Source organism: Microbispora sp. H10830 (genome assembly GCF_014161375.1).
In the GTDB taxonomy this organism is placed as follows: domain Bacteria; phylum Actinomycetota; class Actinomycetes; order Streptosporangiales; family Streptosporangiaceae; genus Microbispora; species Microbispora catharanthi.
Map to the genome: position 1 here is coordinate 169,697 of NZ_JABBWX010000007.1, position 56,623 is coordinate 226,319.

At 72.5% G+C, this 56,623-nt stretch carries 52 protein-coding genes (2 of these 52 cut by a window edge); 18 read left to right on the top strand and 34 right to left on the bottom strand.

All coding sequences use genetic code 11. The annotated features are described in order from the left end of the window. The 3 genes from HHX35_RS19620 to HHX35_RS19630 form a co-directional block, all read right to left on the bottom strand. Positions 1-463: the 5' end (the start) of a polyprenyl synthetase family protein gene (locus tag HHX35_RS19620; RefSeq protein ID WP_182900208.1), read on the bottom strand. Its footprint begins 650 nt before the window's first position; 463 of the gene's 1,113 nt are visible here — the first part of the coding sequence; its start codon is at positions 461-463; the stop codon falls past the left edge of the window. Positions 464-667: 204 nt separating this feature from the next. Continuing rightward, positions 668-1,522, bottom strand: a complete 855-nt coding sequence (locus HHX35_RS19625) for an ABC transporter permease (RefSeq protein ID WP_182900209.1) — start codon at positions 1,520-1,522, stop codon at positions 668-670. Next, positions 1,519-2,505: an ATP-binding cassette domain-containing protein gene (locus HHX35_RS19630; protein ID WP_182900210.1), complete on the bottom strand. Its 987-nt coding sequence runs from the start codon at positions 2,503-2,505 to the stop codon at positions 1,519-1,521. Before HHX35_RS19630 ends, HHX35_RS19625 begins: the two co-directional genes overlap by 4 nt. Before the next feature lie 73 nt (positions 2,506-2,578). Between HHX35_RS19630 and HHX35_RS19635 the strand changes: the two genes are divergently transcribed. Then, complete coding sequence (locus HHX35_RS19635) at positions 2,579-3,214, top strand: TetR/AcrR family transcriptional regulator (RefSeq protein ID WP_182900211.1); 636 nt, start codon at positions 2,579-2,581, stop codon at positions 3,212-3,214. Between the two features lie 2 nt (positions 3,215-3,216). Here the strand turns inward: HHX35_RS19635 and HHX35_RS19640 are convergent, their stop codons facing one another. Then, positions 3,217-4,539 carry an MFS transporter gene (locus HHX35_RS19640; RefSeq protein ID WP_182900212.1) on the bottom strand — a complete coding sequence of 441 codons (1,323 nt, stop codon included), beginning with the start codon at positions 4,537-4,539 and terminating at the stop codon, positions 3,217-3,219. A gap of 177 nt (positions 4,540-4,716) precedes the next feature. Between HHX35_RS19640 and HHX35_RS19645 the strand changes: the two genes are divergently transcribed. The 4 genes from HHX35_RS19645 (at position 4,717) to HHX35_RS19660 (ending at position 7,774) form a co-directional block, all read left to right on the top strand. Beyond that, positions 4,717-5,229: a VOC family protein gene (locus HHX35_RS19645; RefSeq protein ID WP_182900213.1), complete on the top strand. Its 513-nt coding sequence runs from the start codon at positions 4,717-4,719 to the stop codon at positions 5,227-5,229. Positions 5,230-5,305: 76 nt separating this feature from the next. After that, on the top strand, positions 5,306-5,728 hold the full coding sequence (locus HHX35_RS19650; RefSeq protein WP_182900214.1) for a Zn-ribbon domain-containing OB-fold protein: 423 nt from the start codon (positions 5,306-5,308) through the stop codon (positions 5,726-5,728). Then, positions 5,725-6,852 (top strand): thiolase C-terminal domain-containing protein, encoded by a 1,128-nt coding sequence (locus tag HHX35_RS19655; RefSeq protein WP_139576680.1) that lies wholly within the window; start codon positions 5,725-5,727, stop codon positions 6,850-6,852. Before HHX35_RS19650 ends, HHX35_RS19655 begins: the two co-directional genes overlap by 4 nt. 295 nt (positions 6,853-7,147) lie before the next feature. Then, a complete protein-coding gene (locus HHX35_RS19660; protein WP_182900215.1) occupies positions 7,148-7,774 on the top strand; it encodes a Uma2 family endonuclease in 627 nt (208 codons plus the stop codon). 70 nt (positions 7,775-7,844) lie between these two features. Here the strand turns inward: HHX35_RS19660 and HHX35_RS19665 are convergent, their stop codons facing one another. From HHX35_RS19665 to HHX35_RS19680, 4 genes are all read right to left on the bottom strand, one after another. Next, positions 7,845-8,912, bottom strand: a complete 1,068-nt coding sequence (locus HHX35_RS19665) for a hypothetical protein (RefSeq protein ID WP_182900216.1) — start codon at positions 8,910-8,912, stop codon at positions 7,845-7,847. A gap of 41 nt (positions 8,913-8,953) precedes the next feature. Next, on the bottom strand, positions 8,954-9,358 hold the full coding sequence (locus tag HHX35_RS19670) for a cellulose binding domain-containing protein (protein ID WP_182900217.1): 405 nt from the start codon (positions 9,356-9,358) through the stop codon (positions 8,954-8,956). Between the two features lie 646 nt (positions 9,359-10,004). Next, positions 10,005-12,131 carry an acetate--CoA ligase family protein gene (locus HHX35_RS19675; protein WP_182900218.1) on the bottom strand — a complete coding sequence of 709 codons (2,127 nt, stop codon included), beginning with the start codon at positions 12,129-12,131 and terminating at the stop codon, positions 10,005-10,007. A gap of 2 nt (positions 12,132-12,133) precedes the next feature. Continuing rightward, positions 12,134-13,303, bottom strand: a complete 1,170-nt coding sequence (locus tag HHX35_RS19680; RefSeq protein ID WP_182900219.1) for an acyl-CoA dehydrogenase family protein — start codon at positions 13,301-13,303, stop codon at positions 12,134-12,136. A 141-nt stretch (positions 13,304-13,444) separates the two neighbouring features. On the opposite strand from HHX35_RS19680, the gene HHX35_RS19685 reads away from it, so the two are divergent. After that, positions 13,445-14,143: a TetR/AcrR family transcriptional regulator gene (locus tag HHX35_RS19685; protein ID WP_182900220.1), complete on the top strand. Its 699-nt coding sequence runs from the start codon at positions 13,445-13,447 to the stop codon at positions 14,141-14,143. 63 nt (positions 14,144-14,206) lie between these two features. Here the strand turns inward: HHX35_RS19685 and HHX35_RS19690 are convergent, their stop codons facing one another. Together HHX35_RS19690 and HHX35_RS19695 are read right to left on the bottom strand one after the other, a co-directional pair. Beyond that, the gene (locus HHX35_RS19690) at positions 14,207-15,064 is read right to left on the bottom strand and encodes a MaoC/PaaZ C-terminal domain-containing protein (RefSeq protein ID WP_182900221.1); all 858 of its coding nucleotides are present in this window, start codon (positions 15,062-15,064) and stop codon (positions 14,207-14,209) included. A 1-nt stretch (position 15,065) separates the two neighbouring features. After that, on the bottom strand, positions 15,066-15,989 hold the full coding sequence (locus HHX35_RS19695; RefSeq protein ID WP_182900222.1) for an SDR family oxidoreductase: 924 nt from the start codon (positions 15,987-15,989) through the stop codon (positions 15,066-15,068). A gap of 118 nt (positions 15,990-16,107) precedes the next feature. On the opposite strand from HHX35_RS19695, the gene HHX35_RS19700 reads away from it, so the two are divergent. Continuing rightward, complete coding sequence (locus tag HHX35_RS19700; protein WP_310739180.1) at positions 16,108-17,637, top strand: MFS transporter; 1,530 nt, start codon at positions 16,108-16,110, stop codon at positions 17,635-17,637. Between the two features lie 50 nt (positions 17,638-17,687). After that, on the top strand, positions 17,688-18,953 hold the full coding sequence (locus HHX35_RS19705) for an RNA-guided endonuclease TnpB family protein (RefSeq protein ID WP_182900224.1): 1,266 nt from the start codon (positions 17,688-17,690) through the stop codon (positions 18,951-18,953). Here the strand turns inward: HHX35_RS19705 and HHX35_RS19710 are convergent. Genes HHX35_RS19710 through HHX35_RS19720 form a run of 3 tightly spaced genes read right to left on the bottom strand, consistent with a single transcriptional unit; the run spans position 18,946 to position 21,046 of the window. Continuing rightward, positions 18,946-19,920, bottom strand: coding sequence for a pirin family protein (locus tag HHX35_RS19710; protein WP_220505633.1), 975 nt, complete (start codon positions 19,918-19,920; stop codon positions 18,946-18,948). The two genes, HHX35_RS19705 and HHX35_RS19710, sit on opposite strands and share 8 nt — an antisense overlap. Next, positions 19,917-20,252, bottom strand: coding sequence for a GNAT family N-acetyltransferase (locus tag HHX35_RS19715; protein ID WP_182900225.1), 336 nt, complete (start codon positions 20,250-20,252; stop codon positions 19,917-19,919). The genes HHX35_RS19710 and HHX35_RS19715 overlap by 4 nt, the downstream gene beginning before the upstream one ends. Before the next feature lie 23 nt (positions 20,253-20,275). Beyond that, positions 20,276-21,046, bottom strand: a complete 771-nt coding sequence (locus HHX35_RS19720) for a pirin-like bicupin family protein (protein ID WP_182900226.1) — start codon at positions 21,044-21,046, stop codon at positions 20,276-20,278. A 96-nt stretch (positions 21,047-21,142) separates the two neighbouring features. Here HHX35_RS19720 and HHX35_RS19725 point away from each other — a divergent pair, with 96 nt between their 5' ends. Further along, entirely contained in the window at positions 21,143-21,595 is a 453-nt protein-coding gene (locus tag HHX35_RS19725; RefSeq protein ID WP_182900227.1) for a MarR family winged helix-turn-helix transcriptional regulator, read from the top strand. Here the strand turns inward: HHX35_RS19725 and HHX35_RS19730 are convergent, their stop codons facing one another. From HHX35_RS19730 to HHX35_RS19745, 4 genes are read right to left on the bottom strand one after another with little or no spacing between them, the layout of a single operon-like run. After that, positions 21,596-22,201, bottom strand: a complete 606-nt coding sequence (locus tag HHX35_RS19730) for a CBS domain-containing protein (protein WP_182900228.1) — start codon at positions 22,199-22,201, stop codon at positions 21,596-21,598. A gap of 12 nt (positions 22,202-22,213) precedes the next feature. Further along, entirely contained in the window at positions 22,214-23,338 is a 1,125-nt protein-coding gene (locus tag HHX35_RS19735) for a CapA family protein (RefSeq protein WP_182900229.1), read from the bottom strand. A 1-nt stretch (position 23,339) separates the two neighbouring features. Further along, entirely contained in the window at positions 23,340-24,053 is a 714-nt protein-coding gene (locus HHX35_RS19740; RefSeq protein WP_182900230.1) for a hypothetical protein, read from the bottom strand. Between the two features lie 43 nt (positions 24,054-24,096). Further along, positions 24,097-25,044: a ribose-phosphate pyrophosphokinase gene (locus tag HHX35_RS19745; RefSeq protein WP_182900231.1), complete on the bottom strand. Its 948-nt coding sequence runs from the start codon at positions 25,042-25,044 to the stop codon at positions 24,097-24,099. Between the two features lie 365 nt (positions 25,045-25,409). On the opposite strand from HHX35_RS19745, the gene HHX35_RS19750 reads away from it, so the two are divergent. After that, positions 25,410-27,272 carry an AfsR/SARP family transcriptional regulator gene (locus HHX35_RS19750; RefSeq protein ID WP_182900232.1) on the top strand — a complete coding sequence of 621 codons (1,863 nt, stop codon included), beginning with the start codon at positions 25,410-25,412 and terminating at the stop codon, positions 27,270-27,272. Between the two features lie 49 nt (positions 27,273-27,321). Here the strand turns inward: HHX35_RS19750 and HHX35_RS19755 are convergent, their stop codons facing one another. From HHX35_RS19755 to HHX35_RS19825, 15 genes are read right to left on the bottom strand one after another with little or no spacing between them, the layout of a single operon-like run. After that, the gene (locus tag HHX35_RS19755) at positions 27,322-28,143 is read right to left on the bottom strand and encodes a glycosyltransferase family 2 protein (protein WP_182900233.1); all 822 of its coding nucleotides are present in this window, start codon (positions 28,141-28,143) and stop codon (positions 27,322-27,324) included. Then, positions 28,125-28,883, bottom strand: a complete 759-nt coding sequence (locus HHX35_RS19760) for a polysaccharide deacetylase family protein (protein WP_182900234.1) — start codon at positions 28,881-28,883, stop codon at positions 28,125-28,127. Before HHX35_RS19760 ends, HHX35_RS19755 begins: the two co-directional genes overlap by 19 nt. Further along, complete coding sequence (locus tag HHX35_RS19765) at positions 28,868-30,385, bottom strand: Ldh family oxidoreductase (protein ID WP_182900235.1); 1,518 nt, start codon at positions 30,383-30,385, stop codon at positions 28,868-28,870. The genes HHX35_RS19760 and HHX35_RS19765 overlap by 16 nt, the downstream gene beginning before the upstream one ends. Next, complete coding sequence (locus tag HHX35_RS19770; RefSeq protein WP_182900236.1) at positions 30,382-31,944, bottom strand: condensation domain-containing protein; 1,563 nt, start codon at positions 31,942-31,944, stop codon at positions 30,382-30,384. Before HHX35_RS19770 ends, HHX35_RS19765 begins: the two co-directional genes overlap by 4 nt. Continuing rightward, positions 31,941-33,308 (bottom strand): MFS transporter, encoded by a 1,368-nt coding sequence (locus HHX35_RS19775; RefSeq protein WP_182900237.1) that lies wholly within the window; start codon positions 33,306-33,308, stop codon positions 31,941-31,943. Before HHX35_RS19775 ends, HHX35_RS19770 begins: the two co-directional genes overlap by 4 nt. Next, positions 33,305-33,739: a VOC family protein gene (locus HHX35_RS19780; RefSeq protein WP_139576709.1), complete on the bottom strand. Its 435-nt coding sequence runs from the start codon at positions 33,737-33,739 to the stop codon at positions 33,305-33,307. The genes HHX35_RS19775 and HHX35_RS19780 overlap by 4 nt, the downstream gene beginning before the upstream one ends. A gap of 34 nt (positions 33,740-33,773) precedes the next feature. Beyond that, positions 33,774-34,556 (bottom strand): sulfotransferase, encoded by a 783-nt coding sequence (locus HHX35_RS19785; protein WP_182900238.1) that lies wholly within the window; start codon positions 34,554-34,556, stop codon positions 33,774-33,776. A gap of 2 nt (positions 34,557-34,558) precedes the next feature. Next, a complete protein-coding gene (locus tag HHX35_RS19790; RefSeq protein WP_182900239.1) occupies positions 34,559-35,422 on the bottom strand; it encodes a sugar phosphate isomerase/epimerase in 864 nt (287 codons plus the stop codon). Further along, on the bottom strand, positions 35,419-36,186 hold the full coding sequence (locus HHX35_RS19795; protein ID WP_182900240.1) for a hypothetical protein: 768 nt from the start codon (positions 36,184-36,186) through the stop codon (positions 35,419-35,421). The genes HHX35_RS19790 and HHX35_RS19795 overlap by 4 nt, the downstream gene beginning before the upstream one ends. After that, positions 36,183-37,199: a Gfo/Idh/MocA family protein gene (locus HHX35_RS19800; RefSeq protein ID WP_182900241.1), complete on the bottom strand. Its 1,017-nt coding sequence runs from the start codon at positions 37,197-37,199 to the stop codon at positions 36,183-36,185. The genes HHX35_RS19795 and HHX35_RS19800 overlap by 4 nt, the downstream gene beginning before the upstream one ends. Before the next feature lie 25 nt (positions 37,200-37,224). Further along, positions 37,225-38,511 carry an acetyl-CoA carboxylase biotin carboxylase subunit family protein gene (locus HHX35_RS19805; protein WP_182900242.1) on the bottom strand — a complete coding sequence of 429 codons (1,287 nt, stop codon included), beginning with the start codon at positions 38,509-38,511 and terminating at the stop codon, positions 37,225-37,227. Next, entirely contained in the window at positions 38,508-41,471 is a 2,964-nt protein-coding gene (locus HHX35_RS19810) for a type I polyketide synthase (protein ID WP_182900243.1), read from the bottom strand. The genes HHX35_RS19805 and HHX35_RS19810 overlap by 4 nt, the downstream gene beginning before the upstream one ends. After that, positions 41,468-43,330 (bottom strand): non-ribosomal peptide synthetase, encoded by a 1,863-nt coding sequence (locus HHX35_RS19815; RefSeq protein WP_182900244.1) that lies wholly within the window; start codon positions 43,328-43,330, stop codon positions 41,468-41,470. Before HHX35_RS19815 ends, HHX35_RS19810 begins: the two co-directional genes overlap by 4 nt. A 46-nt stretch (positions 43,331-43,376) precedes the next feature. Further along, positions 43,377-44,132 (bottom strand): thioesterase II family protein, encoded by a 756-nt coding sequence (locus HHX35_RS19820; protein WP_182900245.1) that lies wholly within the window; start codon positions 44,130-44,132, stop codon positions 43,377-43,379. Next, the gene (locus tag HHX35_RS19825) at positions 44,129-44,881 is read right to left on the bottom strand and encodes a thioesterase domain-containing protein (RefSeq protein ID WP_182900246.1); all 753 of its coding nucleotides are present in this window, start codon (positions 44,879-44,881) and stop codon (positions 44,129-44,131) included. The genes HHX35_RS19820 and HHX35_RS19825 overlap by 4 nt, the downstream gene beginning before the upstream one ends. A 490-nt stretch (positions 44,882-45,371) precedes the next feature. On the opposite strand from HHX35_RS19825, the gene HHX35_RS19830 reads away from it, so the two are divergent. After that, positions 45,372-47,018, top strand: a complete 1,647-nt coding sequence (locus HHX35_RS19830) for an NAD(P)/FAD-dependent oxidoreductase (RefSeq protein ID WP_310739181.1) — start codon at positions 45,372-45,374, stop codon at positions 47,016-47,018. 63 nt (positions 47,019-47,081) lie between these two features. Here HHX35_RS19830 and HHX35_RS19835 read toward each other — a convergent pair whose 3' ends face one another. Both HHX35_RS19835 and HHX35_RS19840 read right to left on the bottom strand, forming a co-directional pair. Continuing rightward, positions 47,082-47,894, bottom strand: coding sequence for a methyltransferase domain-containing protein (locus tag HHX35_RS19835; RefSeq protein ID WP_182900248.1), 813 nt, complete (start codon positions 47,892-47,894; stop codon positions 47,082-47,084). A 37-nt stretch (positions 47,895-47,931) separates the two neighbouring features. Beyond that, positions 47,932-50,076, bottom strand: a complete 2,145-nt coding sequence (locus tag HHX35_RS19840) for an MMPL family transporter (protein WP_182900249.1) — start codon at positions 50,074-50,076, stop codon at positions 47,932-47,934. 84 nt (positions 50,077-50,160) lie between these two features. Between HHX35_RS19840 and HHX35_RS19845 the strand changes: the two genes are divergently transcribed. The 7 genes from HHX35_RS19845 to HHX35_RS19875 form a co-directional block, all read left to right on the top strand. Beyond that, positions 50,161-50,778, top strand: coding sequence for a TetR/AcrR family transcriptional regulator (locus HHX35_RS19845; protein ID WP_220505634.1), 618 nt, complete (start codon positions 50,161-50,163; stop codon positions 50,776-50,778). A 32-nt stretch (positions 50,779-50,810) separates the two neighbouring features. Continuing rightward, positions 50,811-51,764, top strand: coding sequence for a DNA polymerase domain-containing protein (locus tag HHX35_RS19850; protein ID WP_182900250.1), 954 nt, complete (start codon positions 50,811-50,813; stop codon positions 51,762-51,764). A gap of 36 nt (positions 51,765-51,800) precedes the next feature. Beyond that, a complete protein-coding gene (locus HHX35_RS19855) occupies positions 51,801-53,417 on the top strand; it encodes an MFS transporter (protein WP_182900251.1) in 1,617 nt (538 codons plus the stop codon). Positions 53,418-53,434: 17 nt separating this feature from the next. Beyond that, the gene (locus tag HHX35_RS19860; protein WP_182900252.1) at positions 53,435-54,046 is read left to right on the top strand and encodes a TetR/AcrR family transcriptional regulator; all 612 of its coding nucleotides are present in this window, start codon (positions 53,435-53,437) and stop codon (positions 54,044-54,046) included. A gap of 195 nt (positions 54,047-54,241) precedes the next feature. Beyond that, a complete protein-coding gene (locus HHX35_RS19865) occupies positions 54,242-54,787 on the top strand; it encodes a toxin-antitoxin system HicB family antitoxin (RefSeq protein ID WP_182900253.1) in 546 nt (181 codons plus the stop codon). A 90-nt stretch (positions 54,788-54,877) separates the two neighbouring features. Next, entirely contained in the window at positions 54,878-55,723 is an 846-nt protein-coding gene (locus HHX35_RS19870; protein ID WP_182900254.1) for a DUF4097 family beta strand repeat-containing protein, read from the top strand. 27 nt (positions 55,724-55,750) lie between these two features. After that, on the top strand, positions 55,751-56,623 hold the 5' portion of the coding sequence (locus HHX35_RS19875) for an ATP-binding cassette domain-containing protein (protein WP_182900255.1). Its footprint extends 102 nt past the window's final position; 873 of the gene's 975 nt are visible here — the first part of the coding sequence; it begins with the start codon at positions 55,751-55,753; the stop codon falls past the right edge of the window.

Consider the following 56,623-nt stretch of genomic DNA (forward strand, 5'->3'; position numbering starts at 1 on the left):
GCGCGAGCACTCCGAGCAGGATCGCGGCGGACTGGCCGAAGGTCTCCGCGCCCGTCCACCGCGGGGCCCCGGCGAGCCCCCTGTGGATGGTCGGGCGCCCGCGGCGTAGCTCGCTGCCGTCCATGACGTCGTCGTGGATCAGCAGACCGGCGTGGTAGAGCTCCAGCGCCGCGCCGGTGATGACGGCCCGGTCCTCGTGCGGCTCCTCGCCGCCCGCGCCCCGCCAGCCCCAGTAGCACAGCAGCGGCCGGATGCGCTTGCCGCCCTCGACGACGAACTCGCGCAGCAGCCGGTAGCCCTCGGCGACGTCCGGATCGCCGACCGGGGGACGCCGGGCGTCGAGGAAGCCGGCCAGCAGCTCGTCGACCCGTCCCCGGACGGCGCTCGTGACGGCGGCGATGCCGCCGGTGTCACCGACACCGGTGATTCCCTTGATGGACGTGTCCACGGTGTCCGCGGTCATGCTCGGCCTCCTCGCTCGGCGAGCCGGTATCCCTTGCGGAAAGTTACTTAATGAACACGCAAAGTAGAACCGGCCGTTCCGATAGTCGGAACTTCTCGCCGAGCCGCACGCGGAGCGCCCAGCTCAGTCGGCTCTGCCGAACTGCGCCGCTCAGTCGGCTCTGCCGAACCGTGCTGCTCAGTCGGCTCTGCCGAACCCTGCTGCTTAGTCGGCTCTGCCGAACTGTGCGATCGCGGTCGCGAGCAGGGCGAGCCCGAGGACCGCGAGGACGGCCACCTCGACGGGGATGGGCACGTGCCATCCGCCCCACGTCAGCCCCGGCGCGAGCCGTTCCCGTACGGCGGGCGCCAGGTTCAGATGCGCGAAGACCAGCCGCCTGATGGGATCCACGGCGTACGAGAGCGGGTCGATCCGGTTGAGCGCGGTCAGCCACGCGGGCAGGTTCGAGGCGGGGAACATCGCGCCCGACATGAAGTACAGCGGCATGATCAGCAGCTGGTTGAGCGCCATGAACGACTGCATCTGCCTGACCCGCACGGACATCGCGACCCCGAAGGCCGTGATGGTGAAGGCCAGCAGCACCTGGATGCCGAACACGCCGAGCATCAGGCCCGGCGCGTACGGCACGCCCACGGGGCCCGCGATGCAGATGACGACGAGGCCCTGGAAGGCCGCGACGGTGGCCCCGCCCAGGCATTTTCCGAGGACGATGGCCCCGCGGGACACCGGCGCGACCAGCATCTCGCGCAGGAAGCCGAACTCCCGGTCCCAGACGATCGAGGCGGCCGAGGACATGGCGGTGAACAGGACGGCCATGGCGAGGATGCCCGGGTAGAGGAAGGTCCGCAGACCGAGCCCGCCGGTGCCGCCCGAGGTGAGCTGCGACAGGCCGGTGCCGAGGACGAACAGGAACAGGAACGGCTGCACGAGAGAGGTGAGGATGCGCAGCGGGCCGTTGAAGAACCTGATGATCTCGCGCTGCCAGACCACCTTGACGGCGCGCAGCTCGCTCATCGCGCTGCGCCCGGGCACCCGGACCGCCGTGACGGGCGCCGTCATCGCCGGCCTCCTCGCGCCGCGGCGAGCGCGGCCGGGCCGCGTGCGCCGCCGGTCGACTCCGCGTCGCGGATCGACCGGCCGGTGTAGGACATGAACACGTCGTCGAGGCTGGGCCGGGCCACGCTGACGGACCGGATCGGCAACCCCGACCGGGAGAACAGCTCCGGTAAGAACCGCTCCCCCTCGTCCACATGGAAGACGACCACGTCCCCGGACGCGACGGCCCGGATGCCGAACCGCTCGTCCAGCGCGGCGACGGCCGCCGCGCCGTCGTCGGTCTGGATCTGGACGCGGTCCTTCCCGACACCGGCCTTCAGCGCGGCGGGGGTGTCGAGCGCGATGATCCGGCCGCCGTCCATGATGGCGATGCGGTCGCAGTGCTCGGCCTCGTCCATGTAGTGGGTGGTCAGGAAGACCGTGATGTCCTCGGCATCCTTGAGCTCCCGGATGTAGGACCAGATGGAGCTCCTGGTCTGCGGGTCCAGGCCCACCGTCGGCTCGTCGAGGAACAGCACCCGCGGCGAGTGCAGCAGGCCGCGGGCGATCTCCAGTCTTCGTCTCATGCCGCCCGAGAACGTCGCGACCCTGGCTTCGCGCCTGTCCCACAGCCCCACCATCTCGAGCACTCCGCGCAGCCGTGGACCGACGTCCGCGCGGGGCACGCCGTACAGCTCGGCGTGGAAACGCAGGTTGCGCTCGGCCGTCAGATAGCCGTCCAGCGTCGGGTCCTGGAACACCAGCCCGATCGAGCGCCGCACCCTGTCGCGTTCGCGCACCACGTCGTGTCCGGCCACGCGCGCCTCGCCGGCCGTGGGCGTGGTCAGCGTGCAGAGCATGCTGATCGTCGTGGACTTCCCGGCGCCATTCGGGCCGAGGAAACCGAAGATCTCCCCTCTTCGCACGGTCAGGTCGATGCCGCGTACGGCCTCGACGTCGCCGTAGTGCTTGGCCAGGCCGGTGGTTTCCACCGCCGGATGCGTCATCCCGCCTCCCCATTCATTACACTTGGTGTAACGGTACACCAGGTGTAACCAAGGAGGCCGATACGCTGTGCCCATGAGTGCGGGCGGACTGCGGGAGCTGAAGAAGAACCGGACCCGGCAGCTCATCGCCGACACCGCGAACGCGCTCTTCCGGGCCCGGGGGTTCGACGAGGTCACCGTCGACGAGATCGCGGCGGCCGCGCAGGTGTCGAAGAAGACGGTGTTCAACCACTTCCCGACCAAGGAGGACCTGGTCTTCTACCGGGCCGAGGACCGGGAGGCCATGTCGCTGGCGGCGGTCACCGACCGCCCGGCCGGGGTCTCCATCCTCGACTCCTTCCGCGCGCTGTGCCTGGCGCAGACCAGGTTCGTCCCGGGCATGCGGCGCGACCTCGTCCATCCGCGCAGCTTCTTCGAGCTCGTCAGCGGCAACCCCTCGTTGCAGCGGAAGATGCACGAGGTCAACGAGCGGATCACCCGGGTGCTCGCCGACGCGCTCGCGGCCGAGGCGGGCGCCGAGCCCGGCGATCCGCTGCCCCGCATCGTCGCCTCGACGCTGGTCGGCGCGCAGCGGGCGCTCTACCGGCGGCTGCGGCAGCGGGTCCGGGAGGGCGGGCCCGACGAGGACATCGAGCGCGCCCACCGCGCGGACGTCGAACGGGTCTTCGACCTGCTCGGCAAGGGCCTGGGCGGCTATCCGCCGGCCTGACTCTATTCGGCCACCGCGACCCTGGCCTCCTGGCCGTCCACGGCCTCGGCGCGCTCGCGCCGCCAGGGGCCGTGGAACAGGAAGACGGCGGGCGCGAACAGCGCCAGGCACACCAGGGAGACCACCAGCCAGGTCTGCCAGCTCGTGGCCTCGACCACGTGCGGGATGACCAGCAGGCCGACCACGGCGATCGCCTTGGTGAGGAAGCCGAACAGCCCCCATGCCGTGCCCTGCAGCCGGGGGTCGACGTCCTCTGCGTCCTCGGAGTAGTTCGCCATCCACGGCCCGTACGCGACGCCGAGCGAGCCGCCGAGCAGCGCGCCGACGATCATGAGCATGCCGCTGGAGACGTCCTGGCCGCCGAGGAGCGAGGCCAGGTAGGCGGTGACGAGCACGGCCGCCACGGTGCCGCCCAGCGTGAACGGCTTGCGCAGCTGGGTGCGGTCCGAGAGGCGCCCGGAGACGATCAGGGTGATCAGGTTGAGGCTCCAGAAGCAGGCCATGATCGTGGACGCCTCGGCGGCGGTGATGCCGAGCGCGCCGACCAGCATGGTCTGGCCGAACAGCGTGAGCGTGATGTAGAGCACCAGCCACAGCGAGATGCCCACCACGTGGGCCCAGATGTTGCGCCGGACGAACAGCGAGGTGGCCCTGGCCGGCCTGGTCAGGTCGACGACGTCGCTGGCCTGGCGCTCGGTGTGCTGGATCTGCGCGCGCAGCTCGGGCGACAGGTCGGCGATGTTGAAGGCGATGACGATCGAGATGACCAGCGAGAAGCAGCCCATGATGACGAACTGCGACCGCCAGGAGTCATGGAAGATCGGCAGCGTCCAGCCCGCGACGGCGGCGGCGAGGAAGTTGGCCCCCACCGGACCCCAGGTCCAGAAGCCGAACGCCTGAGCCCGGCCCAGGCGCGGTGAGAAGTCGCGGACCAGCGGCGCCGTGCTCGCCATCGCCACCCCGTCGACGAAGGCGAGCACGATCCTCGCGATCAGCAGGTCCCTCGGGCTGTGGACGAGCGTCATGGCGAAGCAGCACACGGCGGTCAGCAGCATCAGCGGGACCAGCAGGCGCACCCTGCCGATCCGGTCGGTGAGCCTGCCGCCGAGCGCCGACGCGATCGCCCCCGCGACCGCCGCCGCCCCGGACACCGCGCCGTACGTCGCGAGGGACATGTCGAGGTCCTTGAGGAGCAGCGGGACCACGGGGGCGATCTGCGCCTCATAGGAGCCGATGAGGACGGCCAGCACGGCCATCGTGAGGATCTTCATGCGACGGGCACCGGTGGGGTACTCGTCGAGCTCGCGTACGTAGGACAGGCCCATTGACACGCCTTTCTCGTCAGCCCCCGTCCCAGCGATGAGTTCTAGAAGCCAGCTCTAGAATTCATTTCCACGAATGCTCCGCCTCCTCACGGCTGGAGTCAAGGGTTGTGAGCATGGTGTTTCCTGGGAATCGGATGACTAGAATGAGATTCTAGGATTTCGATCGAAGGAGGACGGGTGGACATCGCCGAGGAACTGGCCGGGCTGGACGTGGCCTTCGACCACACCGCCGTCGCCGCGCCGCGCATCAGGGACCTGCTGCCGATCTACCGGGACCTGCTGGGAGGCGACTACCTCGGCGGGGGCGACAACATGGTGAACGGCTACCGGACGCTCCAGCTCAGGTACGCCAACGGGAGCAAGATCGAGCTGATGGAGCCGCTGGCCGGATCCTCGTTCTTCGACAGCTTCTTCGACCTCACCCGCGGCAGAGGCGGGGTCCACCACCTCAACTTCCACGTCACCGACATCGAGGCCGCCGTGACGGCGCTGCGCGAGCGCGGCTACCGGCTGTTCGGCCTCAACCTCGCCGAACCCCGCTGGCGCGAGGTCTTCCTCCACCCGAAGGAGGCGCACGGCGTCCTGGTCCAGCTCGCCCAGCCGGGGCCGCGCACCCCCGAGCCGGTGCCGTCACTCGATGACCTGCTGGCCGGTCGCGGCCGGCGCGGCAACGGCGTCCCGAGTCCCTGACAACGGACCCTCGCCAACTCTAGATTGGAGTTCTAGAATCTGGCTCTAAGACTTCCTCGGCCTTCGTAGGAGAACGATGACCGCATCGCACAAGCCCGTCCCGAAGCCGACACCGGAGACCCAGCCGTTCTGGGACGGCGCGGCGGAGGGACGGCTGCGCATCCAGCGCTGCGACGCCTGCTCGCGGCACTACTTCTATCCACGGCCCGCCTGCCCGCACTGCGGCTCCGACGACGTCACCTGGGTGACGGCCGGCGGCAGGGCCACCCTCTACTCGTACGTGATCAGCCATCGCCCGGCGCCCGGGTTCGAGCAGGACGGGCCGTACGCGATCGCGGTCGTGGAGCTGGAGGAGGGCGTGCGGATGATGACGAACATCGTCGGCGTCGAGATCACACCGGAGAACCTGCCCCTGGACATGGAGCTGCGCGTGGTGTTCGAACAGCGCGGCGACGTGCACGTGCCCCTCTTCGAGCCCGCTGGGGGTCCCGTCCGATGAACATCGTCATCGCGGGCGCGGCCGAGACCGACGAGCTCGGCAAGCTGCCCCACATGTCCACCGCGCAGCTCCACCTCCAGGCCGCGCGCAACGCTCTCGCCGACGCCGGGATGACCAAGGACGACATCGACGGCGTCGCCACCGTCGGCATGCCCGGCCCGATCCAGATCGCCCACGCGCTCGGGATCGCTCCGGCCTGGCTCGACGGCACCGGGGTGGGCGGCTCGTCCTTCCTCTTCCACGTACGGCACGCCGCCGCGGCCATCCGGGCCGGGCTGTGCACGACCGTGCTCATCACGCACGGCGAGTCCGGGCGGTCGCGGGTCGGCGCGCCCCGGCCGGCCCTCGGCCCCGACTCGCTGATCGGCCAGTTCGAACTGCCGTACGGCGTGCTCGGCCCGCCCACCATGTTCACGCTGACGGCGCTGCGCTACATGAAGGAGACCGGGCTCACGCACGAGCAGCTCGCGGAGGTCGCGGTCGCGCAGCGCCGGTGGGCGCACCGCAATCCCCGGGCCATGTTCCAGGACCTGATCACCGTCGAGGACGTGCTCGCCTCCCGGATGGTCGCCTACCCCTTCCACCTGCTCGAGTGCTGCCTCGTCACCGACGGCGGCGGGGCGCTGATCGTGACGACCGAGGAGCGCGCCCGCAGGTCGCCGGTCCATCTGCTCGGCTCCGGCGAGTCCGCCGAGTCGCCGATCATCTCCCAGATGGAGGACTTCACCACCTCCGCGGCCTTCCGCCGCTCCGGTGAGGCCGCCTTCGCCGAGGCGGGCATCTCCCACGACGACGTGGACCACCTCATGATCTACGACGCCTTCGCGCACGTGCCCATCTACGGGCTGGAGGACCTCGGCTTCGTCAAGCGCGGCGAGGCCGGGCCGTTCATCGCCGAGGGCCACACCTCCCCCGGCGGCCGCCTGCCGCTCAACACCAACGGCGGCGGCCTCTCCTACACCCACACGGGCATGTACGGAATGTTCGCCATCCAGGAATCCGTACGGCAACTGCGCGGCGAGGCCGCCGCGCAGGTGCCCGGCGTCGAGGTCGGCGTGGTCCTCGGCAACGGCGGGATGTTCGCCTCCGCCGCCACGCTCGTCCTGTCCAACCACCGCCCCTGACCCGCCCGCGCCCCTCCGGCCCGGTCCGCCGGAGGGGGTAGCGGATACGGGGAACGCGGGGTCGGCCGGGTCCCGCCGTCCGGTTGTGCGATCGCCGTCGGAAGAGCAGCCGCAGGTCGGCGATATGGACTGAAGTGGCGAGGGTCGAGGGTCGCACACACACGCGATGTCCCTCTGCCGGAGCGGCGAGAGGCTGACCGGTGCTCAGCCCCGGGTCACCCGGCCCATACCAGCACTTCCGCAACACAGACCGTAGGCTTGGCTCGTCGAGTGGACGGTGGCGAGGAGACGCTGGATGACAGCTCTGCCGGATGACAGTTGGCTTCTCAGCATCCGTCCTCAGCCTGCACGCGTCACCGCGGAGGAATACGACGCGCTTCCCGAGGAGATCGCGAAAGCCATCGAGATCGTCGACGGCTACGTGGTCTACTGCGCGGCTCCCACGCCTGATCACCAGACCGCCGGCAGGAGACTGGCCAACCTGCTGGAGCGGCATGCCCGTGCCGCGATGAGCAAGGGGCATGAGTGCCTCACGGTGAACAACGACGTGGATCTACGTCTGAGGGATCCGCCGTTGCTCAACCGCAGGCCCGATGTCGCGCTCTACCGCTGCCTGGACCGCGAGCAGGGTGAGCGCCTTCGTGCCGAGCACGCGCTGCTCGTCGTGGAGATCGTGTCTCCGGGATCGGAGACCCAGGACACGACCGACAAGCTCGGGGAGTATGCCAAGGCCGGCATCCCGGACTACTGGATCGTCCGGCTCGACCGCACCGGCATGTCGGCCATCGAACGCTATCGGCTGGACCGAGCGGCGATGCTTTACAAGCACATCGGCACTCTCATGAAGGACGAGCCCGGAGAGGCTCCCGTCGTAAACAGCCCGATCTCCATCACCATCGACTGGACGGACCTGGAGTTCTGAGCACAACTCAGTGATCCCGTTCCCGACGATCGAGTCCACAACGCTGGCACCGAGGCCGGCGCCGTTCCGGTCAGATCGCCGACGTGTAGGTGACGAAGGTGCGCTGCTTCGTGAACGCGAGCCCGTTGAAACAGATCACCTTGTTGACGTAGGCGTTCACGGAACTGACCGACCAGAGGCCTCCGAGCTGGCAGTATTCGGGGCCGGGACCAAAAGCCGTTACCTGGACGTCGTCGGGGAGCACCCCCACGCCGGGGAATGTCACGGAACGGAACGGAAGGGCATCCTGCACCGTATTCGGCATGATGACGGGGTTGTAGCTCCAGGCGGACGACGGCGGGTAAGGCCCGGGCGTGGTCGGGGACTCGTCCATCGTGTACGCGAAGTACTTCGGCGGCTTCGCTCCCCCGGTGATGGCCCGCTGCCGGGTGTAGCTCAGGGTCCAGCCGGTCTTGAGAGGCTTGCTGGTGGCGTCGAAGCAGCGCACCTCGACCACCTGCCCGGCAGCGCTCGGAGTCCAGTTGCCGACCTTGCACCGCGCGGGCTGCGCCGGGTCGACGGCCGTCACCTGGAGATTCCCGGTCGGTGTCGTGGGCAGCCCAGGCAGGGTGACCGTCCAGACCCCCACGGGCCCCGCGGCGACGCTGTTCACTCCCGCGGTCGAGTTGTACGAGGAGACCACCGTCGCGCCGTCGTAGTAGAGGTGGGCGACGGCCTCCGGCGGGGGGAGAGTGCCGCTGCTCTGCTCGTAGACGATGGTGAACGGCACGATCACCGGGGCGCCGCCGTACTTGTAACACCGCACCTGCACCAACAGCCCCGGACCGCCGGGACCCCACTTGGCCACCTGGCACCACTCGGGGTTGGGCGAGACGGCCGTGACGTGCACCACTCCGTCCATGAGCGTGATCGTGGGGAACGCGACATCGACCCGGGGCGGAATCAGGACGCTCGTGATGACGCCCGAAGGCGAGAGGCCCTGATGGGCGGCCGGTGGAGGCCCCGCGAGCGCGTCGACGTAGGCGAACCCCCACATGTTCGGAACGGCCGCCCGAGCGCCCGTGGCCGCCGGGACGAGCCCCGCCGTCACCATGAGAGCGATGAAGAGCCGAAGGATGAACTTCCGGGTCCGGTGCATTTCCTCATCCATCCGCCGTCAATGTGGAAGCGTGCCGATCGTCAATACTCGATCGGCGTGAAGGTCACGGCACAGGGGACGCCGTTCAGCGTGAAGCCGGTGGGGTGCTCGTCGGCCCCGTTGGCGTTGAAACCGACCGTGAAACTCGCGCCGGGATCGATACTCTTCTGCCACGTCGGATTGGCGGCCTGGACGCTCGGCGGGGTCGCGGAGAACGTCGCGTTCCAGCCGGTGGCGAGGGTCTGGCTGCCGGGGAAGACGAACTGCAGGATCCAGGGGCTGAAGGCCCGGGTCCCGGTGTTTGCGATCGTCACGTTGGCGTAGAAACCGGTCGACCATCCCAGGCTGGCGTAGGTCACGGCACAGGCGTACCCGGCCGGCGCGTCGGCGGGCGCCGCCGCCTGGGCGGGAGTCGCGAACAGCGCGGCCAGGAGAATCCCGGCCATACCGATCCCCGATGAAGCCTGCGGAAAACGCATGGATCCTCCTACGGAGCGGCGTTCGATGAAACCGATTTCAACGTGATCGTGAGCCACCCGGCATGTGCTGTCAAACAATTCTCGGCGCATATTTCGCGATTACTCGTCCCTGTCGCGCCCACGTTCGCCACTTCATGCGAGCCGAGCTGGGAGTTTCACCCTCGGCCACATACCGATTACTTTATCGAGGTCGGCGGAGCGGCCCTGATCGGCGTCGCGAATTACGCTTTTCAGACGCGCCAGATTATGCCCGAATATGTTCGTCGTCCGTCCCTGCGCGGCGACGGGCGCGGCTCGCGCTGCCGTCGGCCGGCCTGAAGGTCTCCAGACGGACGCGGATGTCGTCGCCGCGCGCGGCCAGACGACCAGGGCGAGCACGCCTGCGGCGGTCAGGAGGAGGAGGACGACGCCCGCGGCGATCCACATCCCGCGCACCCGGCTCCCCTGCCTCCGGCTCCCGGGCACCCGGCCGCGACCGACCGGCACGTCTCCGGCACCGTCTTCGATGTCGGCTTCTGCGCCGGCTGCCGAGAGCTGTTGACGCGCTTGTGAAGCGCGCCGGGGGACCGGCGCGCTTCACGGGTGCGCACAGGCGGCAGGGCCAGCGGCAGGCTCAGCGGCCGGCTCGGTCGCGCCAGGTGATGAGGGCGTCGAGCGCCTCCACATGGGAGCCGCGGACGAGCAGGGGGTTGATCTCCAGCGACTCCAGGTCGTCGCCGAGGCTCTCGGCGAAGGCGGCGACGCGGGCCACGACCTCGGCGACGGCGTCGAGGTCGGCGGGCTCGGTGCCGCGTGCGCCCCGCAGCAGCGCGGTGCCGCGCAGCTCGTCCAGCGCCCGCCGCACCTCGGCCGCGTCCACCGGCAGGACGCGCAGCGCCGTGTCGCGCAGCGCCTCCACCCAGATCCCGCCCAGGCCGACGGCCAGGGTGAGCCCCCACGCCGGGTCCCGTACGACGCCGGCCAGCAGCTCCACGCCGCCGCCGCGCTGCGGCTGGACGAGCGCGCCCACCCGGCCGGCGCCGGGCACCGCCGCGGCGGCGGCCACGACCTCGCGGTAGGCCCGCTCGACGTCCCGCGCGTCGGACAGGCCCAGCCGGACCCCGCCGATGTCACTCTTGTGCCCCAGCCCTTCGGCGGCGGCCTTGAGGACGACCGGGTAGCCGAACCCGACCGCCGCCGCCACCGCCGACTCCTCGTCGTACACCAGCTCGCCGGGCACGACCGGGATCCCGGCGGACGACAGCAGGGCGGCGGCGCGGTGCTCGGCCCACATGCCGGTCCCCGCCTCGACCGCCGGGGCGCTGACCGCCGCCCCGGCCGGGACGGCTCCGTTCGCCGCCTCGACGGCCGCGCGATACGCCCGGGACCACCGGACCGCGGCGCCGATGGCGTGCATGCCGTGCTCGATGCCACCCGCGACGTACGGGAACCCGGCCTCCCGCTGGACGTCGCGGCCGAACTCGGTGACGTCGGTCAGCACGTTGCTCACGACGACGACCGGCATCGGGGCGTCGGCCATGCGCTTGGCGCTCGCCGAGAACATGGCGTACACGGGCGCGGGGTCGGGCGGGGCGACGCGCGGGAGGTCCGACAGCAACATGACCGCGTCCACGCCGGGGTCGGCGGTGACGGCCTCCAGCGCGCGGCCGAGCAGCGTACGGTCGATGAGCACGTAGCCGGTGACGTCGAGCGGGTTCTGCACGGTCCCGAAGGCGGGCACGATCTCCCGCAGCCGGGCGACGGTCTCCGGGGCGAACGCCGGCAGCTCCAGCCCCTCGTCCTCGGCCCGATCGGCGATGATCTCCGACGCGCCGCCCGACGGCGTGACGACGCCGATCCGCGGGCCCGGCAACGGCCCCACCTCGGCCAGCAGCCCTGCGGTGATGATGAGGTCCTCAAGCGACCGCACCCGCACGACCCCGAGCTGCCGGAACGCCGCGTCGATCACGTTGTCGTCGCCGACGAGCGCGCCGGTGTGGGCCTGGGCGGTGCGCGAGGCGAGCCGGCTGCGCCCGATCTTGAGCGCGACGATCGGCTTGCCCGCGAGCAGCGCCCGGCGCGCCGCCCGGGAGAAGGCGGCCGGGTCGCGGACCGACTCGAGGAACAGCGCGATGGCCTTGGTCGCCGGGTCGTCCACCAGGTAGTCGATCACGTCGGTGACGGTGACGAGCGACTCGTTGCCCATCGAGGTGAGCAGGCTGATCCCGACGTTGCGGGCCTGCGCGAAGCCGAGCACCGAGCTGGCCAGCGCGCCGCTCTGGAGCACCACGCCGACCGACCCGCGCAGCAGCGGGGACGGGATCGGCAGGCCGTACGGCGTGACGTCCGCGGCGGCGTTGATGAAACCGTTGCCGTTGGGGCCGAGCACGGTGAGGGCGTTCTCGCGGGCGAAGTCGACGATCTCCGCCTCCAGGGCGGCGCCCTCCGGGCCGGTCTCGCCGAAGCCCGCGGTGAGGATCACGTAGTGACGGATGCCGAGCTTGGCCCCCTCGCGCAGCACGGGCAGCACGGCGGTCGTCGGCACCATCACGTACGCGAGGTCGCCCTGGCCGGGGATGTCGGACAGGCTGCGGTGGGCCTGCTCGCCGTGCACCACGCCGCCGCGCGGGTTGACCAGGTGCACGGGTCCGCGGAAGCCGTGCGTACGGAGGTTGGTCAGCGTGCTGATCGACCAGCCGGACTTGTCCGTCGCCCCGACCAGGGCGATCGACCGGGGGTTGAACAGCTCTCCTACCGGCATCCTCACTCCCCGATCGTGCCGAGGCGGGCGTGGCCCCTGAGCAGGTTGCGGGCGATCGTCCGGCGCTGGATCTCGTCGGTGCCCTCGAAGATCCGCAACAGGCGCAGCTCGCGATACCACCGCTCGATGGGCAGTTCCTTGGTGTAGCCCATGCCCCCGTGGATCTGTAGCACGCGGTCGACGACCTGGTTGGCCATGACCGCGCCGTTCAGCTTGGCGATCGAGGAGGCGTGCCGGGCGTCCATGCCCTGCTGCACGCGCCAGGCGGCGTGGAGGGTGAGCCACTTGGCCGCCTCGATCTCCACCTGCGAGTCGGCGATCATCCACTGGATCGCCTGGTATTCGGCGATCGGCTTGCCCATCGACATGCGGATCTTGGCGTAGTCGATCGCCATCTGGAGCATGCGCTCGGCCGAGCCGACCGCCCGCGCGGGGATCATGTAGCGGCCCTGGCCGATCCACTGCATCGCCAGGTCGAAGCCCCTGCCGAGCTCGCCGAGGATGTTCTCCTCCGGCACCCTGACGTCCTCGAACACCAGCGAGGCCGGGCCCCACTGCCCCATCGTCGGGATCGGCTCGGACTTCCAGCCCATGTCGCGGTCGGCCAGGAAGCAGGTGACGCCGCCGTTCGCACCCTTGTCGGGGTCGGTCACGGCGAACACCATCACGAAGTCGGCCTCGTTGCCGCCGGTGATGAAGGTCTTCTCGCCGTTGACGATCCAGTCTCCGCCGTCCTTGACGGCACGCGTACGGATGTTGCGGGCGTCCGAGCCCGCGCCCGGCTCGGTGATGGCGAAGCAGGAACGGCGCTCGCCCTCGATGGTGGGGATCAGGTAGCGCCGCTTCTGCTCCTCGGTGCCGGCGTAGAGGATGTTGTCGGCCGACCCGCCGAAGCTGAACGGAACGAACGTCCGTCCCATCTCCATGGCGATGATCGCGGACATGACCGGGCCCAGGGCGGCTCCGCCGTACTCCTCGGGGGTGTTGATGCCCCAGAAGCCCATCTTCTTCGCCTTGAGCCGCAGGTCGCGGAGGACCTCGGGATCGAGCCCCGGGCCGCCGGTGCGCTCGCTGCGCAGCACCTCGGGTTCCAGCGGCATGATCTCCCGCTCCACGAACGCGCGGATGGTGTCACGGATCTGCAGTTCCTCTGGGCTCAGGGAGAAGTCCATCGACGCGACTCTTTTCTAGAATTGCTCTCTAGGAATCGGCTCCAGCCTGGTTCCCCACCGGAGGGGTGTCAAGAGGTCTGGAATCACTTTCTAGAATTCGACCGGCTACGATGGCGTCGTCCCTGTCGACAAGGAGCCCAGATGGCACGCAAGCCCGGCGGCAGGAGCGGCTCGTGGGAGTGGAGCCGCACCGCCCAGACGCGTAAGAGCATGCTTCAGGCCGCCCGCGAGGTCTTCTCCGAGCACGGCTTCGCCGACGCCAACGTCGCGGACGTCGTCGAGCGCGCGGGCTCCAGCGTGGGCAGCCTCTACCACCACTTCGGCGGCAAGACCGAGCTGTTCCTCGCGCTGTGGGAGGAGCACCAGGCCGCCCATGAGGAGGCCGCCGCGTCCAGCGTCGCCGCGGCGAAGCAGGCGGGCGTGCAGGACCCCGTCGAGCTGTTCATCGCCGGGGCCAGGGCGTTCCTCGAAGGGTCCTGGCAGCGGCGCGACCTGGCGCGGCTGTTCATGGACGGCGACGGCCCGCCGGGGTTCGAGCTGATGCGGCGCACCCGCGGGCGGGAGTGGGTCCGGCAGAACGCCGTCCTGCTCGGCGCGGCGAACACGCCGACCGACCGCCTCACGGTCTCGGTCCTCACCAGCGTGATCGGCGAGGCCGGACGCGAGGTCGCGACGAGCGAGACCGAGGAGGAGGCCGAGGAGGTCGTCGAGGCGGCGATCGCGCTCATCCGCCGCTTCGGCGACCCCCTGGCCACCCACGACGACACCACCGACGCCACCGCCGGCGCCACCACCGACGCCACAGGTGCGGTGGACGACGCCGGGGCCGCGCCGAGCTGATTTCGACGTGCTGATTTCGACGTGCTCACCCCGGCGAGCCGACCCCGGCGACGCTCCTCCACCTCAGGCGGGGCGGAAGGCGGCCCTGCCCCGGTCGATCACGACGGTGCCGTCCTCCTTCGCCGTACGGAACAGGGCGGTCACGCCGTCGTCGGACGCCCCGGTGGACACCCAGACGGACACGGTCAGCGGCTCTCCCGGGAAGACCGGTTTGCTGAACCGTCCCGACATGGCCGCGAAGCGGGCCGGGTCGGACCCCGCCACCGCGTGCAGCAGCGCCCGCCCGGTGATCCCGTACGTGCACAACCCGTGCAGGATCGGCCGGGGGAAGCCGGCGCGGGCGGCGAAGACGGGGTCGGAGTGCAGCGGGTTGCGGTCCCCGGACAGGCGGTACAGCAGCGCCTGGTCCGGGCGGGTCTCGTACGTCACCGTGTGGTCCGGTGGCCTGCCGGGCTCGGCCCACTCGTCGCGGGGGCCACGCTCGCCGCCGAAGCCGCCCTCGCCCCGGATGAACACCGAGCTGCGGCTCGTGATCAGCAACTCGCCGCTTTCGGCGTCGGCCGCCCTGGCCTCCGTCGTCACCAGCGCCCCCGAGCCCTTGTCGTAGATGCCGGTCACCGTCGAGGTCGTCCGTACGCGACCGGCGGCCGGCAGCTCGCCGTGCAGCTCGAAGGCCTGCTCGGCGTGCACGAGCATGGCGGGGTCGAAGTCGCCGAGCCGCCGCCCGGTCGGCGCCTGGGCGGCCAGGACCGCGAAGGTCGGCAGCACCCGCTGCCGGATCCCCGCCGAGTTCTCCGTGGTGAAGGCGAGCTCCTCGGTGCCCGCCCCGACGCCCAGCGCGTACAGCAGGGTGTCGGCGGACGTCCACGACCGCTCGTGCGGCGCGCTCTCCACCCCGATCAGACTGTGGTCGAGCGGCATGTCAGTCCTCCCCGTCCGGGATGCGCCCGCTGGTGAGGGCGTTGGGTGCGGCCTTGTCCACCAGGGCGGGGATCACCTCGCCCAGCTCTGCCGGATCCCACCGGGCGTCCTTGTCCACCCCCGGCCCGGCGTGCCAGCCCTCGGCGACGCTGATGTGCCCGCCGCGCACGTTGAAGACCCGGCCCGTGATCCCCCGCGACTGCGCGCTCGCCAGCCACACCACCAGCGGCGCGATGTTGTCCGGCGCCGCCGGGTCGAAACCGCCCTCGGCGGGCCGCCTCCCGCCCGGGATGAGGTTCTCGGTCATGCGGGTGAGCGCGGCGGGGGCGACCGCGTTGACCGTCACGCCGTAACGCGCCAGCTCCTTGGCCGCGATGATCGTCAGCGACGCGATTCCCGCCTTGGCCGCGCCGTAGTTGCCCTGGCCGGCGTTGCCGTAGATGCCGGACGACGACGTGGTGTTGATCACCCGGGCGTCCACCGGCTCCCCGGCCTTGGCCCTGGACCTCCAGTAGGCGGCGGCGTGCCGGAGCGGGGCGAAGGTCCCGCGCAGGTGCACCCGGATGACCGCGTCCCACTCGTCGGCGGTCATGTTGACGAGCATCCGGTCGCGCAGGATGCCCGCGTTGTTGACCAGGACGTGCAGGTCGCCGAAGGTCTCCACGGCCCTCCTGATCATGCGGTGCGCGCCGTCGAAGTCGGAGACGTCCGCGCCGTCGACCACGGCCTCGCCGCCCATGGCCCTGATCTCCTCGACCACTTCGCCCGCGGCGCCGGTGGACGACCCGGTGCCGTCGACCTCGGCGCCCAGGTCGTTGACGACGACCTTGGCGCCCTGGCGCGCGAACTCCAGCGCGTGTCCCCGCCCGATGCCCCGCGCGGCACCGGTGACGATCACGACACGGCCTTCCACGATTCCGCCCATGCCCAGCTCCCTTGACTCGACCTTGACCCGACCGCGTATGAACGTGATTCTAGTAATGGAATCTAGAATTCGGTAGGGAGGAGCCGGTCATGATCCAGCTCGCCGTACGATGACGGCCGTGCCGCGGACCATCGCGGCGGACCCCGGCGAGCGGGAGCGGCTGCGCCACGCCTGGCGGACGCTGTCGGTCGTGAGCATGGCCAGCGTCCTGACCGCGCTCGGCGGCAGCGCGCTCAACGTGGCGCTCCCCCAGGTCGTACGGCAGACGCACGCGAGCGCGGACGCCGCGAGCTGGATCCTGCTCGCCTTCCAGCTCACGACGACCGTGCTCATGGTCGTGTTCGGCCGGCTCGCCGACCTGTTCGGGCGGCGGGCGATGTATCTCGGCGGCCTGGCCACCTACACCGTCGCCAGCCTGCTGGCCGGGCTCGCGCCGGACGCGTGGGTCATCGTGGCGCTGCGGGTGGTGCAGGCGGCGGGCGGGGCCATGCTGCTGACCAACAGCGCCGCCCTGGTGACCGCCGCCTTCCCCAAGTCGCGGCTCGGCGAGGGGATGGGCGTCTACACCGCGTCGTTCTCCATCGCCCAGCTCGCCGGCCCTTCGCTCGGCGGCCTGTTCACGGAGCACCTGGGCTGGCGCTGGGTGTTCTGGTACAACGTGCCCCTCGGCATCGCGTGCCTGGTCTGGGGCGCGGTGGCCCTCCGCCCCGGACCGCCGCAGGGCCGCGACCGGGGGCTCGACCTGTCCGGCAACGCCCTCGTGCTCGCCTGTCTCGGCGGCCTGCTGCTCGCGCTGTCGGAGGTGACCAGGCTCGGCTGGGGACATCCGATGGTGGTGTCCGGGCTCGTCGTGTTCGCGGTGACGCTGCCGCTGTTCGTCGTGCGGGAGCTGCGGGCCCGTCATCCGGTGGTGGACATCCGGATGTTCCGCGATCTCACGTTCGCCCTCGGGACGCTGGCGTCGTTCCTCAACTCGACCGCCCGGGTCGGGGTGGTGCTCCTCGTGTCGCTGTTCTTCCAGGCCGTCCGCGGGGAGGACCCGGTGAGCGCGGCGGTGAAGGTGCTGCCGCTCTCGATCGCGGCGATGGCGGCGTCGGTCGCGTCGGGCTTCCTGCTGCGCCGCCTCGGCCCGCGCACGGTGGCCGTCGCCGCGACCTCGCTGACGACGGCGGGCCTGGCCGTGCTGCTGTGGCTGATCTCCCCCGACGTGTCGTTGGCGGCGCTCACCGCCGCCCTCGTGCTCATCGGCGTCGGCTCGGGCATGTTCCTGCCCTCCAACACCACCGCGATCCTGGACGGGGTGCCGTCGCACCGGCTGGGGATCGTCAACGCCATGCGCCTGATGCTGCAGAACACCGGGGTGGTGGTCGGCACCGCGCTGGTCCTGTCGATCATCACGGTGCCGCTGCCGGCCGGGCTGCACGACGCCGTCTTCGCGGGAACGCTGTCCCACGTCTCGACCACGGCGGTCGAGCAGCTCGTGACCGGCTACCGCTGGGCGCTGGCCTGCATGACCGCCGTCTCCGCGCTTGCCGTGCTCACCGGATTCTCCAGAGGAAGGCTGGCCTTTCAGGGTCGGGAGGAATCCGGGCCTCCCAAGGGGTGGCCCGGCGAAGCCGGGACAAGCCAGAGTGCGAAGCGCTCATGACTGTCTCGTTTTCGCGCTCCGATCAGGGAAGTGGATGGCAAAATGCGGACGTGCGTACGGCGTACAAGGTGCGGGTCTATCCCGCCCCCGAGCAAGCAGCGGTGCTGAACCGCACGTTCGGCTGCGTACGCCTGGTCTGGAACACGGTCCTTGCCTGGCGGCAGGCCCGCTACCGTGCTGAGGGCGTGAAGACCTCCTACGCCCAGACCGACCGGTATCTGACCGAGCTGAAACGCGACGGCGGCCACGACTTCCTGTACGAGGTCTCCAGCGTCCCCCTACAGCAGGCGCTGCGCCATCAGCACACCGCCTTTGCGAACTTCTTTGCCGGACGCGCCAAATACCCGCGGTTCAAGTCCCGCCACGGCCGCCAGTCCGCGACCTACACCCGCTCGGCGTTCCGCTGGCGGGACGGCCGGCTGTACCTGGCGAAGATGGACGCACCGCTGGAGTTCGTGTGGTCCTGGCCCGAACGTGACCCCACCACGATCAGCCCGACCACGGTGACCGTCTCCCGCGACCCCGACGGCCGCTGGTACGCCTCCTTTGCCGTGGAGACCGAAAACGCGACCGAACCCGAGCCAGCGCCCGCCACCGGCAGCCACGCCGGGATCGACCTCGGCGTGAGCGACTTCGCCGTCCTGTCCACCGGGAAGAAGATCCGCAACCCCCGCCACCTGGAGCGCAAGGCCCGCAACCTGGCCCGCTACCAGCGCAGGATGGCCCGCAAACAGCGCGGCAGCAACAACCGGGCCAAGGCCAGGGCGAAGGTCGCCCGCGCCCACACCAAGGTGCGGGACGCCCGCGCCGACTTCCTGCACCGCACCTCCACCCGGCTGGTCCGCGACCACGACCTGATCGTGATCGAAGACCTCAACGTCAAAGGCATGATCCGCAACCGCTCCCTGGCACGGGCGATCTCCGATGCCGGGTGGGGCGAGTTCCGCCGCCAACTGGAGTACAAGACCGCGCGTGCCGGGCGGCGCCTGGTCGTGATCGACCGCTGGTATCCCAGCTCGAAGACGTGCAGCGCGTGCGGGCACCTGCTCACCACGCTGTCGCTTTCCACCCGGCACTGGACGTGCCCGGGATGCGGCACCCGGCACGACCGGGACGTCAACGCCGCCAAGAACATCCTGGCCGCTGGTCGAGCGGTGTCCGCCTGTGGAGCTGACGTGAGTCCGCAAGGGTCCTCCCTTCGGCGGTCGGCGGTGAAACAGGAAGCCCAGCCCGCGAGGGCGGGAATCCCCCGCCCTCAGGCGGGGGAGGAAGCCAACTGCTTCACCAGAAGGCGGGCGGGCTCGTCCGTCAGCTGAGGACGCGGCCGTGGCGGTCGCGGGCCTTCAGCCGCACGGTCGGCATCTCGGGCGCGGGAAGCGGGTTCTGCCCGCCCGGGACGACGCCGAAGCGGCCGCCCCGCATCCAGTCGTCGCGCGCCCGCGCGATCTCCTCGTGCGAACGGCCGACGAAGTTCCACCACATCACCAGGGGCTCCTCGAACGGCGTGCCGCCCAGCACGAACAGCCGGGCCGGACCGGCCGTCTCCATCGGCACCGCCGTACGGCCCTGCCCGAGATAGAGCAGCGAGCCCGGCGCCAGCGCGACCCCGGCCACGTCGGCCGTGCCCGACATGACCAGCACCGCCGTCTCGAAGGCCGGGTCCACCGGCAGTCTGTGCCGCCGGTGCTGTCCAGGCGGCCCCGCGAACAGCACCTCGGCCCCGAGCAGGGGGGTGTGCACGAGGGCGGGCGAGCGCAGCGGCCCGGCCTCGCCCACCACGACCGTCACCGTGACGTCCCCGTCGCGCAGCACGGGCAGCGCGTCATGGTGCTCGAACCGCGCCTCGCCGTGCCGTGCCTCCTCCGGCAGCGCGACCCACAGCTGCAGCCCGTGCATGCCCGGCGGGTGCTCCGGCGGCGACTGCTCGGAATGGGCGATCCCGTGGGCGGCCGTCATCAGGTTGAGCTGCCCGGGCACGATCGCCTGGACGTTGCCGAGGCTGTCGCGGTGCAGGATCTCGCCCTCGGCGAGCCAGGTGACCGTCTGCAGACCGGTGTGCGGATGCGGCGGCACCTGCATGCCCGGCCGGCCGCTCACGTCGTCGGGCCCGAAGTGGTCGACGAAGCACCATGCGCCGACCATCCGGCGCGGGCGCTGCGGGAGCAGCCGGCGCACGGTCGTGTAGCGGCCGAGCGGCACGTCGTGGCCGGGCAGGAGCACGCTCTCCGGCTCCGCCTCGGCCGCGACCGTGCAGCCGTACAGCGCGGGCTCCCCGGGGCTCACTCTGATCCCTCCCCGCCGTCGAGGGAGAACCTGGCCCGCTGATCGGCGGGCACCAGGTCGAGGTAGTCAGGGTGCCGCTCGATGTACCGCCTCACGAACGGGCAGAACGGCAGGACCGACAGCCCGGCGTCCCGGGCGGCGTCGAGCGCCGCCCGGACCAGCGTCGACCCGAGGCCCCGGCCCTCGAAGGCCGGGTCGATCTCGGTGTGGGTGAAGGAGATCCTCGGCCCGTTTCGCCGATAGTCGGCGAAGCCGGCGAGCGCGCCGTCCACGCTGATCTCGAAGCGGCTCGCCTCCGGGTTGTCGGCGACCTGCGGTTCTGACTGCTGCATCGGGATTCCTTCCAGGATTGTCGTCAGGCGGCGATCGTCGCGTGCATCTCCCACACGAGGATCTCGGCGGGCTCCGTCGCGGTGACCTTCTGCCCGCCGGTGGCGGTGAACCGTACGGCGTCGCCGGTCTCCAGAGTGCCCGCACCCTCCAGGGTGACGGTCCCCCGGGGTACGAACAGGTGCAGGAACGGCGCCTCCGGCAGCTCCACGCTCTGGCCCGGCTGGAGACGGGCGGCGTACAGCGCGGCGTACCGGTTCTTGATGCGGATGGCCGCCTCGCCGGCGTGCTTGTCCATGCCGCTGGCGACCGGCACCAGGCCGCCGGCCAGCAGCTCGTTCTCGATCTCCAGCTGCTCGTAGCCGGGGGTGATGCCGGGCTCGTCGGGGACCACCCACATCTGGACGAAGTGCACCGGCTTGTCGTGGGTGTCGCCGCCGGTCAGCCGCCAGGAGTCGTTCTTCTCCGAGTGCAGGATGCCGGTGCCGGCGCTCATGCGCTGGGCCAGGCCCGGATAGATCACGCCGGAGTGGCCCTCGGAGTCCTGGTGGACCAGCGAGCCCTGGAGCACCCAGGTGACGATCTCCATGTCGCGGTGCGGGTGGGTCTCGAAGCCGGTGCCGGGGTGGACGACGTCGTCGTTGTTGACCAGCAGCAGGCCGTGGTGGGTGTTGTCGGGGTCGTAGTGGCCGCCGAACGAGAACGAGTGCTTGGAATCCAGCCAGGAGATGCGGGTGGCGGAACGCTCGGCCGCCCGGTGGATGTCCACACGAGGGGTCAGCCTGGTCGTGGTCATGAGTGCCCTTTCCTCGTCGCCATGTAGATGATGCGTCATCTACTGGTGCCCCTCAACATACATGACGAGTCATTGATTCCGGCTAGCCTGGGGACCATGAACAGCCCTCGGTGGCTCGACCCGGACGAGCAGCGCGCCTGGCGGTCCTACCTGCGCATGCAGGGCCGCCTGACGGCCCGGCTCAACCGGCAGCTGCAGGCGGACTCGGGTCTGTCCCTGGCGGACTACGAGGTCCTCGTGCATCTCACCGACCGGGAGGAAGGGCGGCTGCGGCCGTACGAGCTGCAGCGCGACCTCCAGTGGGAGCAGAGCCGGCTGTCCCACCACCTGACCCGGATGCAGCGCCGGGGGCTCGTCAGGCGGGAGGAGTGCGCGGACGACGGCCGCGGCGCGTACGTCGTGATCACGGACGAGGGCCGCCGGGCCATCACCGCCGCGGCCCCCGGACACGTGGAGACCGTGCGCCGCCTGTTCTTCGACGGCCTCACCCGCGAACAGGTCACCGCGCTCGAACGACTCGCCGCGGACGTGCTCGGCCGCCTCGACTAGCTAGCTGACCAGTCCCTCGGGGAAGACGACGTCGGCCACTCCGGGGACGGTCCTGGCGACCAGCCCGGCGATGCGGGCCGACCGCTCGTCGCCGGGGCCGTACAGTTCGACGACGCCGTCCCGCACGGCCGCGCCGAAGGACGACGTGTCGGCGCAGTCGCGCAGCGCCGCGAGCACGTCGTCGCGGATCCGCTCGTCCCCCTGGGCCAGCAGGCCCATCAGGTCGCGGCGGCTGACGATCCCCACGAGCTCGTCGTCGCACAGGACGGGGACGCTCTTCACCCCCGTCGTGATCATCAGTTCGACCAGGTCCATGGTGTCGGCGCCGTCCCCGACGGTGGCGACGCGCGGCGTCATGACCTCCTCGACGAGCGCGGGCGGCCTGCCGGTGGGCAGGGCTTCGGGGCGCAGGAAGGCCCGGGGGTTGGCCCCGAACTCACCGCGCAGCAGATCCATCTCGCTGACGATGCCGATCACCCGTCCGGCCTCGTCCACCACCGGCGCGGCCGTGATGTCCTGCTCGTACAGCAGGCGGACGGCCTGCTTGATCGTCACCGTGCGCCGGACCGTCACCACCGGCGTCGTCATGATCTCGCGGACCAGCATCGTGACCACCTCCTACGCGGCCGGTGCGAGGGCGAGCGTGCCGCCGGGCGCCGGTGCGACCCGTGCGCCGAACTCCCGGCCGATCCGGTCGAGCGTCGCCCGCAGCCACTCGCGGTCGCCGCCGCAGGCGTGCCGCAGCCGCATCCGTACGGCCCGCATCGGCGCCATCCGCAGCTCCAGCAGCCGCCCCGACGCCGCCTCGGCCGTCGCGAAGTACAGCAGCCGCAGGTCGTCGCGGTACTCCTCGTAACCGGTGATGCCCTCGTAGTCGTCGATGAAGTCCCCGCAGCCGTAGAGGATCAGCCGGTCCCGGTACACCTCGGCCGGGCGGGGATGGTGGGAGGAGTGGCCGTGGACGAGATCGACGCCGCCCTCGACCAGCGCGTGCGCGAACTCGACCTGGTCGTCCTCGACCTCGTAGCCCCAGTTGAAACCCCAATGGAGGGAGACGACCGCGATGTCCCCCGGCCGCTTCGCCTGCCGGACGCGGTGGACCGTCTCCGCCGCGGCGTCGGGGGACGGCCCGGGCAGGAAGGCCACCCCGGGCCGGTCGCGGGCCGCCGCCCATCCGCCGGGGACGCCGCTGGACGGCATCCCGACCGCGAACACCAGGACCCGCCCGCCGCCGGGGAGCGCCACGACCGCGGGCCGCCGCGCCTCGTCCTCGTCCCGTCCCGCGCCCGCCTGGTCGAGTCCCGCCCCCGCCAGCGCGTCCAGCGTCTCGGTCAGCCCGCGTACGCCGAAGTCGAGCACGTGGTTGTTGGCCAGCACGCACACGTCGGGCCGGGCCACGGCCAGGGCGGGGAGATTGGCCGGGTTCATCCGGTAGTGCACTTCCTTGCCCGGCGCGAAGTCGGGGCTGCGGGTGACGCTCGTCTCCAGGTTCAGCACGCGTACGTCGGGGGCGGCCTCGTCCAGCACCTCCAGGGCGTCGCCCCATGGCCAGGAGTAGCCCACCGGCCGCGGGATCGGGCCGTTCGCCTCCTCCGCCAGCTCGACGTACGCGCGGGCGTCCCGGACGCACGACTCCTCAAGCGCGGGATCGCCGGGATGCGGGAGAATCTGGTCGACGCCCCGGCCCAGCATGACGTCGCCGCACAGGAACAGCGTCACCGGGTCGCCCGCCGCAGATCGCATCTCACCCCTCCTCGGTGAGTACCGCACAGCGGGCGCCGCCCGGACAGCGGGGGAAGTCCTTGTGGTGGGCCAGCCACAGGCGGACGAGGGCGGCTTCGAGGTCGCGCACGTCCAGCCCCGCCTCGCCGGCGATCTCCCGCAGCCGATCGAGGGGGTGGTGTCCCGCGCCGAACAGCCCGGCGTGCCGCCCGGCTTCCAATGCCCGGTCGTCCGGCGGCGGGTCCACCCCCGGCCAGACGCCGCGCAGTTCGCGCAGGAACAGCGCGACCGTCACCGGGCCCCAGCCGGGCAGCGCGCCGAGCGCGGCGCGGGTCTCGTCCAGGCCGTCCCCGCGCAGCGCGCCCACCTCGCCGCCCACCGACTCGGCGAGGCGGAGCAGCCGGGTGGCCGTGCGGTAGTCGTAGCGGGCGTAGCCGCCGCGGTCGAGGATCTCGACCAGTTCCTCCCACGTGCGGCCTTCGACGTCGGAGATCCCGCGCACCCCCGCCTCGGCCATCGCCCGGTAGGTCCGTACGGCGATCGCGGCGGAGATCCGGGCGCCGAACAGCGTCGCCGCGAGCAGCCACCGCTCGACCTCGCGATCACCCCGGTCGACGTCGATGCCCATCTCGCGGGAGAACCGCCCGCCCAGGGTCTCGATAAGACGGCACGCGCGGTCCGGCAGGCGGGTCAGGTCCCTGCCCGCCGCCGTACGGCCGCGCGTCCTGGACGTCACACTCCCATCCTCCCCCCTGGCCGTCCGCCGCCGGCGGGCGGTGTCAGGCGCCAGACAGCAGGTCGTCCATGCCCTCGTCCCGGTGGAGGCGGCCGATCGCCTCGGCCAGCAGCGGGGCGACCGGGCACACCGCCAGCGACGGCAGGGCCGCCTCGTCCTGCGGCAGGGTGTCGGTGACGACCAGGCCCCGGATCAGGCCCCGGATCTCCGCACGGCGCAGCCGCTCCCACGCGTCCCCGGCGAACAGGCCGTGCGTCGCGGCGACGGCGAACGGCGGCACCGCTCCCTGTGCGAGCAGGGCCTCGACGGCCGCCTCGATCGTCGCGCCCGTGCTGATCATGTCGTCGACGACCAGCGCGGGGCGGCCGGCGACGTCGCCGAAGACCTGCTCGGCCCGCACGTCCGCCCCGGTCAGCCGGGTCTTGCGGACCAGCGCGACGGGCCGTGCCAGCAGGCGGGCGTAGTGGCGGGCGAGTTTGACCGCGCCGAGGTCGGGCGCGACCACCACCGCCTCCTCCGGCAGCCCGCGGCCGGCGGCGCGGGCGAGGGCGGGCACGGCCGTCAGCGTCTCCACCGGCATCGGGCACACCGCCTCCAGCGCGGCCGTGTGCGGGTCGACCGCGATCAGTCGCTCGACCCCGGCCGAGGCGAGCGCGGCCACCACCACCCGCAGCCCGATCGCCTCTCCCTCGCGGCGGCGCCGGTCCTGCCGGGCGTACCCCACGTAGGACACGACCGCCGTCAGCCGGGCCGCGCCTCCCCGCCGGCAGGCGTCGGCGAGCAGCAGCGCCTCCATGACGTGCTCGTCGACGGGCGGCCCGGTGGGCTGGACGAGGTAGACGTCCGCGCCCCGGACACCGGTGACGACCGGCCGCGACTCGCCGTCCGGGAACCGCTCGACCACCGGGACGGACGGCTCCTGGTCCAGCGCGGCCGCGACGGCGGCGGCGAGCGGGCGGTTGGCCGTCCCCGCCACGATCCGCAACGTCATGGCTGCTCCCCCCTCAGAACGGCCACTCCGTGACCGTCCCCCGCAGGCCCGGAGGCATGCGCGGCCCGTGCGGGTAAACCCCGGCGATCCGGCACCGGCCCCCGTCCAAGTAGGAATCAAGACGCTTGCAACCGGCCGAGGACACTGTGAGGCGAATGGACAGCAGACTGAGGAGAAGTGCCGGGCTCCCATCGTCCGTCAGACGGCCGCCCTCGGGGGGCACCGCGCACGCGACGTCGGCTCCCCTCCTCAAGGTTCCCCCTCCGACGACGATGTCGGAGCACGACTCACATCGGGTTCCCGCAACGGCGGCGTCATGGGCGGAGACCCGGCAGGCGGGACCGATCACCGGGCCGGCCCAACCGGTGACCATCAGGCTTCTCGGGCCGCTCGACGTCGTCTTCGGCGACACCGCGAGATACGTATCGGGACTGCGCAGGAAGACCGCCCTGGCCGCGCTCGCCCTGCGGGTGGGAAAGGTGGTCAGCTACGACAGGCTGATCGACGTCGTCTGGGGCGGCCGATCACCCGTCACGGCCGTGAACACGTTGCAGAGCCACATCTCCTACCTGCGCCGGCTCTTCGGGGTACGCGAGTCGATCGTCACGCGGCCGGCCGGATACTGCCTGGTCCAGGGCGACGTCACCACCGACGTGGAGATCGCCGAGCAGCTCATCGACGAGGCGAGACGGTCGGCCGACCCCCGATTACGGGCGGCCAAGCTCAGGGAGGCCCTCTCGTTGTGGCGCGGTCAGCCGCTGGACGACCTCAGCGCTCACCCCTGGCTGGACGAGCAGGCCGAGCGGCTGGAACAGGTACGCATGATCGCGTTCACCGTCTTCGTGGAGGCCCGGCTCGACTTGGGCGAGCACGCCGCGCTCATCCCGGAGCTGGAGGACCTCACCCGCCAGCACCCCTTCTACGAGGACCTGCACCGGCAGCTGTCACTCGCGCTGTACCGGACGGGCCGCCAAGCCGACGCGCTGTCCGTCCTGCACCGGCTCAGGGGCAGGCTCAGAAGGGAGCTGGGTGTCTCCCCCGGGAGGCCGTTGCAGGCGCTGGAGGAGGCGATCCTCAATCACGACGCCTCCCTCGACCCGCCCGTCGCCCGCCTGGCGATCCGGCCCGGGGCCGACGCGCCCGACCTGCCCGGCTCCGCCGGGGTGAGCCAGGCGGGACCGGTCGTTCCGGCGCAGCTGCCGCCCAGAGGGGGCAGGATCGTCGGCCGCGTGGCCGAGCTGGAACACCTCGACCGGGTGCTGGAGCGGCAACAGGGCACCGAGACCGGCTCGGCCGCCATCCTGGCGGTGTCCGGGGCGCCGGGAGTGGGGAAGACGGCACTGGCCGTCCACTGGGCGCAGCGGGTGGCCGGGCGATTCCCCGACGGCCAGCTCTACGCCGACCTCCGGGGGTTCGACCCGAGCGGATCGGTCCTGGACCCGGCGGACGCCCTGTACGGGTTCCTCAACGCTCTCGCCGTGCCGCCGGGCGGCATCCCCGCCGGCGTCGAGGCCCGGGCGGGCCTGTATCGCAGCCTCCTGGCCGGCAAACGGATCCTCGTGGTGCTCGACAACGCCAGGGACGCCGCGCACGTCCGCCCGCTCCTGCCCGGCTCGCCCGAGTGCGCGGCCGTAGTGACCAGCCGGACGCAGTTGACGCCACTGGTCGTCACCGAAGGGGCGCGACAGCTGACCCTCGGCCCGCTGCCGCCCGCCGAAGCGTATTCCCTGCTGGCGAGCCGCCTGGGCGAGGACAGGGTGAAGGCGGAGCACGACGCGGCCGAGGAGATCGTCGAGCAGTGTGGCGGGCTGCCGCTGGCGCTGGCCATCGTGGCGGCGCAGGCCGAGACGTATCCGGTGCGCCCTCTCACGAGACTGGCCGCCGACATGCTGGGGGGCTGGGCGCCCCTGGACGTCCTGACGGGCGGCGATCCCACCACCGACCTGCGCACCGTCTTCTCCTGGTCGTATCGGTCCCTCGGCGAGCACGCGGCGGGACTGTTCCGCCGGCTCGGATGCCGCACGGAGGGCGACGTCACCGCGCGGGCCGCCGCCGAGCTGGCCGGCCTGCCCGTGCACCGGGTCCGTCCGCTGCTCGACCAGCTCACCGCCTCGCACCTGCTCACGCGGTATCCGCGCGACCGGTACGTGCTGCCCGGACTGCTCCGGGCGTACGCGGCCGAGCTCTGGCGTCAGCACGAGAAGGAGACGTGCGGGCACCTGGGGTAGGCGCCTGCCCGTCCTGTCCGCGCCCCGGGGGCGTCCGAGGACGTGACGGTCATCGGACGCCCCTCGGCGCCGTGAACCTGCCCAGCACGTGGACCGCCCCCAGGGCCCTGTTGACCTCGCGTATCGTCCGCGTGCCTCCGACAGCCCCGTCGCGCAACGCCCGCAGCCCTTCGGACGCGGTCATCCGCCCGGCCTGCTGCCGGCCCGACGACCACGCGTCCGACAGAGCGCGCCGCCAGCCCTTCCCGTTGCGGTGCGCGATGACCAGCTCGGGCCGGAACCGCACCGGGGTGCCGCGCTCTTTCAGGGAGCGGGCGAGGCTGTTGTCCCCGCCCGTGCCTTCCTGGGAGAAACCGCCCACCTCATGGAAGACCTCGGTCAGGACCGCGCTGTTGCCACCGGCGAAGAAGCCGACCGGGGCGTCGCGTTCCAGCCGTGCGTACCGGGCGTCGTATCGGGCCTGGCGCGCGCGGGACAGCAGGCCGAAGTCGAAGCAGAGCACCCGCCCGGTGATCGCCGGGCTGCCGTCGTCCACCGTCGCGGCCTGGATGAGCCAGTCGCCGCGCGGTGCGGCGTCGTCGTCCAGGAAGGCGAGCACGTCACCCGTCGCCAGTTCGACGCCGAGCCGGCGGCTGGCGCCCGCCCCCATCCGGTCCCGGCTGCGCAGGATCTCGACGGGCAGGGGCGAAGACCTGGCGACCGCGGTGGCGTGCCCGGTGACCGAGGCGTCGTCCACCACTATGACCTGGTGCAGCTTCGCCCGGGAGTCCGAGCCGTCGAGGCGGCGCGCGCACTCTGTCAGCGCGTCGAGACATCGCCGCAGGTCGCGAGCTCTGTCGCGGGTGGGAATGACTACTGAGATCCGAACCACTGCTCTCTCCATCCAGTAGCGAGGCCCGCCCACCGCTCCACCTCTCCGCTCGGCAGATAGGTGCGGCGGATGTGCAGCGGGCGGTGCTCCCAGGAGGCCGGCGGGGACTTGACCGTTCCGAAGGCCAGGAGGCCGGCGGGGACCGGAGGTCGCTCGGGGATGAGCCCGTAGGGGTAGGCGAACGTCCGCACCGGCTCGCCCGTCCGCTCTCGGACCCGGCGCAGCGACGCCGTGACCTCCTCGGCGGCCTCGTTTCCGCCGAGCTCCGGCAGCTTGGGGTGACGAACGGTGTGCGCCGACAGCACATGTCCGAGCGCCGCGAACCGCTCCGCCTCCTCCCACGTCAGGAAGCTCCTGCGGGGTGGCAACGCGGCCCGATCCGACTCGCTCAGCCGGTCGGCGGCGTCCAACTCTCCGGTGACGCAGAAGAGCAGCGCCTTGACGCCGAACTCCGCGAGCAGCGGAGCCGCCACCTGCAGGTTGTCCCGGTAGCCGTCGTCGAAGGTGAACAGCACACTCGGATGGTCGGGCGGACGGAATCCCGGCCCGACCGCGGCCGGGTCCAGCGCCGGGCCGACCGTGCCGAGCACCGTGTCGAGGCCCCTGCGGAACTGGTCGGGGGAGAGCGCGGTGTAGTGATCGACGAGGGCGTTGACGTGGTGGAAGTACAGCACCAGCGGCCAACCGGGGGCGGAGCCGAGCGCGGGGTCGGCGAGGTCGGCGATCAGGGGAGCCCCCATCCGAGTTCGGCCAGCACGGACGCCGGCACCTCCACCCCGTGCGCGTCGGCCTCGGCGGCGTGGTCCTCCTCGGGCTGGTCGGGGAACCATGGGCGGGCCGGCCGGGTGGCGTGACCGTCCAGCACGGCGGCGCGCAGCCGGTCGACGAAGCCGTCCAGCGCCTCCGGCTCGCCCGCCGGACCCAGATGCCGGGCGGACAGCCCGATGAAGAGCTGCGAGCAGCCCATCACCTGCTCCGGGTGCTTGCGCTGCTTGCCGACGTCCGGGCTCACCCGGCGGCCCGCGACCGCACCGGCCAGGATCTCCGCCAGGAGGGTGACGCACAGCCCCTTGTAGCCGCCGAACAGGGGAATCGAGCCGCCGCGGTCGAGGTCGCCCGGGTCGGTCGTGGGCGCGCCGGACGCGTCCTGCAGCCAGCCCGGCGGCACCGGCACTCCCCTGTTCAAGGCGTCTCTGATCTTTCCGGCGGCGACGACACCGGTCGCCAGGTCGACGCAGAACGGCTCTCCTCCCTCAGCGGAGGGAGTGACCAGGCAGATCGCGTTGCTGCCCAGGGTGGGCCTGCCGGCGCCGGGAGCGGCGATGGAGGGGCCGGAGGTGTTGAGCAGGAAGCCCACCACCTGGTGCCGCTGGAACGCGTGCCGATAGGCGGCGAGCATTCCGACGTGGTTGTTGTCGTGCACGGCGACCGCCGCCAGCCCGTGCTCCGCCGCCTTGGCCGCGCACCAGTCGGCCGCCAGCCGGGCCGCGGGCTGGCCGAGGCCGCCCCCCGCGTCGACGGTCGCGACGGCGGGGCCGGCCTCGGTGAGACGGGGCCGGGCCGCGGCCCGGATCCCGCCCTCCTCGATCCGCCTGAGGTAGGTGGGCAGCAGGGCGACGCCGTGTGAACGGTGCCCTCGGCGTTCGGCGTCGACCAGGACGCTGCTCGCGGCCTCGGCGGCCGGCGCCTCGACACCGGCCTCGAGCAGGGCGGCCAGAGTGCGGCGACGCAGTTCGGCCAGCGGGACGCGGACCCCCGCGGGTGGGCGGGCGGGCGGCGACTCGACGAACTGCCCGCCGTCGAGCCGCAGGGACCGGTATCGGCCGGGCACGCTCAGTCCCGCCCATTCGTGTCCGGCGAGTACCAGAACGCTGAACGGGTCGTCGTCCGGCGGCAGGTCGGCCACGGTGACGCTGCCGGGCCCGTCTCCGGCGTCCAGCACCGTGGTGCCCCGGCCGGCCCGCAGGCGCCCGAGGCGTCCGCTGCGGACGGGCCCGACCCTGACCGTTCCGTACGTGGGGGGCATCCGGCCGTCCAACAGGGCCGTGAGGCTGCTGCGGGCCTCGCCGTCCAACCCGGACAGCAGAACCTTCTCGCCCTCGCGGATCCTCAGGTCGGCGCCGCGCAGCAGGACCCGTTCGGCGCCCGGCGGGCCGACGGAGAGCACGACGTCCCGTAGTTCGAGCACGAGCGGCAGGTGGGAGGCCGCGGACGCGAGGCCGGTCGTCGTGGGCGGCGTCATGCCGGCCCCCCGGCACGGAGAGCGGCCTGCTCGAGCCGCGCGAGGGTGGAGCGCACCAGGTGCTCCACGGTCTCCCTGGCGAAGTGGTCCCGGCTGAACTTGACGGCGAAGGCGAACCGCTCGCCGACCTGGTCGGCCTCCAGCATCAGCACGTACGGTTCCGTCTGGCGGGGCGAACGGCGGCCGCCGGCCGACACCGTGGAAGGCGGGAGCCAGTCCGCCTCACGGGCGTTGATCTCGCTCATCCGGCTGCGGAAGTTCAGCCGGATGCCGCTGGACGGCAGGTCCGCGAGGGCGGTGTGCCCGGCGAACCGCAGCGCGTCGAACCCGAAGCGGTCCTTCGGCACCCGGTCGAACACGGCCGCGGCCCGCTCCAGCCAGTCACCCGGGCCGGCGGTCACCACGACGGGATAGCTGGCCTGGAAGTATCCGATTCCGGCGGTGATGTCCGGTCCGCCGGGCAGCTTGTCCCGCCCGTGGTGGTAGGTGTCCACGCTCACCCCGGGCAGGCCGAACCGCTCCGTGATCGCGTCCGCGGCGGCGGTCAGCACCAACGCCTCGAAGGTCAGATCACTGCGCACGGCCAGCCGCTGGACCGCGGCCGTGTGCGCGACGTCCAGTTCGGCGCTCGCGACGTCCATGCTGGTCAGCAGGCCGGGCCCGGTCGCCTCGACCGGCACCGGACGGACCCGCGTCCAGTCCTGGCCGGCCCACGCCGCCGCGTCCCGGCCGGCCTGTGCGGAGGTCAGCCAGGCGGACAGCGCCGGCGCCCGGTCCCGTGGCGCGCCGGGAGCGGCCGGGAGGTCCGCGCCGACGAGGAGGGCCTCCAGGTCGTCCGCGATGAGCTCGACGGAGAAACCGTCGAGCGTCAGGTGGTGGAGCGCGACCTGGAGCAGCCGCTGGGCCGGCAGCCAGCGCGCGGCCAGCACCCGCCCTTCGGCGAGCCGGTGCGCCCGCCAGCCGTCCCGCAGCACGCCGGGCACCTCGTCGTCGGGCACGTCGGCCTTGACGAACAGCCCGTCCGGCGCGGCGGGGAGCACCTCTGCGCGCGGCGCGCCCTCGCCCTCGAGCACATAGCGGGTGCGCAGAGCCTCGTGCCTGCCGGCCAGGGCGAGGACGGCGGCCTCCACGTCCCCGGTGTCCACAGGCCGGCCGTCGGGCGTGCGCCCCGGCACGTCGAAGATCCAGCCGAGGGAGAAGTGGTCGGGATCGGTGAATCCGTTGGCGATCCAGCGGTGCTGGGTGGGGAGCAGCGGCACCGTGCCGGTCCTTCCCCCGCCGGCCGTGCCCTCCGATCCCATCGGGTCCGTGGCCTCGCGGAGCGCTTCGAGCCGGGACAGGATGCCGCTGAACGTGCGCCCGCGAAGGATGTCGGCCGGTGTCGCGGCGACACGGGCCTGGCGGAGCCTGCTCAGCATCCGTACGGCCAGCAGGGAGTCGCCTCCCACGGCGAAGAAGTCCGTGTCCGGTCCGGCCGGGGCCGCGCCCAGGGCCGCCTGCCACGCCTCGCCGAGCAGGTCGGCGGTCGAGGCGGGCGGCGTGTGGTCAGGTGTGGTCATGCCGTGCTGCTCGCTTCCTTCGAGTCGGTGCCGGGCGCCGCGGTGGCCGCGGCCGGTTCGGTCGTCGTGCCCGTCTCGGCCGGTTCCTCGGCTCCGTGGGCCAGCCAGGCGCTCGCCAGGCAGCCCACCCCCAGAACCGCCGCCAGGACGAACCAGGCGATACCGGGCGCCTGCGTGATCAGGACGATGACGAGCACCGGGCCGATCGCCTGGTGCGCGGAGAAGCTGATGGAGAACAGGGAGAGATAACGACCCCGCAGGTGCTCCGGAGCGAGGTTGACGGAGACCGTCCACTCGCCGACCGCGCCGTACAACTCGGCCGCGGTATGGGCCAGCACGCCGACCACCAGGAGGACCACGACGACCGACAACGCGTCCCCTGCCAGGGACGCCGCCCAATAGGCGATCGCGGCGAGCGCGAAGGCCGCCGCGGCCCGGGCGTAAACCGGCGGCGTCTGGCCGACCCGGGAGATCCCCTTGGTCAGCCGGACCTGCAGGAGCACGACGAGCGCCGTGTTCATCGCGAACAGCACTCCCACCAGCCCCGGCGAGGCGGCGGTGTGCTGGTCGATCCAGAGCGGCACGCCCACGTTCAGGGCCGTCACGTGCGTCATGACCAGCGTGTTCAGCACGGCCAGCGCGACGTACCTGCGGTCGGCGAGCACCTCGCGGAACCCGCCACGCGGGCTCGCCTTCCCGCCCCCGCCCCCGCCCGTGCCCGCGCCGGCGGCGGCGGCGGCGCGGGCGGCCGCCGGGCGCGTCACGTGGATGCCGATGACCAGCGCGGCGGCCACGAGGAACGACACCGCGTCCCCGGCCAGCACCATCGTGTAGCCGGTGTGGGCCTTCAGTGCGACCAGCGCCGCGCTGGTCAGCCCGCCGAGGCCGAAGCCGATGTTGCGCACCGACCTCTGGAAGGCCATCAGCGGCACACGCTGCTCCGGGGTGACCATCGCGGCCACGAGCGCCTGTTTGGCGGGCCGCGCGCTGTGCTCGGCGATCTCGGCGACGACCGCGACCACCATGAAGGAGACCCAGTCGCGGATCGCGAGGTAGCCGAAGTAGCCGGTCGCCGCGGTCAGGAAGCAGGCGATGACCACGGTCTTGGGGCCGAGACGATCGATGAGCGCGCCGGCCGCGGGCGCACACACCGTTCCCACCAGGGCCGCGACCCCGAGCCCGACGCCCACCGACGCCGCGGGCAACTGGACCACGGCGGTCAGATAGAGGACGGTGACCGGGATGCGCATGCCCGTGCCGACCGCGTCGATGACCGCCACCCAGGCCCAGCGCCGGGCGCCGGGGACGTCGGGGAGCCCTATCCAGTTGCGCGCGAGGCGGCGGAGGACATCCGGGGCGCTCACGACCCGGGCTTTCGCGACTCGACCGGGCTGAGGAACTCCAGCCGGTTCTCGTGGCAGTCCTTCACATAGAAACGCCGGTGGCCGGGGAAGTTGTCGTCCCAGGTGACCTCGACCCCCCGGTCGGCCAGCGACGCGGCGAGGGCGTCGAGATCCGCGACAAGGATGCCGGGGTGGGCCTTACGCGCCGGGCGGAAGTCCTCCTCGACCCCCAGGTGGATCTCGAGGTTGTCGGCGCGGACCCACAGGCCGCCACGGGCGGCGAGCACAGGGGGCTTCTGGATCTCGGTCATGCCGAGCACGTCCACGTAGAAACGACGGCAGACCTCCTCCTCCCCCGGCGGCAGAGCGAGCTGCACGTGGTGAAGCCCGAGGCCGAAGGCGGAGGTGGCGGTCGTGGTCTCGTACGGCTGGGGCTGCGGGCGGTCGCTCATGTCGGAAATGCCTTTCGTGCGTCGGGGATTACGGTCACAGCGTTCTCCGCTCGAGAAGGTCGTGCCAGATCCGTTCCACGTGCGGCGGCAGATCGTCCGGCATCTGCGGCGCCGGACGCTCGGTGAGCAGACCCGCGAAGGGGGCGAGCTCCAGGCCCGCCGCCTCGGAGAGCCGATCGAGGTCCTCGCCGCCGCACAGCCGCCCGTACTCGACCACCACACAGCGGGCGGGGTCGCGGGTTCGCTCGTGCCGCAGCCAGGGCTCGTGCCAGGCGGCCCACTTGTCCAGCGCGGCCTCGCGCGTGCGGGGGCGCCACGGGCGGTCGCCCGACCACCGCAGCATCGAGGCCGCCACCGCCGAGGGATGGCGGACCAGCAGCGCCCACCGGGCGTCCGGCACGGTCTCGGCGAGCCGGTCGAGTTCGAGGAGGTATTCGTTGTACTTCTCGCCGAAGCGGGTCGCGCCCGCGTAGGCGCGCCGTACGAGGTCGCGCCGCAGTGCCACCGCGTCCCCGGTGGATCCTGCGGCGACCTCGGCGGCCGCCTCACGCAACACGCTCTCCACCGTGGCGAGCCACCGCTCGCCGCGCCGTCCGTACGGCGGTCTGCGGCGCAGGGCGTGCAGCATCTCGTCGACACGCAGGTGACGGGCCCGGACGTCCTCCTCCGTGCACCAGCGATGCAGCACGTAGGGCAGTTTCCCGTTGATCGTGAAGAGTCCGCCCACCGCCTCGAAGGCCGTGTCGAGCACCCCCGCCAGGGCGGTGGTGCCCGAGCGCTGCGCGCCGAGCAGTATCAGCGGCGATGCTCCCGGCACGGTCACGATCCCGCGCCCGCCGTGGCCAGGTCGTCCAGCCAGCCGCGCAGCCGTCGCATGCACGCCACGCTCGCCACGTAGGCTCCGCGCGAGAACTCCTCGCCCCATGGGTCGTCGCGCTCGGCGGCGGTGAGCTGCCTGCCCTGGCGCCAATGGGTCTCAAGGCTGACGAACCCGGTGTAGCCGTCGTCCGCCAGCCGTCGCAGCATCACCGGCCAGTCGAGGTCGCCGTCGCCGAGCCGGACGTATCCGCGAGTGCCGTCGGGGTCCTTCACGTGCACGTGGCGGATCCGCTCGCGGCCCACCTCGTAGTCGCCGGGGAAGGGGACGGGGTCCCAGCCGCTGAAGACGCTGTTGCCCGGGTCCCACAGCACGCCCACGTCGTCACGGCCGAGCGCCTCGAGGAAGGTCATCACGTGCCGCAACGTCGGGGTGTTGGTCCTGGTGCCGTTCTCCACGACGAGCGGGACGGGTAGCCGCAGCCCGTCCAGGACGCGGGCGGCCACGCGGGCGGCGCGGACCGGGTCGGGGTCGCCGTCACGGTAGAAACTGAAGATCCTGACGTGGGGGGCGCCGAGCAGCGCCGCCCGGCGGCAGCCGTCCACCAGCAGGTTCGCGGCGGCCCGCAGGTCGTCGTCCGTCTCCGGCAGCGCGACCTTGAACGCGGGCGGCGCGAACCCGGCGTTCGCCAGCCCGTGCTCGTCGAGGATCGCCCGGGCCCGCACCAGTTGGTCGTCGGTGAGCAGATGGGGCGGGGTGCCCTCCATCGACCTGATCTCGACGGCGTCGAATCCCAGCTCGGCGGTGGTCTCGGCGACCACCCGGCAGTCCTGCGCCAGCTCGTCGCCGATGACTGCCAGTTTCATCGGAGTCCCTCTTCCTTTTCCGGCGGCTTCGTCGCCGCAGTCGCGTTCGGGTGGGCGCCCGCCGGCACGAGGGCGGTGGCGAGGGCGGCGGCGAGAACGGCCATGTCCGCCGCCGGGGTCCCCGCGCGGGACTCGACCGTCACGCATCGCAGCGCGGCACGGTCCATGACCCGCAGGACGGGCTCGAGGTCGGCCGGCGTCAGGGAGCGGTGCCGCACTCCATCGGAGGTCCGCCGCACACCCTTGACCTGGGCCGCCCGTACGTGCGGGGCGAGGCCGGCCAGTTGACGCCGGTCCGCGCCGCCGATCTCGTCGAGACCCAGGACGTCGAGGACGACCCCCACACCGGTGCGTTCGGCGAGATCGATCAGGCCGTTCACGCCGGGGCCCCCGGCATGCGTCTCGACCCACAGTTCGAGCCCGGCGTCCGCGGCGGCCGCCACCTGGTCGGCGACCAGCCCCACGTCGGGCGCCTCGACGCAGAAGACCTTCACCGGCCATTTGGACGGCACGTCTGCCGCCGCCGGATCCGGCAGGGCGGGATCGCCGAGCCGCCACCCGACGCCGGTGAAGAAGACGTGGAGCCCTGCCGCGGCGAACCCGCGCACCGCCTCGGCGACGCCGTCGCGCTCCCACCGCTGGTTCTTGCCGATCCTCAGGTCGACACCGGAACCGCCGTACGCGAGGACGGCGTCGGCGAGTTCCGCGGCGGTGGCTCCGGGCAGGGTGCCCGAGCTGAGACCGATGGCCGGGGCGTTCGTCATCGGGCGGCCCCCGCGGTGCGAGCGGCGGGGGCGTGCCCGGAGAGAAGGCCGTCCAGCGCCTCCACCACCCCGCGGCTGCGGCTGAGCGCGGCCAGACCGAGGGCGGTGCGGCCCGCCACCGCGCCGGAGAACTCCTGGTAGACCTCGGTGCGCAACACCGACGCGGGACGGGTTCGTCCCTCGATCGGCCTGCCGTCGATCTCGCCGGTGACGGCGCCGGAACGGACCTCCAGCCAGGCGTCGGCGCCGAGCACCGTGAGCTGCTCGGCCCTCGCGACGGAGCGGCTGGTGATCGCGACCGACAGCTGGGCGCCGGACTCGAACGCGATGTGCCCGCACAGCTGGGTGTCGATGCCCGGTGCGGCGTCGGTCCTGGACAGAGGCGTCACGGCCCGCGGCGTTCCGAGCAGCTGGCATGCCAGGTCGAGGTAGTGCACTCCCAGGTGTGCCGTGACGCCTCCGAGCGCGTGGCGGGGGTCGGAGCGCCAGCCGGCCTGCCGGTAGTGCGCGTCGGGACGCGCGCGGGAGACCGTCAGGCTCGCGACGGCCCCCGCGAACCGTTCCGGCTCGATCGCACGCAGCGGTTCCGGCAGGGCGAACCGGTGCTGGAACATCACCGCGGCCAGGACCTCGCCGTCGTCCGCGAGCGAGAGCAGCCCGGCGAGCTCCTCCGCGGTGCGCGCCGGCGGCTTCTCCAGCAGCAGATGCTTGCCCGCGGCCACGGCGGCCCGCGCGACGTCCGTACGGGCGCCCGGGGGCAGGCACAGCGCCAGCGCCCGGACGGCGTCGTCCGCCAGCACCTCGTCCAGCGCGCGCACCGTCAGTCCCGCGCCCCGCGCTCGCGACGCCGCCGTCGGGTCCGTCTCCACCACCGCGGCGGCGTACGCGCCGGCGACGCCGGCCAGGGCGTCGACGTGCTGGCGCCCGGCGTTGCCGTAGCCGACGACCGCGATCCCCGCCGCCTCGGAGCGGCCGCTGTCCGGCCCGCTCGCCCCCGCTTTTCTTTCTCCCATACAAGCCCCCCTGGTTCGCGCCCGGTCAGCGGTGGACCGGAACTCTGTCGCGCAGCTCGGCGCCGGTACGGGTGACCGGGCCCGCCGGAGTGTCGAAGGTGAAGCCGATCCCCGAAAGGGCGTGGTCGAGCACGGCGAGCATCTCCCGGTGTGACGGCGCGTCGCCGACGAGCAGGTCGAGATAGACCGCCTTGCCGTCGCCCGGCAACGGAGTGCCCGGCTGGACGAGCTGGCGTCGCGCGGTGATCCCCGGAATCCGGGTGAGCGAGCGGGCCCCCTCGATCGCGACCACCCGGGTCGCCTCGGGCAGCGGCCGGGTGTAGTGCTGGAAGAACACGCCGTCCCGGGGACGCACGGCCGGCTCCACGTCCTGCCCGAGTGCGAGCCGGCCCGCGACCTCGATGAGGTCCATGCCGGTCGCCCGCAGGTACAGCTCGTTGATGAACCCGCCGATGCGGCCGTTGACCTCGATGACGCGGGGCCCGCGATCGGTGATCTTGACTTCGGTGTGGGTGATCCCATGCCGCACGCCGAGGGCCCGGAGCGTCCGTTCGGTCATCTCGATCACTTCGGCCCGCAGGGCGTCGTCCAGCGTGTCCGGGAAGAACTGCCCGTTCTCGCGGAACGGCGGCAGCAGCGGAAGTTTCCCGGTGACGCCGATCGTGTGGATGCTGTCGCCCGCGCAGGCGCTCTCCACCGAGACGTAGTCGCCGAAGGGCTCGCTCGGGACGCCCGTCAGGCACTCCTCGACGACGAGACCCTCCTCCGCGGCGGCGCCCTCGGGGTCGAGGAGCCGGCCGGCCAGGGCCGCGCCCTCGGCGGCGTCCTCTACCAGGTGAGTGTTGCGGCTGCCCTCACCCCGGACCGGCTTGAGCACGGCGGGCAGCCGAACGTCCCGGGGCCAGTCCGCGGGGCCGCGCAGCAGCCACGACGCCGGGGTCTCGATGCCGTGCTCGCGCATCGCCCGCCGCTGGAGGTGTTTGTCGGTGAGCCGTTCGACGGTCTCCGGGCTGTGGAACGGCAGGCCGGCCGCGGCGGCGAGCCCGGCGGCGACGGGAAGCTCCCGCTCGCTGAAGGTCACCATCCCGCTCACCCCCGCCGCGCGGAGGGCGCGGCCGTCGGCGTGCGCGTCTCCGGTGAGCGTCATGACGGTGCCCGCCGACTCGAGCAGGGCGGCGTAGCGCGCGCCGTCCGGGCCCGGCGCCACCACGAAGATCGGATCGTGGCAGAAGCCCAGGCCGACCAGCATGTCGCCGAGGGTCACCGCGCCCTCGCCGAAGACGACCGCGAGCCTGGCGTCACCGGCGGTCATGCGCGGCCCCTTCCGTGGTGCGCGAGCAGCGCCGCGATCCCCCGCACGGTCGGGGCGGCGACCGCGTCCCGCAGCGGGATGGCGACGCCGGTCAGCTCCTTGAGCCGGGCGATCATCCGGACGAGGAGGAGGGACTGGCCGCCGAGCGCGAAGAAGTTGTCATCGGGGCCGACGTCCTCCACTCCCAGCAGGTCCCGCCAGACGACCGTGATCTCCCGCTCCGCCGGGAAGCCGCGCTGCTCCGCGGCGGTCTCCGGAGCGGGCGCCGGCGCGGGCGCGGGCATGCGCACGCCGCGTTCCGGTCCGGACGGCTCGGGCGCCACCGGATCGAGCCAGTGCCTGCCGCGCTGGAACGGGTAGCGGGGCAGGGGCACCCGGCGCGCGTGCGGGTCGTCGTCGAGGGCGGACCAGTCCACCGGGGCTCCGGCGCACCACGCCGCGGCCACGGCCTCCAGCAGGGTCCGCAGCGGCCGCGCGTCGTCCTTGCGGCCGGGCAGGGCGGCGAGAGCCACCAGCGGGCGGCCTGCCGCCGTCTCGTGCGCCAGGTTGGCGAGCGTGTGGCCGGGGCCCACCTCGATCAACAGCGGGTCGCGCCACTGGAGGGCGTACTCGACCGCGGCCGCGAACCGGACGGTCTGGCGCAGGTGGCGCGTCCAGTAGTCCGCGTCGAAACCGCGTTCCGGGTCGACGGGCCGTCCGGTGATCCCGGAGACGACCGGGATGGCGGCCGGGCGGTAGGTGAGCCTCTCGGCATGGGCGCGGAACTCGTCGAGGAGGCCGTCCAGCATCGCCGAGTGCGCCGCGATCGGCACGGGGACCTTACGGTGCCGGATGCCGCGCGCGTCGAGCCGCTCGACGAGGTCCGGCATCGCGTCGGCCGGGCCGGTCACCACGATGGAGCGGGGCGCGTTGATCGCGGCCACCGACAGGGACGCGGGCAACAGCGGGGCGACGCTCTCCTCCGCCGCGAAGACCGCCAGCATCGCGCCGCCCCGCACGCGGTCCAGCAGGCGGCCCCGGGCCCCCACCAGCGCCGCGGCGTCCGCCAGACTCATCGCCCCCGCGATGCAGGCCGCCGCGTACTCGCCCAGGCTGTGCCCGATCAACGCCGTGGGCCGCAGTCCCAGCGACAGCAGCAGCGTGGCGGTCGCGTACTCCACGGCGAAGACGGACGGCTGGGCGAGGGCCATGCCGTCGAGTTCGGCCTGGGCGGCGGCACGGTCGCCGGGGACGTCGCACAGCGTCCAGCGGATGTCGACGCCGGTGCTGACGGAGAACTCCCTGGCGCAGTCGTCCATGGCCGCGCGGAAGACGGGGAACCGGTCGTACAGCTCCGCGGCCATGCCGGGGTGCTGGTTGCCCTGGCCGGTGAAGAGGAAGCCGACGCTCACCGAGTCGCTGCTGCGGGCCGGCAGCCGGAACGCCGAGGAAACACCCAGCTCGGCGGCGCCGGACACGACCGCGGCGGAGCGGTACTCCCGCTGCCGGCGGCCGAGCCGCAGCGTGTGCGCCATGTCGCGGACGTCGGCCTCGGGGTTGGCGCGCGCGTGCCCGGCCAGCCGGTCGGTCAGCTCGGTCAGGGCGTCCGGGGTGTGCGCCGAGAGCGGCACGATGACGGGCAGGGCCGGCGCCGGCCGGCTGTCGACGGTGGGGGGAGCCTGTTCGAGCACGACGTGCGCGTTCGTGCCGCCGACGCCGAAAGCGCTGACCGCGCCTCTGCGCGGGCCGTCCGTCGCGGGCCAGGGCCGCAGCGTCCTGTTGATGTAGAACGGGCTGTCGTCGAGGCCCAGGCCGGGGTCCTCCTGATCGCAGTTGATGCTCGGCGGGATGCGGCCGTGGTGCAGTGCGAGCGACGCCTTGATCAGTCCGGCGACTCCGGCGGCGATGTCCACGTGCCCGATGTTCGGCTTCAGGGTGCCGAGCGCACAGGAACCCGGCTCGCCCCGCCCGAACGCCTGGACGAGGGCCTCGACCTCGATCCGGTCGCCGAGTTCCGTGCCGGTGCCGTGGGTCTCGACGTACTGGATCGTGTCCGGGCCCACGCCCGCCGCGGCCTGCGCGGCGCGGATGACGTCCGCCTGCCCGCTCACGCTGGGGGCGGTGTAGCCGACCTTGCGCTCCCCGTCGTTGTTGACGGCCGATCCCCTGATCACCGCGTAGATCGTGTCCCGGTCGCGTACGGCGTCGCTCAGCCGCTTCAGCACCACGACGCCGACACCGTTGCCCGGCACGGCGCCCCTGGCGTCCTTCGCGAAGGCACGGCAGTGCCCGTCGGGCGACAGGATGTCGTGCGGGCTGTAGAGGTAGCCGGACCTCTGGGGCAGGACGACCGACGCGCCGCCGGCGAGCATGAGGTCCGCCTCGTGCCGCACCAGGCTCTGCACGGCCATGTGCACGGCGACCAGCGACGTGGAGCAGGAGGTCTGAACGGTGATCGCAGGGCCCCGCAGACCGAGCCGGTAGGCCGTGCGCGTCGCCACATGGTCCTTCTCGTGGCCGACGAGCATGGCCATGTCCCCGAGGTTCCTGACGAGGCCGGCGTGCCCGATGACGTGCCGCATCAGGTAGTGGTTCTTGCCCGTGCCCGCGTACACCCCGATCGGACCGGGGGCCGTCTCCTGGGTGTATCCGGCGTTCTCCAGGGCCTCGAAGGCGCACTCGAGGAAGAGTCGCTGCTGCGGGTCTGTGACCTGGGCCTCGCGCGGCGGCATGCCGAACAGACCGGCGTCGAAGTCCTCGACGCCCGAAATCACCCCGCGCACCGGGACGTAGGCCGGATCGGCGACAACAGCCTCCGGCACCCCCTCCGCCGCCAGCTCGCCGGGCTCGAACCGGGTGAGGCACTCCCGGCCGGAAGCGATGTTGTCCCAGAACTGCGCGGCGGTCTCGGCGCCGGGCAGTCGCAGCCCGAAGCCGATGATCGCGACGCCCTCCCGCTGTGCGCCCGTCTCCCGGCTCACCGCCGCACCCCTCTCAGATGCTCGGCCAGCGCCCGGACGGTCGGGTACTGGAAGATGTCCACGATGCGCAGGGGGTGGTCGGGCAGCTCGGCGCGCAGGCGTGTGTGCACGCGCCCGGCCAGCAGCGAGTCCCCGCCGATCTCGAAGAAGGGATCCTGGACGCCGAAATCGGCCGTGCCCAGCACCTCGCGCCATACGCCGGCGATGACGTCCTCGAAGACCGGCCCGCGGTCCTCGCCGCGTCCGCCGCCGTCGCCGTGGCGCGTCGTCCCCGCGGCGGCCGGAGCCGGCGGCCGGCCGCGGTCGCCCGCCGGGGCGCGGCGTTCGAGCTCGGCGACGTCCACCTTGCCATTCGAGGTGTACGGCAGCCTGTCGGTCACCACCCACAGCGCCGGCACCATGTAGTCGGGCAGTTCGGCGCGCAGCGCTTCGCGCAGGCGTGCCACCAGGCCGTCCTCGTGGTCAGCCACCACGGCGGCGAGCAGGCGCCTGGATCCGGCGTCGGCGCCGGTCACCACGACGGCGACGTCCCGCACATCGGCGTGCCCGGCCAGCCGGCCCTCGATCTCCGCCAGCTCGATCCGGTAGCCGCGCACCTTCACCTGCCGGTCGCGCCGCCCGTCGAAGTGCAGTCGTCCCGTCGTGTCCCAGTGCACGAGGTCGCCCGTGCGGTAGAAGCGCTCCCGCCGGCCGGGGGGTGTCACGAAGGCCCGTTGCGTCTCCTCGGGGGCGTCCAGGTAGTCGGCGGCCAGCCCGCTGCCGCCGAGATACAGCTCGCCGACCTCGCCCGGCCCGACCGGCTCGCCCGCCTCGTCGAGGACCAGCGCGGAGGTGCCCGCGATCGGCCTGCCGATCGGCACGGGCGCCTCGACCTCCGCCGCGCTCCGCATGGAATGCACCGTGGAGAACGTGGTGTTCTCGGTCGGTCCGTACGCGCTGACCACCGTCAGCCCGGGATGACGCGACAGCACGGCGCGGACCGCGTCCGGGGGCACGACGTCACCGCCGGTGAACACCTGCCGGACGGTGGCGAACGCCTCGATCGCCTCGGCGGCCACGACCCGGAAGAGGCCCGCGGTCAGGAAGGCGACGCTGACCTCGGCCTCGCGCATGAACGCCGCCAGTTCGCCTGGCGAGACCGGGCCGTCGGGAAAGACCTCCACGGTCGCGCCGGTGGCGAGCGCACAGAAGATCTCCAGCGTCGAGGCGTCGAAGGCCAGCGGGGCGAGCCGGAGCATCCGCTCGCCGGGCCCCCTCCGCGCGTAGACGGCCCCGCGTACGAGGCGCACGACACCGCGGTGGGGAATGCGCACGGCCTTCGGCACGCCGGTCGATCCCGACGTGAACGTGATGTAGGCGATGTCCCCGGGATCCCGGTGGGCCCAAGCCCTGCGCGGGCCGGCGGCGGGCGGGTGGGTCATCGGCGCCGGTTGGACGGGCACGCACCCTGCGGGGGCGGCCCGGACGATGGAGCGGGCCGCGGCGAAGTCCGCGACCACGGCCTTCGGCCGGACCGGGTCGAGCATCGACCTGAGCCTCGGCTCCGGGAGCGAGGCGTCCACAGGAACGTAGACGGCCCCCACGCTGAGAACGGCGAGGACGGCCACGATCTCCTCGACGGAACGGGGCAGCGCCACGATCACGTGGTCGCCGGCCCCGACCCCGCGTGCCAGCAGCCCGTCGGCCTGCGCCTCGACCTGTCCGAGGAGTTGCGCGTAGGTCAGGCTCAGGCCCCGCCCGAGATCCCGGACCGCCGGCAGCTCCGGGAACTCGGCGCCCGCCTCGGCGATCAGCTCTCCCACGGACGCCTCAGCGTCCACCTCCGGCGCACGCCCCCACTGTCGCGGTTCGGAGGTCATGAGCGACCGCCTCCGTCGCGTCGCTGACAGGTTGGGATCTCCCTCATCACTCCACCCCCGGAGTCGGATCGATGGTCATCGCCGCATCGCGCATCGCCTGCACGATGCGGCGCCTGTTGCCGGGACGGCGCAGGTAGAAATGGCCGCCCGGGAGAAGGCGCATGGAGAAGGCGCCGGCCGAGTGCTTCTCCCAGCCGCCGAGCCTGTCGTGCAGGTCGTGCTCGTCGGCACCGCACAGGACCTGCAAAGCGCACGCCAGCGGCCGGCGGTCCTGGAATCGGTAGGTCTCCATGGCCGCGTAGTCGGCCCGCATGTACGTCGCCACGATCTCGATCAGTTCGGGACTCTCCAGCACCTCGGCGGGAATCCCGTCGTGCCTCCTGTGCAGCGTCCACAGCAGGTCGGCGTCCGGGAGGTGCCGCACCTCGGGCTCTCGGCGCGCGATGTCGGGACTCGGGAAGGCGGACACCCACAGCCAATCGGGGGTCCTGCGACCGCGAGCGCGCAGCGCGTGCGCGATCTCGAAGGCGAGCAGGGCGCCGAAGCTGTGGCCGAACAGACCGAAGGGCAGGTCAAGCGGCAGGGAGTCCGCCAGCTCCCCGGCCAGGGCGCGCAGATCCCGTGAGGCCGGTTCGGCGAACCTGGCGCCGCGTCCCGGCCGTTCCACACCGATGATCTCGACCTCGTCGGCGAGGCCCGTCCACTCACGGAACTCCCCCGCCGAGCCGCCCGCGTGGGCGAAGCAGTAGACACGCGCCCGGTACGACGTCTGCGGCGGTCCACCCGCCGTGGTCGCGTTCACACGCGGTCGATCAGATCGAAGATCTTCTGGCGCACCACGGGGCTCCGCAGGAACTCACCGGGGGGAACGTCGACCCGGACGCAGGAGCACTGCGCCGCGGTCCATCCCGGCGCCGGTCCCCGGTCACTGTCACCGCTGACGACGAGCGAAACCGGCGCCTCGGGCGTCGGCACGGCCGCGTCCACGGTCGCGAAGAGGAAGCCGAACCATGCCTCGTAGCGCTGGGTCAGCATCGCGACGCACGTCTCGATCTCGGCCTCGGGCATGCCGTCGGCGGCGAGCTTGATCGTGAGGTCGCCGGTGAGCGTGGCGAGGACGGTGTCGAGTGTGAGCTCGGCGGGCCGGTCTCCGGTCGCGCCGAGCGTCGCCCTCAGGGCGTCCAGCTCCTGCCCGATCATGGTCACGGTGAGCCACGTCGGCTCGACGAGGACCACGGCGGGCGCGTGCCCGTCCCCGGCGCTCGCGAGCCGCTTCGCGAGCGCGAGTGCGAGCGTCGCCGCGCTGCAGTAGCCGAGCACGGCGGCGGGCCGGCTCCCCAGCCCCTCGATCTCCTTCGCGTACAGGTCGGCCAGCCGGGCGATGGTCAGGGACCCGTGGATCTCGAGATCCTGCACGGCGTCGATGCGGTAGGTCTCCCACCGCGATTCCGGGACGCCCATCAGGCCGGTCATCGTGTCGGCGGTGGAGAACATGGCGAAGTCCACAAGTATGACCGGCGGAAGATCGCCTTCGACCAGCTTCTCCAGCACTCGTTCTCCCCCTTCGAGATGTCCTGCGTGCGGTCCTGCCTCGGGGCTCGGCGCAGGGCGCCACCGGTGACCCTCGGCGCGCGAGGGTCACCGTCGCGTCCCCGACCGTCTCCCGGTGTCCCGGGACGGCACCGCGGTGAGAAGCCCCGCGCCGGCACTCCGCCTGATGCGGTCTCGTGGCCGCCGAGGCGCTCCCCCGAGCCTCCGCCGCGGACACTGTCGCACCGGATCCTGGAGCCCCGCTGACGCGCCGCTGACGCAGGGGGCGAGCGGCCGCGCGTTGCGCGTCAGCGCGATTCCAGAGAGGCGGTCCGGTACGCCGGAGCGCGCAGGACGAGGTGCCGCCCCGTCGTTTCAGGCCCGTTACAGAACCGGATGCGAAAGTCGTCGACCGGTCGGCCTGGCGGTCGCCCGCCGCTCACCTCTACGAGCGGCCGGGTCTGGAGGCCTTCCCTGGGCCGGTTCGCGCTCCCGCAGGAGGAATTCGTTCGTGTCCGAGACGTTGGTGAGGCCGCACGATCGTGCGGCCAGGTTCGACGCGATCGTCGTCGGCGCCGGATTCGCCGGCATGTACATGCTGCACCGGCTGCGTGTCTCGGGCTTCACGGCCCGCGTCCTGGAAGCGGGCGGAGACGTCGGCGGCACCTGGTACTGGAACCGTTACCCGGGAGCGCGCTGCGACGTGGAGAGCCTGGAGTACTCCTACTCCTTCTGCCCCGCGATCACCCGGGAGTGGAGCTGGAGCGAGCGCTACGCCGCACAGCCGGAGATCCTGCGGTACGCGGGCCATGTCGCCGATCGGCTGAACCTGCGCGAGGACATCCGGTTCGGCACGCGGGTGACGGGCGCGGTGTACGACGAGGACGACGGCTGCTGGACGGTGACGACCGAACACGGCGCCCCTCTGCGCGCCAGGTTCCTCATCACCGCCGTCGGCTGCCTGTCGGCGGCCAACGTCCCCGACCCGCCCGGCCTCGGATCCTTCGAGGGCCGCTGGTATCACACGGGCCGCTGGCCGCACGAGGGCGTCGACTTCACGGGCGAACGGGTCGCCGTGGTGGGCACGGGTTCGTCCGGCATCCAGCTGATTCCCGCCGTGGCCGAGCAGGCCGCGCACGTGACGGTGTTCCAGAGGACGCCCAACTTCAGCACACCGGCGGTGAACGGCCCTCTGGACCCGGCGCGGGAACGGTGGTTCAAGGACAACCGCGACGCCCTCGCCCGGCGGGCCCGGACCTCGCCAGGCGGGTTCCTGATCGAGTACGGGGAGCGTTCGGCCCTGGAGGTGAGCCCGGAGGAGCGACTGGCCGAGTTCGAGCGCAGGTGGTCGCGCGGCGGGGTCGGCTTCCTGGCCGCCTTCTCCGATCTGCTGCTCTCGGAGGAGGCCAACCGGACGGCGGCCGACTTCGTACGAGACAAGATCCGCTCCATCGTGACCGATCCGGCGACGGCCGAACGGCTGGTCCCCACCGGCTACTCCATTGGGCTCAAACGCCTGTGCCTGGACACCGGTTACTACGCCGTCTACAACCGTCCGGACGTCACCCTCGTGGACCTGCGCGAGACCCCCATCACGGAGATCCTCCCCAACGGAATCCGAACCGCCGGGGAGACCTTCGACGTCGACGCCATCGTCTTCGCCACCGGATACGACGCCATCACGGGCGCGCTGCTCGCGATGGACATCCGAGGCCGCGGCGGGCGGCGGCTTCGGGACGCGTGGGCGGCCGGGCCGAGCAGCTACCTGGGCCTGATGAGCGCCGGGTTCCCCAACCTGTTCACGATCACCGGTCCCGGCAGCCCTTCCGTGCTCACGAACATGATCGTCTCCATCGAGCAGCATGTGGAGTGGATCGCCGCCTGCCTCGCCGACCTCGATCGCGCGTTCGGCCCACGGGCCTTGATCGAGGCCGAGGCCGACGCCGAGGCGGCCTGGATGGACCACGTCAGGGAGCTGGCCGAGTTCACCCTCTACGGCAGGGCCGAGAGCTGGTACTCCGGTGCGAACATCGCCGGAAAGCCCCGCACCTTCCTGCCGTACGCGGGCGGCGTGGGCAACTACCGGGCCATGTGCGACCGGGTGGCCGCGCGCGGGTACGAGGGGTTCCTCCGCACCGCCCTGCCCGAGGGGGCGTGAACCTCCGCGCGGACCCTCGTCCCGGCGATCCCGAAGTGGCACGTACGGGCACGGGCCGGGTCGTCAGGTCACACGGCAGAGGATCTCGCCGTGCAGGACGCTGAACCAGGCGTCCTCGCTCGCCGCCCACTCCCGCCAGCCGTCGGCGATCCGCCGCAGGTCGTCCTGCGTGGCGTGGCCGATCTCGACCGCCCGGTCCGCGTAGGAGGACTGGACCGTGCGGTCGGCCCACAGCCCGCCCCACCAGTCCCGCTCCTCCGGGGTGGCGTAGCACCAGGTGGACGACGACGAGGTGATGTCGGTGAACCCGGCCTCCCTGGCCCAGGCGCGCAGGCGGCGCCCGGCGTCGGGCTCGCCGCCGTTGGCGCGGGCCACCCGCCGGTAGAGGTCCAGCCAGTCGTCCAGGGCCGGAATCTGCGGATACCACACGAAGCCGGCGTAGTCGGAGTCGCGCACCGCGACGATCCCGCCCGGCTTGGTCACCCGCCGCATCTCGCGCAGCGCGCCCACCGGATCGCCGACGTGCTGGAGCACCTGGTGGGCGTGCACCACGCAGAAGGAGGCGTCGGGATAGTCGAGCGCGTGCACGTCGCCGGTCGTGAAGCTCACGTTGCCCAGGCCGCGCCCCTCCGCCTCGCGGCGCGCCTGCTCCAGGATGCCGGGTGCGGTGTCGAGCCCGATCACCTCGCCCTGCGGCACCCGCTCGGCCAGGTCCGCGGTGATCGTGCCCGGACCGCAGCCGACGTCCAGGATCCGCATGTGGGGCTTCAGTGCGCCCAGCAGGTATGCCGCCGAGTTGGCGGCCGTGCGCCAGCTGTGGGAGCGCAGGACGGACTCGTGAAAGCCGTGGGTGTACACGGCCGTTTCGTTTGCCATGCCGGTTACGATTCCATGCGTCTCGCAATTTGAGCAATTATGTTTCATTATCTGAGACTGACACGACTCGACGCAGGCGGCGCAGCGGGCCCGGGGCCCACCAGTTCGCCGGGCCCGCCAGCCGCATCAGCGCCGGCACGAGCACGCCGCGGATCAACGTGGCGTCGACGGCGACCGTGAGCGCCATGCCGACGCCGAGCTGCTGCAGGAACACCACCCGTCCCGTGGCGTACGCCGCGAACGAGGCGGCCAGGATGGCGGCGGCCGCGGTGACCAGCGGCGCGCTGCGGGCGATGCCCGCGGGCACGGATGCCACGGCGTCGCCCGTCCGGTCGTACTCCTCTTTGATGCGCGCGAGCAGGAAGACCTCGTAGTCCATCGACAGCCCGTAGGCCACGCAGAACATCAGGATCGGGATGCTCGGCTCGATGGACCCGGTCGGCGTGAAGCCGAGCAGCCCGGACAGGTGGCCGTCCTGGAAGACGAACACCAGTGCGCCGAACATCACCGACAGGCTCAGCAGGTTGAGCGCCGACGCCTTCAGCGGCGCCACGACGCTGCCGGTCATGACGAACAGCACCGCGAAGGTCACCAGCACGATCAGCAGGCCGATCAGCGGCAGGCGCGCGGTCACGCCGTCCCGATAGTCGGCCAGCTCGGCCGGGGAGCCGCCCACCTCCACCGCGAAGGGCGCCGGAACGGCCCGCACCCGGCGCACCAGCCCGGCCGCGTCGGCGTCGAGACGGTCGCTCGACGCCACCACCGACAGCCACGTGCCGCGGGCGGCGGCGAAACGCGCATCCGCCGGCCCCGGGACCGGCCTGCCTTCCGCGTAGGATCCGGCGGCCGAGTCCACCCGCACCACCCCGCCGACCCGCGACAGCGCGGCGGCGTACGGCCCCGCCTGGGCGGCGTTCCCCTCCGGCGCGACCACGTGGACCGCGTCGGCCTCCTCCTGGGAGAAGCCCGCCCGAATCTGGTCGTACATCTGCCGTACGGGCGCAGAGGACGGCAGCACCCGGTCGTCGGGCAGCCCGAAGCGGACGCCGAGGAAGGGCGACCCGAGCAGCAGCACGACCGCGAGCGCCGCCCCGCCGAACGCCAGCGGACGGCGCACGACACGCAGGGCGAGGCCGTGCCAGAACCCGCGGCGCTCGACTCGGGCAGAACCGGCACGGGCGACTCTGTGCCCCAGCAGGGCCAGCGCGGCCGGGAGCACGACGGTCGCGCCGATCACCGCCGCGACCACGACCGCGACCCCGGCGTACGCGAAGGAGCGCAGGAACGGGAAGGGGAAGGCGAACAGCACCGACAGCGAGGCGGCGACGGTGACCCCGCTGAACAGCACCGTGCGCCCGGCGGTGCGGACGGTCCGCGTCACCGCCTCCGGCACCGGCAGGCCGCGCCGCAGCTCCTCGCGGAGCCGGAAGATCATGAACAGCCCGTAGTCGACCCCGAGCCCGACGCCCATGACCAGGGCGATGTTCGAGGCGAACGTCGAGACCTCGGTGAGAAGCACGACGCCGCGCAGCAGCGCCAGCGACCCGGCCACCGCGAAGATCCCGACGCCGAGGGTGACCAGGGCCGCCGCGAGCCGCCGGTACACCAGCCACAGCAGCAGCAGGACCATCGGCAGCACGACCAGCTCGGCCCTGACGAAGTCCTGCCTGGCCTGTTCCATGACCGCGCGGAAGACCTCGTCGGAGCCTCCGGCCCGGACGTCGATCACGGCGTCGCTCCGGGTGAAGCGCGGGGTCAGGGCAGGCAGCACCTCACGGCGCACCCTGTCGGCGTCGCCGGGCACCCAGGCGAGCACCATCGCCTGCCGCCCGTCGCCTGAGCGCAGCGTGGCCACGCCTTGACGCGTCCAGTACGACCAGGCGTCGCCGACGCCGGGATAGGCCGCGAGCTCCCGGGTCAGCGCCCGCCCGGCGGCCTCGACCGGGTCGCTGTCGACCGTCCCCCTGCGGGCGGTGACCAGCAGCGCGACGTTGGGGCTGCCGGTGCCGAACAGCCGGGCGAGATCGTCGCGCGCCCGCGCCGACTCCGAGCCCGGCGCCTCGAACCTGTTGAGGGACAGCGCGCCGATGGTCCCGGCCCCGACGACCCCGGCGATGAGCGTGATCAACACGCTCACCACGACGACCCACCCCGCTCTGCGTACGACGATTCCGGCCGGCACGAGCCCCCCTGATAGTTTTACGAGCGATCATTCGTGTTTGAGGGAGAATACGAGCAATCACTCGTATTCGCAATGAGGGGTGCCATGGAGAGCGAGGAGGCGCGGCCCCGGAGGCGGCAGGCGCGCGGCGAGCGGCGGATGAGCGAGATCCTCGACGCCGCGGCGGCGGTGTTCGCCGAGCAGGGTTACGAGAAGACCACGACGAACGCCGTCGCGGCGGCGGCCGGGATCTCTCCCGGGTCGCTCTACCAGTTCTTCCGCAGCAAGGAGGCCGTCGCGCAGGCGCTCGCCGACCGGTTCACCGTCCAGATGCGCGCCGCGCACGGGGAGGCGTTCGCCCCGGCCGACCTCGCCGCCATGGACCTCGACGACCTGATCGACCGGGTCGTCGATCCGCTGGTGGCGTTCAACGTCGCCAACCCGGGGTTCAAGGCGCTGTTCGCCCGCCCGGACATGCCGCCGGGCCTCGCGACGGCGACCGGGCCGATCCAGTCGGCGCTGCTCGGCCGAGTCGAGGCGATCCTCGCCGTACGGGCGCCCGGCCTGTCCGGGCCGGAGCGGACCCGCAGCGCGCGGGTGCTCGTGCAGATCTTCCAGGCGATGACGCCGGTGGTGGTCGCGGCCCCCGAGGACGAGCGGGAGGCCGAGGTGCGCGAGCTGAAGAAGGTCCTGCGCGGCTATCTGGCCCCGCTGGACGGTTGATTCCCCGGCCCGAGCGCGGGCATGGTGATGCGATGACCAGCGATGAGGTGCGCGACGGAGTCACGCTGACCAACCTCGACCAGCCGTTGTTCGACGGCGCCGGCGCGACCAAACGCGACCTGGTCGACTACCTGGACGCGGTCCGCGACCGCGTCATCCCGGTGCTGCGCGACCGGCCGCTGTCCGTGGTGCGGGTGCGGCAGGGCCAGGCGCCGTTCATGCAGAAGAACGTGCCCTCCTACGCCCCGGACTTCGTGCGGACGGTCACCCTCTGGGCCGAGTCGTCGCAGCGGCGGGTGTCGTACGCCCTGTGCGACGACCGGCGCACCCTGCTGTGGCTCGCCAACCAGAGGGCGGTGGAGTATCACCCCGCCCTCGTCCACGCCGGCGACTGGGACCGTCCGACCCATCTCGTGCTCGACATCGACCCGCCGTCGGCCGAGGCGTTCCCGCAGGCCGTCGCCGCCGCCCGCCTGGTCGGCCGGGCGCTGGCCGACGCCGGCCTTTCGGGAGCGGTGAAGACCAGCGGCGCCAAGGGCCTGCACGTGTTCGTGCCACTGGAGGCGCACACGACGGAGGACGTCGCCGCGGCCACCCGCGCGCTCGGCGTACGCGCCGAGCGCCTCGACCCCGCCCTCGCCACGACGGCGTTCATCCGGGAGGACCGCGGGGACAGGGTGTTCGTCGACTCGACCCGGTCGGGCGGGGCGACCGTGGTGGCGGCCTACAGCCCGCGCGTACGGCCCGGCGTTCCCGTGTCGTTCCCGGTGGCCTGGGACGACCTGGACCGGATCACCCCCGGCGACTTCACCGTCCACACGGCGGCGGGGCTGCTGCGGGACGGCGACCCCTGGGCCGCGCTCATGCCGGAGCCCCAGCGGCTGCCCCGCGACCTGATCGAGGAAGGCCACACGATCCCGGTCGCCCGCGTCCAGGCCATGCACGAGGGCAAGCGCCGCGCCCGCGCCCGCCGCGCCCCCTCGTGAGCCGGTTGGCGACATGGTGTTGCTATAGTTCGCGACATGTCGTCGCCAACACCGCGCCAAAGCTGGATCCCTCTCGTCGTGCTCGCGACGGGCGTGTCGATGGTCGTCATCGACGCCACGATCGTGAACGTGGCGGTGCCCGCGATCATCGCCGACCTGGGCCTGGGCGCCACCGACGTGGAGTGGGTCAACTCGATCTACTCGCTGATGTTCGCGGCGCTGCTCATCCCGTTCGGCCGGGCCGGCGACCGGTACGGCAGGCGCCGCCTGTTCGCCCTGGGCGTCGCGGTCTTCCTGCTGGCGAGCGTGCTGGCGGCGACGTCGGTGAACGGGCCCATGCTCATCGGCGTACGAGCCGTGCAGGGCGTGGGGGCGGCGATGGCCGTGCCGATGACCCTCGCGATCATCAACCGCGTCTACGTGGGCCGTCAGCGGGTGATCGCCTTCGCGGTCTGGGGCTCCATCATCGGCGGCATGGCCGCCGTCGGCCCACTGGTGGGGGGCTGGCTCGTCACCGAGCACGGCTGGCGGGCCGCGTTCTGGATCAACCTGCCCATCGGCGCGCTGCTCCTGCTCGGCTCACTGCGGGTGCCCGAGTCGCGCGACGGCCACAGGGCGGGTGGCGACCTGGCCGGGCTCGTCCTCGCCGTGCTCGGCACGACCGGGGTCGTCTTCGCGCTGATCGAGGGCCAGAAGTACGGCTGGCTGGAGCCGCGGCGGACCGCGGACCTGTTCGGCCTGCGGTTCGAGAGCGTCTCCCCCGTGCCGTTCGCCTTCGGCATCGGCATCCTCGCGCTGGTCGCCCTCGTCGTACGCGAACGGCGGCGCGAGCGCGCCGGCCGGCCCGTACTCGTCGACCTCACGCTGTTCGAGCTGCCGAGTTTCCGCTACGGCGCGATGGCGGCGGTGATCGTGGCGCTCGGCGAGTTCGGCATGATCCTCGTGCTGCCGCTCTTCCTGCAGTCCGCGCTCGGCTACACCGCCTTCCGCGCCGGTCTCGTCATCGCCGCGCTGGCCCTCGGCACCTTCCTCGCGGGCGGGCTGGTCCCCCCGCTGTCGAAGACGTTGTCCCCGCGGACGATCGTGCGGATCGGCCTGGGCATGGAGGCCGTCGGCGCGGCCGGCATCGGCCTGTCCCTCGCGCCCGACATGGGCGCCTGGCGGCCCGTGCCGTGGCTGCTCCTCTACGGCGCGGGCATCGGCTTCGCCACGGCGCAGCTCACCGGCGTCCTCATGGCCGACGTGCCGGCGCGTCTGTCCGGCGGCGCGTCGGCGCTCCAGAGCACGGTCCGCCAGCTCGGCGCGGCGCTGGGAGTCGCCATCCTGGGCGGGGTGCTGGTGGCCGGGCTCGGCTCGGCCGTCGAGCGCGGGCTGGCCGACCGGCCCGAGCAGGTGCGCACCAGTGCGGCGCGCGCGGTCGAGGAGAGCGCCGGCGCCGCCATCCCCGCGCTCCGCGACCCGGTGATCCACGCCGCGGCGGTCGAGGCCGCCGCCGAGGCGACCCGCAGGGTCACGTTCATCACGGCGCTGGCGCTGCTGGCCGGGGTCGGCGTCACCTTCCTGCTCCCCCGCACACCGGCCGTGAAGGACGAGTCGCCGGAGCGGGTCGCGGCCGGCGGGCCGGATACTGGAGGTCGCGACCTGGACATGTAGCGACCCTGGAGGGGGTAATGCCGAGGATCAGCGCGGCGACCGTCGCGGATCACCGGGCCAACCAGCACGCCGCCCTGCTGGAGGCGGCGCGGGAAATCCTGGCCGCCGAGGGCGTGCACGCGCTCACACCGGCCGCCGTCGGCGCCCGGATCGGCCTGGCCCGCTCCAGCGTCTACCGCTACTTCGCCTCCACCGCCGACATCCTGGCGCAGCTCGTGGAGGACGCCTTTCCCCGCTGGTCGGCCCGCCTGCGCGCCGCCATCGCCCCCGCCGGCCCGGATAGCACGCTGCCCGGCAGGATCCGCGCGTACGGCAGGGCCGCGCTCGACTTCGTCGGCAGCCCCGACTACGCGCTGATCCCGGCGCTGCAGGCGATCGGGCTGCCGGGCGAGTGCCGGGTCCGGGTGGACGAGCTGCACGGCGCGCTGATCGCGCCGCTCGCCGACGCGCTGCGCGAGGCCGGGGCCGACCATCCGGCGTTGCGGGCCGAGCTGGCGTGGGGAGTGCTGCGGGCGGGGGCCCGCCGCCTCATGCCCGACGCGGCGGCACACGTCCCGGAGCCCGCGGCGACGGATCCGGACGACATCATAGAGATCACCCTCGACGTGCTCACCCGCGCCCTGCGCTGATCCCTGCGCCGATCCCCGCCGTCCGGCGGACGCGAGCACCGGCCCGGCTCACAACGGCGGCGTCGCCGATCGGCTCGCCGTCCTGCGCCGGTTCCTGCGCCGTGGCCTGCCCCGTGGCCTGCAAGTGACATCATCTCGATGCGATGTGACGTCATAACGATTGACGTGACGTCATAGTGGCGTCATAGTTGTGTCATGGATCTGATGCCATACGTCGAGAACCTCCGCCGTCAGCTCGCCGTCGCCGCCGAGGCGGGCGGTCCGGACTCCCGTGCGCTGGCCGAACGCCTCACCGGCGCCCTCGAATCGGCCGCCAGGCTCACCTTGCTGGAGGCGTTGTCGGCGGCGGCGGACGAGATCACCCGTGATCTCGCACCGGGCTCGGTCGACGTACGGCTACGCGGCGGTGACCCCGCGTTCGTGGTGACGCCACCGCAGCCGGTGCCGTCTTCGGGGGGCGCGGCAGGCGAGGCGGAGACCGCGCCGCCGGCGGCGCCGGAGGCCACCCCGCCTGCCGGGCCGCCCTTCGGCGAGGAGGGCGGCACCGCGCGGGTGACCCTGCGGCTGCCCGAGCCGCTCAAGGTGCGTGTGGAGGAGGCGGCCGCCCGGCAGGGGATCTCGGTCAACGCCTGGCTGGTCCGCGCCGTCTCCGCCGCGTTCGAGCCGGGCGCCGTTAGCGGTCCCGCCGACCGGCCGCGGCAGCCCCGCAGCGGGCGCGGCTACACCGGCTGGGTGCGCTAGCGGCGCCCGCCCGGTCTCATCACCCGTCACCACTCATCGCCCGGCCCCGAGGCCGGGATGTTCCACCGGACCCGTGAGGAGGGCTCCGCCATGCCTGCTTTCGACACCCCCGAGCCGATCACCGCCGACATCCAGATCTACCTCGGCCAGGTCCGCATCCACGCGAGCGACCGTGCCGACACCGTGGTGGAGGTGCGCCCCAGCGACCCGTCCAGCGAGGCGAGCGTGCAGGCCGCCGAGCGGACCATCGTCGAGTTCTCCGGCGGACGGCTCCTGGTCAAGGACCCCAAGCCGAAGGCCCTGAGATACCTGCTGCCCTGGCGCGGCTTCATCGACGTGACCGTCGAACTGCCGGCCGGCTCCCGCGTCGAGACCCAAGGTGCCGCGGACCTCATCGCCACCGGTCCGCTCGGCCAGACCGTCCTGCAGAGCTCGTACGGCGGCCTGCGCCTGGAGGAGACCGGTCCCCTGGAGGCCAAGGCGTCGTACGGCGACATCTCCGTCGACCGGGTGACCGGACCCGCCGAGGCGACCACCTCCACCGGGGCGATCCGGATCGGAACCATCGACGGCCCCGCGACGCTGAAAACCTCCACCGGCGCCATCACCCTCGGCGAAGCGACCGGTGACCTGCAACTGAAGACCGCCCACGGTGACATCACCGTCGACCGCGTGCTGGCCGACCTCACCGCCAGGACCGCGCACGGCGGGATCCGGATCGACGTGGCGGTGAGCGGCACCGTCCACCTGGAGACCGGCTACGGCAAGGTCGGCGTCGGCATCGCCGAGGGCACGGCCGCCTGGCTGGACCTGCACTCCAAGAACGGCGTGGTGCGCAACGCCCTCGACGCCGCCGAAGGCCCCGAGGCCACCGACTCGGTCGTCGAGGTGCATGTGAACACCAACTGGGGCGACATCGACATCCACCGGTCCTGACCTCCGAACACCAGCAAGGAGACCCCCATGAGCGACGCGATCACCGCCGAAGGACTGGTCAAGAGATACGGCGAGGTGACCGCTCTCGACGGGCTGAGCTTCTCCGTCCCGCAAGGGACGGTGCTCGCCCTGCTCGGCCCGAACGGCGCCGGCAAGACCACGACGGTGCGGGTCCTGACCACGCTGCTGCGCCCCGACGGCGGCCGCGCCACCGTCGCCGGCTGCGACGTCGTCGGTGACGCCCGGCGGCTGCGCTCGTCCATCGGACTGTCCGGCCAGTACGCCGCCGTCGACGAGCACCTCACCGGCGCAGAGAACCTGGAGATGATCGGACGGCTCTACCACCTGGGCGCAAGGCGCAGCAAGACCCGGGCCCGTGAGCTGCTCGAACGCTTCGACCTCACCGACGCCGCGGACCGTCCGGTGAAGGGCTACTCCGGCGGCATGCGCCGCCGCATCGACCTCGCCGGCGCCCTGGTCGCCGATCCGCCGGTGCTGTTCCTGGACGAACCCACCACAGGCCTGGACCCCCGCGCCCGCGCCGCGCTGTGGGACACCATCTCGGAACTCGTCGCGGCCGGCAGCACGCTGCTGCTCACCACCCAGTACATGGAGGAGGCCGACCACCTCGCCGACCAGATCATGGTGGTCGACCACGGCCGCGCCATCGCCCGCGGCACCGCCGACGAGCTCAAGGACCAGATCGGCGGCAACCGCATCGAACTGACCGTGACCGACGCCGCCGAACTGGAGACCGCCCGGCAGACCCTCGCCCGGTTCGCCGTCGGCGCCGTGCGGACCGTGCCCGAATCGCTCCAGATCACCGCCCCGGTCACCGACGGCCCCGAGTCGCTCCGCCAGGTCCTCGGCCTGCTCGCCGACGCCGGAGTCCGGGTGCGC

Bases quoted from the DNA above. Each gene is read 5' to 3' on its own strand.
- HHX35_RS19625 (WP_182900209.1), bottom strand. From the start codon at position 1,522: ATGACGGCGCCCGTCACGGCGGTCCGGGTGCCCGGGCGCAGCGCGATG.
- HHX35_RS19630 (WP_182900210.1), bottom strand. From the start codon at position 2,505: ATGACGCATCCGGCGGTGGAAACCACCGGCCTGGCCAAGCACTACGGC.
- HHX35_RS19635 (WP_182900211.1), top strand. From the start codon at position 2,579: ATGAGTGCGGGCGGACTGCGGGAGCTGAAGAAGAACCGGACCCGGCAG.
- HHX35_RS19640 (WP_182900212.1), bottom strand. From the start codon at position 4,539: ATGGGCCTGTCCTACGTACGCGAGCTCGACGAGTACCCCACCGGTGCC.
- HHX35_RS19650 (WP_182900214.1), top strand. From the start codon at position 5,306: ATGACCGCATCGCACAAGCCCGTCCCGAAGCCGACACCGGAGACCCAG.
- HHX35_RS19655 (WP_139576680.1), top strand. From the start codon at position 5,725: ATGAACATCGTCATCGCGGGCGCGGCCGAGACCGACGAGCTCGGCAAG.
- HHX35_RS19660 (WP_182900215.1), top strand. From the start codon at position 7,148: ATGACAGCTCTGCCGGATGACAGTTGGCTTCTCAGCATCCGTCCTCAG.
- HHX35_RS19665 (WP_182900216.1), bottom strand. From the start codon at position 8,912: ATGCACCGGACCCGGAAGTTCATCCTTCGGCTCTTCATCGCTCTCATG.
- HHX35_RS19670 (WP_182900217.1), bottom strand. From the start codon at position 9,358: ATGGCCGGGATTCTCCTGGCCGCGCTGTTCGCGACTCCCGCCCAGGCG.
- HHX35_RS19675 (WP_182900218.1), bottom strand. From the start codon at position 12,131: ATGCCGGTAGGAGAGCTGTTCAACCCCCGGTCGATCGCCCTGGTCGGG.
- HHX35_RS19680 (WP_182900219.1), bottom strand. From the start codon at position 13,303: ATGGACTTCTCCCTGAGCCCAGAGGAACTGCAGATCCGTGACACCATC.
- HHX35_RS19685 (WP_182900220.1), top strand. From the start codon at position 13,445: ATGGCACGCAAGCCCGGCGGCAGGAGCGGCTCGTGGGAGTGGAGCCGC.
- HHX35_RS19690 (WP_182900221.1), bottom strand. From the start codon at position 15,064: ATGCCGCTCGACCACAGTCTGATCGGGGTGGAGAGCGCGCCGCACGAG.
- HHX35_RS19695 (WP_182900222.1), bottom strand. From the start codon at position 15,989: ATGGGCGGAATCGTGGAAGGCCGTGTCGTGATCGTCACCGGTGCCGCG.
- HHX35_RS19715 (WP_182900225.1), bottom strand. From the start codon at position 20,252: ATGCAGCAGTCAGAACCGCAGGTCGCCGACAACCCGGAGGCGAGCCGC.
- HHX35_RS19720 (WP_182900226.1), bottom strand. From the start codon at position 21,046: ATGACCACGACCAGGCTGACCCCTCGTGTGGACATCCACCGGGCGGCC.
- HHX35_RS19725 (WP_182900227.1), top strand. From the start codon at position 21,143: ATGAACAGCCCTCGGTGGCTCGACCCGGACGAGCAGCGCGCCTGGCGG.
- HHX35_RS19730 (WP_182900228.1), bottom strand. From the start codon at position 22,201: ATGCTGGTCCGCGAGATCATGACGACGCCGGTGGTGACGGTCCGGCGC.
- HHX35_RS19735 (WP_182900229.1), bottom strand. From the start codon at position 23,338: ATGCGATCTGCGGCGGGCGACCCGGTGACGCTGTTCCTGTGCGGCGAC.
- HHX35_RS19745 (WP_182900231.1), bottom strand. From the start codon at position 25,044: ATGACGTTGCGGATCGTGGCGGGGACGGCCAACCGCCCGCTCGCCGCC.
- HHX35_RS19760 (WP_182900234.1), bottom strand. From the start codon at position 28,883: ATGGGGGCTCCCCTGATCGCCGACCTCGCCGACCCCGCGCTCGGCTCC.
- HHX35_RS19765 (WP_182900235.1), bottom strand. From the start codon at position 30,385: ATGACGCCGCCCACGACGACCGGCCTCGCGTCCGCGGCCTCCCACCTG.
- HHX35_RS19770 (WP_182900236.1), bottom strand. From the start codon at position 31,944: ATGACCACACCTGACCACACGCCGCCCGCCTCGACCGCCGACCTGCTC.
- HHX35_RS19780 (WP_139576709.1), bottom strand. From the start codon at position 33,739: ATGAGCGACCGCCCGCAGCCCCAGCCGTACGAGACCACGACCGCCACC.
- HHX35_RS19790 (WP_182900239.1), bottom strand. From the start codon at position 35,422: ATGAAACTGGCAGTCATCGGCGACGAGCTGGCGCAGGACTGCCGGGTG.
- HHX35_RS19795 (WP_182900240.1), bottom strand. From the start codon at position 36,186: ATGACGAACGCCCCGGCCATCGGTCTCAGCTCGGGCACCCTGCCCGGA.
- HHX35_RS19800 (WP_182900241.1), bottom strand. From the start codon at position 37,199: ATGGGAGAAAGAAAAGCGGGGGCGAGCGGGCCGGACAGCGGCCGCTCC.
- HHX35_RS19805 (WP_182900242.1), bottom strand. From the start codon at position 38,511: ATGACCGCCGGTGACGCCAGGCTCGCGGTCGTCTTCGGCGAGGGCGCG.
- HHX35_RS19815 (WP_182900244.1), bottom strand. From the start codon at position 43,330: ATGACCTCCGAACCGCGACAGTGGGGGCGTGCGCCGGAGGTGGACGCT.
- HHX35_RS19835 (WP_182900248.1), bottom strand. From the start codon at position 47,894: ATGGCAAACGAAACGGCCGTGTACACCCACGGCTTTCACGAGTCCGTC.
- HHX35_RS19845 (WP_220505634.1), top strand. From the start codon at position 50,161: ATGGAGAGCGAGGAGGCGCGGCCCCGGAGGCGGCAGGCGCGCGGCGAG.
- HHX35_RS19850 (WP_182900250.1), top strand. From the start codon at position 50,811: ATGACCAGCGATGAGGTGCGCGACGGAGTCACGCTGACCAACCTCGAC.
- HHX35_RS19855 (WP_182900251.1), top strand. From the start codon at position 51,801: ATGTCGTCGCCAACACCGCGCCAAAGCTGGATCCCTCTCGTCGTGCTC.
- HHX35_RS19860 (WP_182900252.1), top strand. From the start codon at position 53,435: ATGCCGAGGATCAGCGCGGCGACCGTCGCGGATCACCGGGCCAACCAG.
- HHX35_RS19865 (WP_182900253.1), top strand. From the start codon at position 54,242: ATGGATCTGATGCCATACGTCGAGAACCTCCGCCGTCAGCTCGCCGTC.
- HHX35_RS19870 (WP_182900254.1), top strand. From the start codon at position 54,878: ATGCCTGCTTTCGACACCCCCGAGCCGATCACCGCCGACATCCAGATC.